Raw genomic sequence first — 57,671 nt, forward strand, 5'->3', positions numbered from 1 at the left:
CACTTTCGTCTTCGACGAGGTGGACGCCGGCGTGGGCGGACGTGCCGCCGTCGAGATCGGCCGCAGGCTGGCCATGCTGGCCCGCCACGTCCAGGTGCTGGTGGTCACGCACCTTCCGCAGGTGGCCGCCTTCGCGGACCAGCACATCACGGTCACCAAGACCTCCGTCCGGGGAGCCGACGGCAAAACAGCCACGGGGTTCACCTCAAGTGATGTCCGCCTCCTTGACGGTTCCGAACGGGTCCGTGAACTGGCGCGCATGCTGGCCGGCCAGGAGGATTCGGAGTCGGCGCAGGCCCACGCCCAGGAACTGCTGGACGACGCGAAACTGCTGCCGCAGCGGGCCTGAAACCCGGCCTTGCCGGGGTGCCGGCCACCGGTCACCCCTTGCTCCCGGGGCGGCCGGACCGGCAGACTTGGGCATTTGGGAAGCACTCCCAGCGATCCGTGGAAGGCTCAAATGATGATAGGCTCGAATTCCGTGGTGCAGCGATCAAATTCCCGTGTAAATTCCCGGTTCCCGGGCTCGTCCAAGACGACCAAACACATCTTCGTAACCGGTGGTGTGGCGTCCTCGCTCGGTAAGGGACTGACGGCATCAAGCCTCGGTCACCTGTTGCGTGCGCGTGGCCTGTCTGTAACTATGCAGAAGCTGGATCCCTACCTGAACGTGGATCCGGGCACCATGAACCCCTTCCAGCACGGCGAAGTCTTCGTCACCGACGACGGCGCCGAAACGGACCTGGACATCGGACACTACGAGCGCTTCCTGGACGAAAACCTGGAAGGTTCGGCGAACGTAACCACGGGGCAGGTGTACTCCACGGTCATCGCCAAGGAACGCCGCGGCGAGTACCTCGGGGACACCGTCCAGGTCATCCCGCACATCACGGATGAGATCAAGCGCCGGATGCGCCTGCCCGCCGAGGGCAAGAACGCCCCGGACGTCATCATCACCGAAATCGGCGGCACGGTGGGGGACATCGAATCCCAGCCGTTCCTCGAATCGGCCCGCCAGGTGCGCCAGGACATCGGCCGCACCAACGTGTTCTTCCTCCACGTCTCGCTGGTCCCGTACATCGGGCCGTCCCAGGAGCTGAAGACCAAGCCCACCCAGCACTCCGTCGCAGCCCTTCGGTCCATCGGCATCCAGCCTGAGGCGATCGTTATCCGCTCGGACCGTGAGGTGCCGGACGCGATGCGGGAAAAGATCGGCCGGATGTGCGACGTCGACATCGACGCCGTGGTGAACGCCGCCGATGCCCCCAGCATCTACGACATCCCCAAGACCCTCCACACGCAGGGCCTGGACTCGTACATCGTGCGCGCCCTGGACCTGCCGTTCAAGGACGTGGACTGGACCAGCTGGGACAAGCTGCTCGAAGCCGTGCACAACCCCAAGCACGAGGTTGAGATCGCGCTGGTGGGCAAGTACATCGACCTGCCCGACGCCTACCTGTCAGTGACAGAGGCCCTGCGTGCCGGCGGCTTCGCCAACGACACCAAGGTCAAGATCCGCTGGGTCCCCTCGGACGAATGCGAAACCCGCGAGGGCGCTATCAAGGCGCTCGACGGCGTCGACGCCATTTGCGTTCCCGGCGGCTTCGGCATCCGCGGACTTGAAGGCAAGCTCGGCGCCCTGAAGTTCGCCCGCGAAACCAAGCTGCCCGTCCTGGGACTGTGCTTGGGCCTGCAGTGCATGGTGATCGAATACGCCCGCAACGTGGTGGGGCTGGAAGGTGCGTCTTCCAGCGAGTTCGAGCCTGATTCCAAGTACCCGGTCATCGCCACCATGGAAGAGCAGCTGGAGTTCGTCGAGGGTCGCGGCGACCTCGGCGGCACCATGCGCCTGGGCCTTTACGAAGCCAAGCTCGACGCCGGATCCGTCATCGCCGAAACCTACGGCAAGACCACCGTCAGCGAACGCCACCGCCACCGCTACGAGGTCAACAACAAGTACCGCGAGCAGATCGCGGCTGCGGGCCTGGTCTTCTCCGGCACGTCACCGGACGGCAAGCTCGTGGAGTTCGTCGAACTGCCCGCTGACGTCCACCCGTACTACGTGGCCACCCAGGCGCACCCCGAGCTGAGCTCGCGCCCCACCCGGCCGCACCCGCTGTTCGCCGGCCTGGTGAAGGCCGCGCTGGACCACCAGCGGGGCTCCGACACGGCCGCCACCGTGGGGGTCGGCGCTGTCGAGGCCGAGCATTCCGGTACGGTAGCCGCTAAGTAGTTCCAACAGAAAAAGGACGGCGCGATGCCCGGCACACCTGAAACCACCCCTGCTGCAAAGCAGGTTTCGGATGCACCGAGCCCGCGCCGTCTTTTGTCTACCGAGAAGGTCTACGAGGGCCGGATCTGGGACGTGGTCAGCGACAGTTTCCAGCTGCAGGAGACCGGTGAGGCCCTGACCCGCGACTACATCGACCACCCCGGGGCAGTCGCGGTCCTGCCCATGAACGCCGACGGCGAAATCCTCCTCCTCAGGCAATACCGCCATCCGGTGGGCATGGACCTCTGGGAAATCCCGGCCGGCCTGCTGGATATCGAAGGGGAGGACTTCGTGGTCGGGGCCGCCCGCGAACTGGCCGAGGAAGCGGACCTTGCCGCGGGAACGTGGAACGTCCTGGCCGACTTCTTCAATTCCCCCGGGTCCTCCAGCGAGGCCATCAGGATCTACCTTGCCCGGGACCTCATCGACATACCCCACCACGAACGCCACGAGCGGACGGATGAGGAAGCCGAGATCGAGTTCCACTGGATCAGCCTGGACGACGCCGTGGCGTCGGTGCTGGCCGGCAGACTCCACAACCCGTCCGCCGTCGTTGGAATCCTGGCAGCGGCCGCGGCCCGCGCCGGCGGGTATGAAGGCCTCCGTCCAGCGGATGCGCCGTGGCCGGCCCACCCCAGCCAGCGCTGATGGTCCCCACTTCCTCCGCCGGGCTGGCCCCCGCAGGGCCCGCCCCGGCAACGCCGGTCCAGGATTCCGTACCACCGCCTGCCCCGCCAACCGCCGTTGACCGCGGCATCACCGACTACCTCCAGCACATGGGTGTGGAGCGCGGACTCGCGGCCAACACCCTGGCTGCCTACCGGCGGGATCTTGCCCGCTACTCCCGTTACCTTTCCGCCGCCGGCTGCCGCCGCCCGGAGGAGGTCACCCGGCGCCACGTGACGGGATTCGTCCAGGCCCTTTCTGACGGTTCCGACGGCGGCACCGCCCTGGGAGTGCGGTCCGCGGCCAGGACCGTGGTGGCAGTGCGAGGGCTCCACAAGTTCTGGGCCCTGGAGGGGCATACCCCCTCCGACCCTGCCAGTGAGGTCCACCCGCCGATGCCCGGGAAACGGCTGCCCAAGGCCATCAGCGTCGACGAGGTGACCAGGATCCTTGAGGCGGCGGGAACGGACACGGCAACGGGGCTGCGCGACCGGGCCCTCCTTGAGTTCCTGTATTCCACCGGGGCGCGGATCAGTGAGGCCGTGGGCCTGGACGTTGACGACATTTCCTTGGCGGAGGCCGAATCGGGCCCGGCCATCGTGCGGCTCTTCGGCAAGGGGTCCAAGGAACGGCTGGTACCCCTCGGCTCGTACGGCGCCCGGGCACTGGACGCCTACCTGGTGCGCGGACGTCCCCTGCTGGCGGCCAAGGGAAAGGGCACGCCCGCACTGTTCCTGAACGCCCGCGGCGGCCGCATCAGCCGCCAGAGTGCCTGGACCATCCTCAAGGCAGCAGCCGAAAAGGCGAACATCACCAAGGACGTCTCCCCGCACACCCTCCGGCACTCCTTCGCCACCCACCTGCTCGAAGGCGGCGCCGACGTCCGCGTGGTCCAGGAACTCCTGGGCCATGCCTCGGTGACCACCACCCAGGTGTATACCCTTGTCACTGCCGATACCCTGCGGGAGATCTACGCTGCCGCGCACCCCCGGGCGCTGGGCTGAGCATGGCGGCCGCTGCAGTGGCACTGTGTTTCCTGCTCCAAGAGGTGGACGGCGTTTCCCAGGTCCTGCTGGGGCTGAAGAAGACCGGCTTCGGGCGCGGAAAGATTGTCGGCATCGGCGGGCACGTCGAAGTGGGGGAGACCGAAGCGGAAGCAGTGATCCGCGAGGTGCGGGAGGAAACCGACGTCGGGCTCCGGCACGAGGACCTTCGGGATGCCGGGGTGGTGCGCTTCGTGTTTCCTGCCAAGCCGGAGTGGGACATGGATACCCGTCTGTTCACTGCTGTCCGCTGGGAAGGCGAACCCACCGAAAGCACCGAGATCGCTCCCGCCTGGTTCGATACCGCCGCGCTGCCCTTTGACCGGATGTGGCAGGATGCGGACCACTGGCTGCCGGTGGTGCTGGAGGGAGGCAGCGTCAACATCGTGGTGACCATGGACAACGACAACGAGGCCGTCGCCTCCTCGGAAAGCCTGCTGCCTTAAGCCGTTAGACGCCGACGGCGGGCCGGGCACCGCAGCGCCCTCCCGCCGTCGTCGTGGTTTCCGCAGCAGCGGCGCCTACGGCAGGTGCCGCTCCTCGGGGCCGTTGTACTCGCTCAGCGGCCGGATCAGCGAGTTGGAGTCCAGCTGCTCCATGATGTGCGCCGTCCAGCCCGTGATGCGGCTGGCAACGAACAGGGGAGTGAACGTTGCGGTGTCGAAGCCCATCAGGTGGTAGGTGGGCCCTGCCGGGTAGTCGAGGTTGGGCTTGATGGCCTTGGCTTCGTCCATGGCGGTTTCAAGCCCCTGGTACAGGCCCAGAATCTCGGGCCGCCCGTAGTGGGCGATCATCTTATCCAGCGCAGCCTTCATGGTGGGCACCCTGGAGTCGCCGTGCTTGTACACGCGGTGGCCGAAGCCCATCACTTTCCTCTTCTGGGCGAGCGCATTCTCCATCCACGCCTTGGCCCGGGCTGCTGCCTCCTCAAGGGACTCCTCGGGCCGGATCCCGATCTCGTCGAAGGTATGCATGACGGCCTCGTTGGCTCCGCCGTGCAGTGGTCCCTTCAGCGCACCGATGGCTCCGGTGACCGCCGAGTGCAGGTCCGAGAGGGTGGACGTGATGACCCGTGCCGTGAACGTCGAGGCGTTAAAGCTGTGCTCGGCGTACAGGATCATGGAAACGTTGAAGGCCTCCACCACCTCCGGTACCTGCTCCTCGCCAAACGCCATCCAGAGGAAATTGGCCGAGTAGCCAAGGTCGTCGCGGGGCTCCACCACGGACTGCCCGTGCCTGCGGCGCTGGTCGTACGCCACCACGGCCGGCATGGCGGCGAAGAGGTCCACCGCTTTGGCCATGTTGGCCTCCCGCGACGAGTCTTCCGCCAGCGGATGCCTGGCCCCCATCACCGACGCGGCTGTCCGGCAGACATCCATGGGATGCGAGCTGGTGGGCAGGGTATCGACCACCTGCTTGACCACCGGGTCCAGGGCGCGCCCGGCCCGCTCCCGGGCAGTGAATTCAGCTAGCTGGTCCTGGCTGGGCAGTTCCCCGTTCCAGAGCAGGTACGCAACTTCCTCGAAGCTGCACCGGGAGGCGAGCTCCTGGACCGGGTAGCCGCGGTACAGCAGTGAGTTGGTGTCCGGGTTGACCTTCGAAACGGATGTGTAATCCACTACGACGCCGGCGAGACCTTTTTTGATGTCCTGTTCAGCCATGCTGAAACTCCCTTGTTCCTGTCGCCTTTCGGATGCCGGCCGCGGCCGGCGGTGGTGGTTTTTAGTGCTTCCCGGGGACCTGGAAATTGAAGACCCCGGTGTCGAAGCGGTTGTAGGCCTCGTAGTCAACGAGGTCGTACAGCCGCGCACGGGTCAGCATGCTGCCCACCTGTGCCTCCTGTGTTCCCTCAGCCTTAATCGAGTCCAGCGTACGCTCAGCAGCGCCCATGGCACTACGGAGCAGGGTCACCGGATAAATCACCATGTTCACGCCCACCCCGGCGAGCTGGTCGACGGTGAAGAGTTCGCTCTTTCCGAACTCCGTCATGTTCGCCAGGATTGGCACGTCCACGGCGTCGCGGATGGCCTGGAACTCGTCCAGGGTGGCCATCGCTTCGGGGAAAATGGCGTCCGCACCGGCATCCACGAGGGCGCGGGCCCGGTCCTGGGCTGCGGCGAGTCCGTCGGTGGCGCGGATGTCGGTGCGGGCCATGATGAGGAAGTTCGGGTCGCGGCGTGCATCGGCCGCGGCGCGGATGCGCTTGGTGGCAGTCTCAAGGTCCACCACGTTCTTGCCGTCGAGGTGGCCGCAGCGCTTGGGGTTGAACTGGTCCTCGATGTGCAGCCCGGCCAGCCCGGCATTCTCGATTTCCTGGACGGTGCGGGCCACGTTCATGGGTTCACCGAAGCCGGTGTCCGCATCCACGATGGCGGGCAGGTCCGTCATGCGGGCGATCTGTCCGGCGCGGGTGGCGACTTCGGTGAGGGTGGTCAGGCCGATGTCCGGCAGGCCGAGGTCGTTGGCCAGCACGGCGCCGGAGATGTAGACGCCGGCGAAGCCCTTCTCCTCGATCAGCCGTGCCGAGAGCGGGTTGAAGGCGCCCGGGAACTGCTGGATGGTCCCGGAGGCCAGGAGTTCCCGGAACCGGATCCGCTTCTGCTCCGGAGTGGTCTTGGAGTACAGCATCAGAACAGGCCCTTCGGTGCCGCGCCCAGGTCGATGACCCCCGGCGCCGCAGTGATGTTCAGTTGGTCCAGTTCGCCGGCGGCGAGTTCCGGGAGGCGTTCGACGGCGGCGAGGAACCTTTCGATTTCCGCTTCCTCCACCAGTCCGGCGGCGAGGGTGCGGAACTTGTTGACGTACTGCTCCCGGCCGAAGGGGCGCGCGCCGAGCGGATGGGCGTCGGCCACGGCGATCTCGTCCGTGATGACTGTGCCGCCCGCCAGGATGATCTCCACGGAACCGCCGAAGGCCTTCTCGGCAATGTCCAGCGAATGGTAGCGCCGCGTCCACTCAGGATCTTCCTCGGTGCTCACCTTCTGCCACAGGTCCACCGTGTCCGGGCGTGCGGCGCGTTCGGGGGCGTAGGAGTCCACGTGGTGCCACGCGCCGTCCTGCAGTGCCACCGTGAAAATGTAGGGGATGGAGTGGTCCAGGGTTTCCCGGCTGGCCTTGGGATCGTACTTCTGCGGATCGTTGGCGCCGGAGCCGATCACATAGTGCGTGTGGTGGCTCGTTTTGATCAGCACGGACTTCACGTTCGCGGGGTCGGTAGCCTCGGGGTGCTCACGGTTCAGCTTCCGCGCGAGGTCGATCCAGGCCTGGGCCTGGTACTCGGCGGAATGTTCCTTGGTGTACGTGTCCAGGATCGCGCGCTTGGCCTCCCCGGCTTCCGGCAGCGGGACCATGTACGAGGCGTCCGGGCCGTCCAGCATCCAGGCGATCACCCCGTCCTCGCCTTCATAGATCGGCACGGGCGAGGTCTGGCCCCGCATGGCACGGTCCGCGGCCTCCACGGCCATCTTCCCTGCGAACGCCGGAGCGTGCGCCTTCCAGGTGGAGATTTCGCCCTTGCGCGACTGCCGCGTGGCGGTGGTGGTGTGCAGTGCCTGTCCCACGGACTGGAAGATGGTCTCGACGTCGAGCCCCAGGAGCGTGCCGATGCCCGCCGCAGCCGACGGGCCCAGGTGGGCCACGTGGTCGATCTTGTGCTTGTGCAGGCAGATGGCCTTGACCAGGTTCACCTGGATCTCATACCCGGTGGCGATGCCCCTCACCAGGTCGTGTCCGCTGGCCCCGGTGTGCTGGGCAACGGCAAGGATCGGCGGGATGTTGTCGCCAGGGTGCGAATAGTCGGCCGCCAGGAAGGTGTCGTGGTAGTCCAGTTCGCGCACCGCCACCCCATTGGCCCATGCCGCCCATTCGGGGGAAACGCGCTCGCCGATACCGAAGACCTTGGCCCCCTGGCCCCCGGTGCTGGGACCATGCGCCAGCGCCTGGGCCCGGGCGGCCACGATGGGGCTGCGGTTCAAGGACGCGATGGCAACCGAGGCGTTGTCGATCACCCGGTTGATCACCATGTCTGTGACCTCGTCGGTGACCGGGACGGGATCGGTGGCTACCTTGGCGATCTTGTAGGCGAGCTGCTCCTCGCGGGGCAGGTTTTCCTCGCTCTTGTAAACGCGGACGTGGTTTTCCTTAACCATGGTGCTCCTTGTCGTGGGGCGTGTGCGTGTTTTTGACGTGTGAAAGGCTTCTGTGCAGGTGGAGCGTGGTGGCTGCCTCGGCCAGCCGGGGGTTTCCGGCGGCGATGGCCTCGGCGATGGCCGCGTGCTCGGCGGCAGCGGCAGTGAGCCGGTGCGCGTCGTCGGCGGCAAGCCTGCGGACCCGGACCAGGTGCACACGCAGGCCGCGCATGGCCTGGGCCAGGTAGGAGTTGGAAGCAGCAGCATCGATGGCCGCGTCGAGGCGCCCCGCGAGCTCGTAATAAGCGTGCCGGCCCGGGTCGCTGCCATCGATGAGGGCGGGTGCTTCGAGGAATTCCTTCTGCAACTGCACGAACACGGCAGAGTCGCCGCGTTCGGCTGCGAGCGCTGCCGCTTTGCACTCCAGTGTTTCGCGGAGCTCAAAAAGTTCGTCGATGTCGTCGAGTGAAACGTCGGTGACGACGACGCCGCGGCTGCCGGCCGTCGTCGTCAGCCCTTCCGCCGTGAGACGGCTCAGCGCCTCCCGGAGGGGCGTGCGCGAGACGCCAAGGCGTTCCGACTGCTCCACCTCTGCCAGCACCGTGCCCGGCAGGAGGCGCCACTCGGTGATGTCATCGCGCAGCGCTTCGTAGGCCCTGTCGCTGGCGCGCATCGTTGCCTCCTTCGGTGGTTTGACCTTTCCAGTGTATACAGAACACGGACAAAAACCAGCCCCTGGACGCAACTGTGGCAGAAATTCGCCACGCATGTATACATTGCTCTTGTTTTCCCTCCGACGGCCGGGCTAGCATGGCGTCATCACAATGTCGTGGACGGGATGCGCTTCATGGTTACCAACAGCTATCGGGACACGTACGAACACAGCCTCAGGGAGCCGGGGGAGTTTTGGCTCAGCGCGGCCGCAAGGGTCTCCTGGTCAACGCAGCCCCGGCGCGCCCTGGACTCCAGTAAAGCGCCGCTGTACGGCTGGTTTCCCGACGGTGTCCTCAATACCTCCTACAACGCCCTGGACCGCCATGTGGAGGCCGGCCGGGGGGACCAGGATGCCCTGATCTTCGATTCGGCCATGCTTGGCATCCAGCGCCGGTTTAGCTACGCGGAACTCACCGGCCTCGTGGCGCGCTTTGCCGGGGCCCTCCGCAACCGCGGCGTGGGCAAGGGCGACCGCGTGGTGATCTACATGCCGATGATTCCCGAGGCCGCCATTGCCATGCTTGCAACTGCACGGCTTGGGGCAGTGCATTCAGTGGTGTTTGGCGGATTCGCCCCAAAGGAGCTTGCGTCCCGCATTCGGGACGCCGCCCCCGCCCTCGTGGTCACTGCCTCGGGCGGAATCGAACCGTCGCGCCGCATTGAATACCTCCCCGCCGTCGCGGACGCCCTCGCCCTGGCCGGCGTGCCGGATCTCCCCGTTATTGTCACGGCACGGGAAGGTTTCGCCGCCACGGCAGCGGAGCACGGCTGGCTGGACTGGGATGCTGAAATGGCCGCCGCCGAACCGGCCGGGCCGGTGGATGTCGCTGCTACGGATCCGCTGTACATCCTGTACACCTCGGGTACTACCGGGACGCCCAAAGGCGTGGTCCGGGACAACGGCGGACACGCCGTCGCCCTCAATTGGACGCTGGACAACATCTACGGCATCGGTCCGGGGGACGTCATGTGGACCGCCTCGGATGTCGGCTGGGTAGTGGGGCACTCCTATATCGTCTACGGCCCTCTGCTGGCCGGCGCCACAACGGTCCTCTACGAGGGAAAACCGGTCGGAACCCCGGATGCCGGCGCTTTCTGGCGCGTGGTCCAGGACCACGGCGTCAACGTCCTGTTCACGGCGCCCACGGCACTGCGGGCCATCCGGAAGGCGGACCCGGAAGCAGCCCTGCTGGGCGCCTACGACATTTCCAGCCTGCGCACCCTCTTCACGGCAGGGGAGCGGCTGGACACGGACACGTTCCACTGGGCCTCGCGGACGGTGCGTGTTCCCGTGGTGGACCACTGGTGGCAGACGGAGACGGGCTGGGCGATCTGCGCCAATCCCCGGGGACTGGAAGAGCTGCCGATCAAACCGGGTTCGCCCAGCGTTCCCATGCCGGGGTTCAAACTCCGCATCGTGGACGGACTCGGGGAGGACTTGGGGCCCGGAAGCGAAGGCAACATTGTGCTGGACCTGCCGCTGCCGCCCGGGACGCTGGCAACGCTCTGGGGCGACGACGAACGCTACATCTCCTCCTACCTGCAGGCTTTCGAAGGCTGCTACGCCACCGGGGACTCCGGCTACCAGGACGGGGACGGCTACGTGTTCGTCATGGGGCGGACCGACGACATCATCAACGTTGCGGGGCACAGGCTGTCCACGGGCGCCATGGAACAGGTCATTGGGCAGCACCCGGCCGTGGCCGAGTGCGCGGTGATCGGCCTGGCGGATCCGCTGAAGGGCCAGCGTCCCAGCGGCTATGTTGTGCTCAAGTCCGGGGTCGACGTGCCGCAGGACGTCCTGGAAAAGGACCTGGTGGCGCTGGTGCGCCGGGATATCGGGGCCGTGGCAGACTTCAAGCACGTTACTGTGGTGGATGCCCTGCCCAAGACCCGGTCAGGAAAGATCCTCCGCAAGACCATGCGCCAGATTGCCGACGGCGGGGAATACACGGTGCCGTCCACCATCGAGGACGCCGGGGTGATAGACCAGCTCATCGGGATCCTCCGCCCCACGGCAGGGTGAGATCCCGGCGCAGTTCAGCGCCCGCTCCAGCGGTACTCGTTCTCCGGCCTGCCCGGGGTGCCGTAGCGGGCAGTCCTGGAGACCGTACCTGCATCGGCCAAATACTCCAGGTAGCGCCGCGCAGTGACACGGGACATGCCGAGGGCGTCCATGACTTCCGTGGCCGAGACGGCATCGCGCTGCTGTTTGACGAAGTCCTGCACTGAGCCCAGCGTGGAAACCGAGAGGCCCTTGGGCAGGGGGAGTTCCGACGGCGCCCGCAGGCTGGCGAAAGCCTGGTCCACTTCGCTTTGGGACGCGCCGGTTTTCCCGGATCCCGCGTCATGGCCTGCGAGCTGCTGCCGGAACTGCCGGTAGCTCTCCAGCTTGTCGGCGAAAGTGGCGAAGGTGAACGGCTTGATCAGGTACTGGACCACCCCAATGGCCACCGCGCTCCGGACGATCGCCAGTTCCCGCACGGCCGTGATGGCGATGATGTCCGCCAGGATGCCGGCCGCCCGCATGCGCCGCGCAATGTCCAGCCCGTGGAGGTCCGGGAGGTTCATGTCCAGGAGGACCAGCTCCACCGGGTTGCCTGCGGCGGAAAATTCGCCGAGCAGGCGGAGGGCAGACTGGCCGTCAGGAGCTCTTCCGGCCAGTTCAAAGCCCGGCAACCGCCCGATGTAGGCCGCGTGTGCGGCTGATGCGATGGCCTCGTCCTCAACGATGAGGACCCGGATGTTGCTCACGGTGTGTGCTCCTTCTGCGGGGACACCGCTGCGGGAAGAAATACTTCGAACTTCGCTCCGCGCCGTCCGTTGATGGTCAGCGTACCGCCCAGGCGGTGTACTGCCTGCCGGACCAGCGCCAGCCCGATGCCCCGTCCGCCGGGTCCGGAAGGCTTGGTGCTGAAGCCGTGCCGGAAGATGTTGTCCGCTGCCTGGGAGTCCAGCACGGCGCCGGAATCGTGGACGGCGATGTCCAGCCCTTCCTCGTCCGACTCCACTGTCAGCTGCACCCGCCGCGGCGGAGGAGCGTCTGCTGCCGCGTCAATCGCGTTGTCCAGCAGGTTTCCCAGGATGGTGACCAGGTCCTGCACCGCAACTCCCGCCACACTACCGGAACCCAGCGTGGCAACGTCCAGCTGGACGCCGCGTTCGTGGGCTTCAGCCACCTTGCCCATGACCAGGGCACCCAGCACGGGCTCATCCACCGAGCTGACCATGTCGTCGGTCAGCTGCTGGCTCAGTTCCAGGTCCCGGGTGGCAAAGTCCAGGGCTTCCTGGGTCCGGCCCAGTTCCAGGAGCGAGACCATCGTGTGGAGCCTGTTGGCGTGCTCGTGGGTCTGGGCCCGGAGCGCTCCGGAGAGGGTGCGCATGGTTTCAAGCTCGTTGCCCAGCGCCTCAATCTCGGTCCGGTCCCGCAGCGTGGCCACCGTGCCGTAGACGGCTGACCTGCCGCGGTTCCCCGGAACCCCGGGCGCCTTGGCCGGTCCCTGGTTGACCACCAGGACCCGCGAGCCGGTAAGGACAATTTCGTCCTTGGCAGTCCGCCCCGACTCGAACAGCTCCCGGAGCTCCTCCTCGAGCGGCAGCTCCGCCAGTGTCGGCGGCCGGGTGGGGTCCTTGCTGCCGGATCCCCCAAGGCCCAGCAGTTCGGCCGCGTGGTCGTTGTATATCACCACGCGGCCCTTGGCATCGATGAGGATCAGCCCTTCCCGGACCGAGTGCAGGACGGACTCGTAGTATGCGAACAACTGCGAGAGCTGTTCCGGCCCCCAGCCGCGGGTGACCCGGCGAAGATACCGGCCCAGCAGCCAGGAGGCCAGCGAGCCTCCCAGCAGCAGGGCAAGGCCAATCGCCAGCAGGGCAGGCAGGCGTCCCGCGAACGCAACATCCACCGTGCGCACCGTGACACCCGCCGCCACCAGCGCCTTCACATTGCCGGCCTCATCCTTGACCGGGACAATCGTCCGCACTGACGGGCCCAGCGTCCCCGCCGTCACTTCCGTGTACTGCTCACCCCGCAAGGCGGCGTCGATCGAGCCGATGTAAGGCCTGCCGATTTCCTCCTCCCGCGGGTGCGTCCAGCGGGTCCGGTCGGGAGCCATGATGGTCACGAAGTCGACGTCGGCAGCAGACATAACGTCGCTGGCGTAGGGCTGCAGGACGGCTGAGGGGTCCGGTCCGGCAGCTGCCTCCAGCACCAGCGGGCTGGCTGCGATCGAAGCGGCGATCCCCGCCATGCGCATGCCGGCCTCGTCATAGGCGCGGTCACGGGCGTCAACGTAGGTGGCTGAACCAACGATGGCGATGAATACCACCACAATTAGCAGGTTCGCCACGAAGAGCCGGCGGGCGATACTCCAGGGGTGGATCATCCGTACCTCCCACGCACCTTCCACGACCAATATGAACGCAACGGTGAGCTGGGTCACGGCGTACCCAATGATGGATATCACACCGGAGGACGTGTTGAGCCCAGATACTGTGCCGCAGCGTCTATCAGATTATCCATACAAGGAGACACATCATGGCTTCTCAACGAGGAGAGTCGCTTGACACCGTGAAGACGCGGCGCAAGGGCATCGACAAATCGCACTACCTGTACATCGCCGTCATCGCTGCCGTGATCCTGGGCGCCGTGGTGGGCCTGATGTTCCCGGAGGTCGGCAAGTCCCTCAAGCCGCTCGGCGACGGGTTCATCAAACTCATCAAGATGATGATCGCCCCGGTCATCTTCTGCACCATCGTCCTGGGCATCGGCTCGATCGCGAAGGCTGCCACGGTGGGCAAGGTAGGCGGCCTGGCGCTGGGCTACTTCATCCTGATGTCCACGTTCGCGCTCGCCATCGGCCTGGTGGTGGGCAACCTGATCCACCCGGGTGAGGGCCTGAAGCTGGCCCCCTACGACCCCAACAAGAAGGCGGAAGTAGACAGCACCGTTGCTTTCCTCCTTGGCATCATTCCGGGAGATATTCCGGTCCTGCCCACCCTCTTTGCCGCCATCCTCGTAGGGTTCGCCCTCCAGAAGATGGGCCCGCAGGGCGCTCCCATCCTCAAGGCCGTCGGCCACGGCCAGGTCCTCGTGTTCCGCATCCTGATCATGATCATGTGGCTCGCCCCCGTGGGTGCCTTCGGTGCCATCGCCGCCGTCGTGGGAGCCACCGGCTTCCAGGCCATCGTCAGCATGTTCACCCTGATGGCTGCCTTCTACATCACCTGCGCACTGTTCATCGTGATCATCCTGGGCGGCCTGCTCAAGGTTGTCACCGGCGTCAACATCTTCAAGCTGATGAAGTACCTGGGCCGCGAATACCTGCTCATCTTCTCCACGTCCTCCTCTGAAGCTGCCCTGCCCCGCCTGATCGCCAAGATGGAACACCTCGGTGTCTCCAAGCCCGTTGTTGGCGTCACGGTGCCCACCGGCTACTCGTTCAACCTTGACGGCACGGCCATCTACCTGACCATGGCCTCCCTGTTCGTTGCCAACGCCATGGGCACGCCGCTGGACCTGGGCGCCCAGATCTCCCTGCTGATCTTCATGATCATTGCCTCCAAGGGTGCAGCCGGTGTCACCGGTGCCGGCCTCGCCACGCTGGCTGCCGGCCTCCAGGCCCACAAGCCCGAGCTGCTGGGCGGCGTAGGCATGATCGTGGGCATCGACCGGTTCATGTCCGAGGCCCGCGCCCTGACCAACTTCACCGGCAACGCCGTAGCCACCGTCCTGATTGGCACGTGGGTCAAGGAGATCGACGGCGTACAGGTCAACAGCGTCCTCTCCGGCGAGGAACCCTTCGACGAAGCAACCATGCTGGCCCACCACCACGGTGAAGCCGCTCCGGAGCAGGCTGAAGCCCGCCCGGTTCCGGCCAATGCCTGACCACTCCGGCCAACAGGCAACCGCCCCCGCAGCAAGCGCTGCGGGGGCGGTTCCTTGTCTGCGGAGCGGTAACCTTCGACCTCAGCTAGAGGGTCAAGGCTCAACATGGGCCGAAAGTCAAGTTCCCTCGAATGCCGTGTCGGTCGCTGTAACCTTGGGAAGAAGAAGGAACGGCGCTGGCAATCAGCGGCAGGAAATCACCGTCATCGAAAGTGTGGATAGATACGTGAGCAGCGAACAGGGTTCGGCAACTCTGGAGGGCACGGAATTTGACCTGGACAACGCGGTGATGGGGCCCACCGGGCGCCCATACCGCGAGTTTCCGGAACCCGCGCCGCTGTCCTCCCACGGTCCGGCCCGGGTCATCGCCATGGTGAACCAGAAGGGCGGCGTCGGCAAGACCACCTCAACGATCAACCTCGCCGCGGCGCTGGCGGAATACGGCCGCCGCGTCCTCCTGGTCGACTTCGATCCCCAGGGTGCGCTTTCGGCGGGCCTCGGCGTGAATCCCCACGAGCTGGACCTCACTGTCTACAACGTGCTGATGGACCGCAAAGTGGACATCCGCGACGCCATCCACCAGACCGGCGTTGAGAACGTCGACCTGCTGCCGGCCAACATCGACCTCTCCGCCGCCGAAGTCCAGCTCGTCAATGAAGTTGCGCGCGAGCAGGTCCTGGACCGGGCCCTCAAGAAAGTCGAGGACGACTACGACGTCGTCCTCATCGACTGCCAGCCCTCCCTCGGGCTCCTGACCGTCAACGCGCTCACCGCGGCGCACGGCGTCATCATTCCGCTGATCTGCGAGTTCTTCGCCCTCCGCGCCGTGGCGCTGCTGGTGGAAACCATCGACAAGGTGCAGGACCGCCTCAACCCGCGCCTGCAGGTGGATGGCGTCCTTGCCACCATGTACGACGCACGGACGCTGCACAGCCGCGAGGTCATCACCCGGCTGGTGGAGGCCTTCGGCGACAAGGTCTTCGAGACCGTCATCAAGCGCTCCATCAAGTTCGCGGACGCCACCGTGGCCGCCGAGCCGATCACGAGCTACGCCGGCAACCACGTGGGCGCCGACGCCTACCGCCGCCTGGCCAAAGAGCTGATCTCGCGCGGCGGCGCACCCTAGCCACGCCGTGGCCGAAACCAAGCCCGGCTTCGAGGTGCGGCTGGCCAACTTCACGGGTCCGTTCGACCTCCTGCTGGGGCTGATCGCCAAGCACCAGTTGGACATCACCGAGGTGGCCATCGCCACGGTGACCGACGAATTCATCAAGTACATCCGGAAGCTGCAGGAACTGGGCGAGGACTGGGCCCTTGACGAAGCCAGTGAATTCCTGGTGATCGCCGCGACACTGCTGGACATCAAGGCTGCCAGGCTCCTTCCCGCCGGGGAAGTGGAAGACGATGAGGACATGGCCCTGCTCGAAGCCAGGGACCTGCTCTTCGCCCGGCTGCTCCAGTACAAGGCCTTTAAGCATGTGGCCGGGCTCCTGGGCGCAACCCTGCACCAGGAAGCACGGCGTTTTCCCCGGCAGGTTGCGCTGGAGGAACACTTCGCGGCGATGCTCCCTGAACTCGTCTGGAAGCACACGCCCGAACAGTTCGCAGCCATGGCCGAAGCGGCGCTGCAACCCAAGGCGCCCAAACCCACGGAGGTCGGGCTGGCCCACCTCCACGGCGGCAATGTCAGCGTCAAGGAGCAGGCAGAGATCGTGGGGTTGCGGCTCCAGCAGGAATCGCCGCTGACTTTCCGGGCCATCATTGCGGACGCCGAGTCCACCCTGGTGGTGGTGGCCAGGTTCCTGGCGCTGCTGGAGCTATTCCGGGACAAGGCAGTCTCCTTCGACCAGCTTTCGCCGCTGGCCGACCTTGCCGTCCACTGGACAGCCGGCGGCCGGCAGTGGTCGGCGGAGAACCTGAGCGAAGAATTCGAGGAGCAGCTGTGACCAAGGAAGCTACCGAAGCCATGCGCCAAGGGGAGGTGGACCTCGAAAGCCTTCCCGGCGGGGCCAAGGCTGCCATCGAGGCCGTGCTGATGGTCATCGACCAGCCGGCAACAGAGGAAGAACTGGCTGCCGGGCTTGGGCTGACCGTTGAAACGGTCAGCACCCTGCTGGCCGAACTTCAGCGCGAGTATACCGGCTATACTGTTAAAGCCCCGGATATGGAACAAGCCAGCGCCGCTGGTTTCGGCTCCAGCCCCCGGGGTTTTGAATTGCGGAACATCGCCGGTGGCTGGCGGATCTATTCCCGCGCGGAATTCGCCGACATTGTCGGCAAGTACGTGCTGGAAGGGCAAACGGCCAGGCTCACCCAGGCGGCCTTGGAAACGCTGGCGGTCATCGCGTACCGGCAGCCTGTCTCCAGGGCAAGGGTGTCCGCAATTCGGGGCGTCAATGTCGACTCTGTGGTCAGGACACTCGCCCAGCGCGGGTTGATCGAGGATTCGGGAACGGACCCGGAGTCCGGGGCCATCCTCTACCGGACCACATCGTATTTCCTGGAGCGGATGGGAATCGGCTCGGTGGCCGAGCTGCCGCAGCTGTCTCCACACCTTCCAGGGTTGGACGGCATCGCGGAGTACTACGACGCCGACGGGATCTAGGCGGGTTCGCCCGGCCTGGGCAAAGAGTATTTATCAGGGCAGACTATTTCTGCACGGCTGGTTAAGGTTGTCTGTGGACACCTTTCCGGCCAAACAATTGAAGGACGGGTCATGACACAGGCGGGACGCCAGGGTTCACCACGTAACAGTTCGGGACGCAACGGTTCGGAACGAAACAGAACACAGCGCAACACCTCCCAGGGTGGGAGTTCAGCGGGCGGGTTCCGCAGCGGTGCCCCCAAGCGGGGCGGCGGGTTCGGCAGCGACCGCCCGCAACGCGCACCCAAGCCGCGCGAGGAGCGCTTCATCGATCCGGATTTGGCTTCGGACGGCCCGCAGCAGGGCCGCGGCGCGGTTGATCCAAAGGCGGCCAGGCCGTCCTCCCGGAAGCCTGCAGCCCGCAAACCCGGGGCCAAGAAAGCACCGGGCACTCCCGGCGCCCTCAAGCCGAAGCCACGCACCGGCGCCCCGGGCGCCGCGGCCTCCCGCGCGTTCGGCAGTGAACGCTTCGGCCAGAACCTGGGGCCGGTGCGCAGGCCGTCCCGCAAGAAGGGCCCGCGGGGCGATGTTCCCCAGTCGGAGCTTCACGACGCCGACGGCGTGCGCCTGCAGAAGGTCATGGCCTCGGCCGGGGTTGCCTCCCGCCGCGTCTGCGAAGAGATGATCGCCGAGGGCCGTGTGGAAGTGGACGGCCAGGTGGTCACCGAACTCGGCGTCCGCGTCGACCCCAAGACCGCCGTCATCCACGTGGACGGGCTGCGGATCCAGCTGGATGAGGACCTGGTGTACATGGTGTTCAACAAGCCCAAGGGCGTTGTTTCCACCATGGAGGACCCCGAGGGGCGTCCTTGCATCAGCGACTTCCTCAAGAACAGCAAGAACAAGGGCGAACGCCTGTTCCACGTTGGCCGCCTCGACGTCGCCACCGAAGGCCTGCTCCTGCTGACGAACGACGGCGAACTCGCCAACCGCCTGACGCACCCTTCCTACGAGGTTCCCAAGACCTACCTCGTGCAGGTCCGCGGTCCCTTCCCGCAGGGGATTGGCGCGCAGCTCAAGGAGGGTGTGGAACTCGAGGACGGCTTTGCGTCCGTGGACTCCTTCCGGCTTGTCGACTCCACTCCGGGCCACGTCCTGATCGAGGTAGTGCTGCACTCCGGCAAGAACCGCATTGTCCGCCGCCTGTTCGACGCCGTCGGCTTCCCGGTCCTGCGGCTGGTCCGCGTGAAGGTGGGCCCCATCGGCCTGGGAGACCAGCGACAGGGCAGCATCCGCAACCTCGGCAAGCAGGAAGTCGGCCACCTGCTGGCATCCGTAGGGCTCTGAGGCATGTCCGCTTTCCACAGCCAGGGCCGCGGGCACCTGGACGGTCCGGTCGTGGTCCTTGGCACCGGACTGCTGGGCACCAGCATCGGGCTGGGGCTGCGCGGGCGCGGCGTGCCCGTGTTCTTGTCCGACCCCTCGCCCACCAACCAGGCGGTCGCCGTGGATATCGGAGCGGGCCGGCCACTGGCTGAGCTGGATGGCAGGGTTCCGCAGCTCGTGGTGGTTGCCGCTCCGCCGGACGTCACGGCCGATGTCGTGGCAGCAGCCCTGTCCGAGTACCCTGACTCGGTTGTGGTGGACATCGCCAGCGTGAAGGCTGAGATCCTGGGCCAGCTGCGCCGCCGCGGCGTTGACCTCTCCCGCTACGTGGGAACCCATCCCATGGCCGGACGGGAAAAATCAGGTCCCGTAGCTGCGCGCGGCGAGCTGTTTACCTCGATGCCGTGGGTGGTGTGTCCGTCGGAGGAGACCTCCGCCGCCGCCCTCCAGACGGCCCGGTCCCTGGCCGCAGACCTGGGCGCCGTCGTCTCCCAGTTCACGGCCGACGAACATGACGAAGCCGTGGCCCTGGTCTCGCACCTGCCCCAGGTGATGTCGTCGCTGGTGGCGAGCCGGTTGCAGGGGACACCCCTGCACGCGCTGTCCCTGGCCGGGAACGGCCTGCGCGACGTCACCCGCATTGCTGCCAGCGATCCCGCCCTCTGGGTCCAGATCCTTGGCGGCAACGCGGCGAAGGTGGTGGACATCCTGTACGGCGTCCGGGATGACCTCAACCGGCTGATTGGCACCTTGGAAGAGCCCACAGCGCCTGGGGCGAGGCTGGACCTCGCCCAGCTCATGAGCGAAGGCAATGCCGGCCAGGCACGCATTCCGGGCAAGCACGGCGGACCGCCGCAGGCATACTCCTGGCTGACCGTCCTGGTGGATGACAAACCGGGGCAAATCGCCCGGCTCCTCACCGAAATCGGGGAGATCGGCGTCAACCTGGAGGACCTCCGCCTTGACCATTCGTCCGGCCAAAACGTGGGTATGGTGGAAATATCCGTGTTGCCGAACAAGCACGACCACCTGATCGAAGCACTAAACGACCGCGGATGGCGGGTACTTCAGTAATGACACAGGAACTTCTCGACACCATGCCCGCGCTCCGCATCGGACGGCCGCTGGTGGTGGCCATTGACGGCCCCTCCGGCTCCGGCAAGTCCAGCGTGAGCAAGGAAGTGGCCCGCAGGCTCCGGCTCGCCTACCTGGACACCGGCGCGATGTACCGCGCCCTGACCTGGGATTGCGTCGCCAGGGGAATCGACCTCGACGACGCCGCAGCCGTGGAGCAGGCCGCCCGGGACCTGGTACTGGACCTGAGCACCAGCCCGCACGACGACTACGTCCGGGTTGACGGCGTGGACGTCACTGACGCCATCCGCGAACCGGCAATCTCTTCGGCCGTCAGCGCTGTGGCCACCACCCTCGGCGCCCGGACTGAACTTATCCGCCGCCAGCGGGAGCTGATCGAAAAGCACCACCGCCGCATGGTGGTGGAAGGCAGGGACATCACCACCGTCGTCGCGCCCGGGGCGGAAGTCCGCATGCTGCTCACCGCCAGCGAGGAAGCGCGGCTGCGCCGGCGCGGGATGCAGCTCGGCGGCACCCAGGACGCCGAGCAGCTGGCGGCCCAGGTGACCCACCGCGACGCGAAGGATTCCACGGTGGTGAACTTCACGAAGGCGGCCTCCGGGGTTGTCACGCTGGACTCATCGGACCTCGACTTCGAGCAGACCGTAGCAGCGGCCCTGGTGATCGTCACGAAGGCCCTCAACCGTGACTGACGGCAAGCGGGGTGTCCCGTCCGGGCTGACCATGACGTGGAGCAGGCCTGTGGGCTGGATCCTCGACCATCTGGTGTACCGGACCACCGTCACGGGCAAGGACAACGTGCCCACCGGAGGCCCGGTGATTTTCGCCGCGAACCACATCAGCTTCCTGGACGGGCCGGTCATGTTCGGTGCCTCGCCACGGCCCATGCACATCCTGGTCAAGCAGGAAATGTTCCAGGGATTCCTCGGCCGGGTGCTCAACGCCTCCGGCCAGTTGCCGGTGGACCGGAGGGGCGACCGCGCGGCACTGCAGCGCTGCAAGGAAGTGCTCGACGCCGGACGGTGCGTAGGGATCCTTCCCGAAGGTACCCGGGGGAGCGGGGCGGCTGCGGACATTAACGGCGGCGTGGCCTGGCTGGCGCTGAACTCCGGAGCGCCGGTGGTTCCGGTGGCCATCCTGGGTACGCGCAGAGGCGACGAACACCTTGATTCAGTGCCACGGCCGGGCAGGCGTTTCCACGTCAGCTTCGGAAATGCCCTCACCCTTGGCCGCAGGGCCGGGGAAAGCGGGCGTGCTTCAATGGACAGGGCGGCGCTGGAAATCCGCGCTGCGCTGGCTGGGCACGTCCAGGACTCCGTTCAACTCAGCGGGCAGCCCCTGCCCACGGCAGATGCCCATAAAGACTTAACAGCAGTAGCCGGGACGCCGGCAGATGACCACTAAGGACAGTGCAATGAGCGATACGACTCAAACTCCCGGCCACCCCGGCGCCGGCGAAGACGACTACACGCCCACGGGCACGGACCAGGTGGCCGAACGGCTGGCTGCCATTGACGACGAGGAGGCCGAGCTCCGCGCCGCGTCCCTCCGGGCGGGCCTGGAGGACTATGACCTCGACGAGGAAGACGCCGCACTGCTCAGCGGCGAGTACGGCGACGAGGACTTCGACGGCCCCGTCAAACTTGATCCGGTCCTGGCCATCATCGGACGCCCCAACGTGGGCAAGTCAACCCTCGTGAACCGCATCCTGGGCCGACGTGAAGCAGTGGTTGAAGACACCCCCGGTGTCACCCGCGACCGCGTCATGTACTCCGCCAGCTGGAACGGACGCAACTTCACCCTCGTGGACACCGGCGGCTGGGAACACGATGCCCGCGGTATCCACGCCCGCGTGGCCGAGCAGGCCGAGATGGCCGTTGAACTCGCCGACGCCGTGCTCTTCGTGGTGGACTCCGCAGTAGGGGCTACGGCCACCGATGAAGGCGTCATGAAGATGCTCCGCCGCAGCAAGAAGCCGGTCATCATGGTGGCCAACAAGGTGGACGACTTTGCGCAGGAAGCGGACTCTGCCACCCTGTGGGGCCTGGGCTTTGGTGAGCCCTACCCGGTGTCGGCGCTGCACGGCCGCGGGGTTGCGGACCTGCTGGACCACGTGATGGACGTGCTCCCAGAGTTCTCCACCATTGAGGGAACCGACCGTTCCGGCGGCCCGCGGCGCATTGCCCTGATCGGCCGCCCCAACGTGGGCAAGTCCTCGCTGCTGAATAAGCTGGCAGGCACCGAGCGCGTAGTGGTGGACAACACGGCCGGAACCACCCGCGACCCCGTGGACGAGTTCATCGAACTCGGCGGCCGGACGTGGCGCTTCGTGGACACGGCAGGCATCCGCCGCCGCCAGCACATGGCGCAGGGGGCGGACTTCTACGCCTCCCTGCGGACCCAGGCCGCACTCGAAAAGGCGGAGGTCGCCGTCGTGCTCCTCGCCGTGGATGAGGTCCTCAGCGAGCAGGACGTCCGGATCCTGCAGCTCGCCATTGAGTCCGGCCGTGCCCTGGTGCTGGCGTTCAACAAATGGGACCTGCTCGACGACGAACGCCGGCGCTACCTGGAACGTGAAATCGAACAGGACCTGGCTCACGTGAACTGGGCACCCCGGGTGAACATCTCTGCCAAGACCGGGTGGCACAAGGACCGCCTGGTTCCCGCCCTGGACCTGGCACTGGAGAACTGGGACAAGCGCATCGCCACCGGCCGCCTGAACGCCTTCCTCGGCGAACTCGTTGCCGCGCACCCGCACCCCGTCCGAGGCGGCAAGCAGCCGCGCATCCTCTTCGGCACCCAGGCGTCCAGCCGGCCCCCGAAGTTCGTGCTGTTCACCACCGGATTCCTGGACCCGGGATACCGCCGCTTCATCACCCGCCGCCTCCGGGAAACCTTCGGCTTCGAGGGCACCCCCATCGAGGTCAGCATGCGGGTCCGGGAAAAGCGGGGCAAGAAGCGTTGATTCCGGTGATCTCCGCAACACGCGGAGCGCCGGAAGCCGGAAAGTGTCACTGGCACCCTCCGGAATCGTGTAAGCTCTTCTAGGTGGTTCGGCCGGACTGCTGGTGAAATCCTCGGAGTGATTTGAGGGTTCAGCTCAGCGGAGAACGGCGGAACCAGCGGGCTGTAGCGCAGCTTGGTAGCGCACTTGACTGGGGGTCAAGGGGTCGCAGGTTCAAATCCTGTCAGCCCGACCACAAAGCCGCGGAAACTTCAGGGTTTCCGCGGCTTTTTGCATTGGCGGGATTCCCGTGATGACGCGATGAGCCCGACCAACCTGACGATCGGCACCCACGGCGGGATCACCATCCGCCGCCGCCCGAGGGGTGCCCTGCACAGGGGCCAGCTAGCCGAGGGCGGCGTCGAGGGTGACGAAGCCGTAGCCTGCCGCCCGGAGCTGGGAGATCACCTCTGGGAGGGCCGCGGCGTCGAGCGTTGAGCCGTCGTCCGGGTTGGAGCCGAGGTGCATGAGGACGATCTCCCCGGGCTGCGCGGAAGCCAGGACGCGCTGGACGATGAAGCTCGGGCCGCGCGTTCCGTTCATGGTGCCTTGCCAGCCCAGGGTGTCAACGGTCCACCGGACCGCCGCGTAGCCAGCGGCGTTGACGTCTGCGATCGTGCGGGAATCGCGGGCGCCGAAGGGGAAGCGGAAGAACGGGCGCGGGTCTCCTCCAGCGGCCTCGATGGTCCTCTGCGCGCTGCTGATCTCGGCCGCGATCTGGGCGTCGGTCAGGGTTGTGAAATCTGGGTGGGTCATGGAGTGATTGCCGATCCGATGCCCCGCGTTGTAGATCAGCGCCGGGTTGGAGGGGAACTGGTTGACCCAGTCTCCGGTGAGGAAGAACGTGCCCGGGACGCCGTGGGCTGCGAGGGTGGCGAGGATCGATCGGAGGGCGGCGTCGTTGGCGCCGGCGTCGAACGTGAGTGCGACAACCTTCTGCGTGGTCGGAATGCGCTCAAGATCCACGCCTAGGAGCGCCGACGGGACGCTGGTGTAGATGACCTCGATCCTGCCGCTGGCCGCGTGCCACAGGATAGAACCGTGCTGGAAGTCGTTGCGGCGGCCGCCCGTGATGCTGTACTCGCCGCTGATCGGGTAGCCGAGCCGGCTGCGCTCCCAACCGAGGGCCACCCACTGGGCTCGGATGGCTCCGTACACCTCGTGGGCTCCCGTGGCAGGCGACCAGTAGATCGACGAGCCGGCGTTCGTGCCGCTGAAGTGGTTGAACCGACCGACCCCGTCGGGGGTGCCGGTCTCATCCGTCACGGGGAATCCAAGCACGCCGGCCGGTCCGCCGAGCTCCAGGTAGTGTCCGCGGATGGCCCCGTGGACCTCGTACGCTCCGGTGCCGGCGCTAAAGTAGATCGCCCCTCCGGCGAAGTTGTTGTGGCGGCCAGCGGCGCCGGGGGTGGAGGTCTCGTCGGTGAGCGGGAAGCCCAGGAAGCCGGCCGGTCCGCCGAGCTCCAGGTAGTGTCCGCGGATGGCTCCGTGGACCTCGTACGCTCCGGTGCCGGCGCTAAAGTAGATCGCCCCTCCGGCGAAGTTGTTGTAGCGGCCAGCGGCGCCGGGGGTGGAGGTCTCGTCGGTGAGCGGGAAGCCCAGGAAGCCGGCCGGTCCGCCGAGCTCCAGGTAGCGTCCGCGGATGGCTCCGTGGACCTCGTACGCTCCGGTGCCGGCGCTAAAGTAGATCGCCCCTCCGGCGAAGTTGTTGTGGCGGCCAGCGGCGCCGGGGGTGGAGGTCTCGTCGGTGAGCGGGAAGCCCAGGAAGCCGGCCGGTCCGCCGAGCTCCAGGTAGTGTCCGCGGATGGCCCCGTGGACCTCGTACGCTCCGGTGCCGGCGCTAAAGTAGATCGCCCCTCCGGCGAAGTTGTTGTGGCGGCCAGCGGCGCCGGGGGTGGAGGTCTCGTCGGTGAGCGGGAAGCCCAGGAAGCCGGCCGGTCCGCCGAGCTCCAGGTAGCGTCCGCGGATGGCTCCGTGGACCTCGTACGCTCCGGTGCCGGCGCTAAAGTAGATCGTGCCGCCGGTGTAGTCCTGGGCGCGGCCCCCAGCGACGTCGTACGCGCTGCCGACTGGCGTGCCGAGAAACGATGCGCTGCCGCCGAGCTGCTCATAGTGCTGGAGGATCGCGTCGTCGCCGGCCTGCTCGACCACCATCGACGCCGGAACGCTCCGTTGCGCAGCCACCGCTGATGCGGCGGACGCGGGCGGCCCCAAGGCCGTGCCCCCGAGGCCCCCGCCGAGGGCGAGGGCCAAGGCCATTCCGAGGACGGCGGATCGAGACCGGCGCATTGTGACCCCTTCGTGCTGACCGAGACATGCGAGCCTTGGTCAAGACGCTACGCCCCAGGGGCATGCCCGGGCAGGGGCAGAGGTCCCGAATCGCAATCAGATCACCCGCGACACCCCGTCCGCGGTGCTGCCGCAGTTGCCGCGTTCCGGGGTCCCATGTCATGTTCGAGCGGATGACCGCGGGCGGTACGCTGTTGCAGGACCAAGGCCTCATTTCCGCAGCCAAGTCGTCCACAATGACGGTCGACATCTACCAGCTTGGCTGCCGGATCTTCCTACTTCAGGAACTTAGAGGTCCTGCGGTCAGCCAGGATCTTGCCCTTGGTCTGGCAGGTGGGGCAGTACTGCAGGGCGGTATCGGCGAAGGAAACCTCGCGGACAGTATCTCCGCACACGGGGCACGGCTGACCGGCCCGCGCATGGACGCGCATGTGGCTCCGTTTGACGTCCTTCAGGTCCTTGGGCGGCTTGCCCTGCGCCTCGGCCATCGCCGTGCCAAGGATGGTGTGGATGGCGTCGTACAGGACCTGGACGGTTCCGCGGTCCAGGGACTTGGCCGTGGCAAAGGGGGAGATCCTTGCCGCATGCAGAATCTCGTCGCTGTAGGCGTTCCCAATCCCGGCGATGACGCCCTGGTTCCGCAGGAGCCCCTTGATCTGCTGGGAGCTGCCGGCAAGGATCTCAGCCAGCATGTCGGCGTCGAACGCCTCAGCGAAGGGGTCCGGCCCCAGCGACGCTATACCCGGCACTTCCTGCGGATCCCGGACCACGTAGACCGCAAGGCTCTTCTTCGTTCCGGCCTCGGTGAGGTCGAAGCCGCGCGGGCCCCCGGGGCCGGTGAAGGCAAGGCGGGCGGCGATGTGCCCTTTTCCCATTTTCAGCTGGGCGTCGGTGGGGGAGTCCGTGAAGCGGACCCAGCCGGCCCTGGCCAGGTGAAAGACGAAGGAGATGCCGCCGGTGTCAATGCTGATGAACTTGCCGAAGCGCCGTACGCCTGTGACGGTCCTGCCCTCGAGGGCGCTGAACGGGGGATCGGCCGTCTTGAGGACGGCGAAGGAAACGATCTGCACTTTTGACACGACCGCTCCCTGCAGGTGGTCACTCAGGAACCCGGCAAGGCCGGCGACCTCGGGCAGCTCAGGCATCCGCTAGCTGCCTTCCCCGACGTGGACGCCGGCTGTGCATGCGCTCATGCGTCCCATCTTGGCAGAAACCCCGCCGAACGCCCGGGCAGATGTGCCTATACTTTCAGCGGCGGCCCGTTCCGGGGCCCCGTTGACATTGGTGTTCGACCCGATGAAAGGCCCCTGATGAGCAACATTCCCGAAGATCTGTCCTACACAGCCGAACACGAGTGGGTCACCGCCCCCAATGCCGACGGCGTGGTCCGGGTAGGCATCACCGACTTTGCCCAGGACGCACTCGGGGACGTTGTCTACGCCCAGATGCCTGAAGTTGGCACCAAGATTACGGCGAACGAAGTTGTGGGCGAGGTGGAGTCCACCAAGAGCGTCAGCGACATCTATGCCCCTGTAACCGGCGAAGTTGTGGCCCGCAACGAGTCACTGGACACCGATTCCGCGCTGATCAACACAGATCCCTACGGTGAAGGGTGGCTCATTGAGATCAAGCTCGCCGAAGCTGACGCCGTTGAATCATTGCTCAGTGCATCGGAGTACGAACAGCAGGTAGGCTAAAGCTAACCGGTATTTCCGGTCCGGCCCCGCCGTGAAGGCAGAACGTCTTCGCACGTCAGCGGCCGGATCGGCGGGCCGGGACCGGGCCTGCGTTGCAGGTCCGGAGGGCAGATGTTGGTTGCAGGCCTGAGGGCAGCAACGGAAAGAGGAGGAGTCCATGGCTGGCCACACACAGAACCCTGCCGACGGGGAACACGGCTCGGGTGCGGCCAGGGCGTCGGAGACTACTTCGATCCATCTCACCCCGGTGAGGGATGAGCCCACGATTGCCCCCAAACTCTCGTCCGATGAGCGCAGCTCGGTTGAGGCGCTCCCGGCCGGGTCAGCACTGCTGGTTGCGCACAGCGGCCCCAACGCCGGCGCCCGCTTCCTGCTTGATTCCGATGTCACCACGGCCGGACGGCACCCGGATGCGGATATCTTCCTGGACGACGTCACCGTTTCCCGCCGCCATGTCGAGTTCCGGCGCACCGCCCGGAGTTTCGAAGTGGTGGACAAAAACAGCCTGAACGGCACCTACGTCAACCACGACCGCGTGGACAGCGTGGAGCTCAAGTCCGGCAGCGAAGTCCAGATCGGCAAGTTCCGCCTCACCTTCTACATGAGCCCTGCCAACGCTGCAGGCCGCGGCTGAACCGGGGACCGCTGCCTGTGGCAATGGCACAACCGGAACGCCGGGGACCCCAGGTCCTCAACATCGGGGAAGTCCTCGCACAGCTCAGCGGGGACTTTCCCGGCATGACTGCGTCCAAGATCAGGTTCCTTGAGGAAAAAGGGCTCATCAACCCGCGCAGGACACCGGCGGGCTACCGCCAGTACTCGGACGGCGACGTCGAGCGGCTGCGGTTCGTCCTGGCCCTGCAGCGTGACCAGTACCTCCCCCTGAAAGTCATCAAGGACTACCTCGATGCCATCGACAGGGGCGAACGCCCCGAGAACCTCCCGCCCGGCGTCGTGGTGTCCCCGCGCATCGTCTCGGATGAGCTGGCGGCGGAACTGCAGAACCGGGGGCGCAAGCTTACGGAAGAGCAGCTCCGCACGGAATCCGGTGCCAGTGTGCCGCTGCTGCAGTCCCTCCTGAGTTTCGGCCTGATTAGCCACAGCAATGGCCAGTTCGATGAGCACGCCCTCCAGGTGGCGCGCGCCTGCGTCCAGCTGGAGAGCCACGGGCTTGAACCCCGCCACCTCCGCCCCTTCCAGGCGGCTGCGGAACGGGAGTTTGGCTTGGTGGAGCGCGTCGTGGCGCCATTGGCGTCCCGCAAGGACTCCGCGTCCCAGGCACGGGCAGCTGAGGCCGCCCGTGAGATTAGCGACCTCTGCCTCACCCTGCACCGTGCCTTGGTGCAGGACCATATCTCACGCATGGACATCTGATGATTGAAGTCGAGATTGTGGGCGTTCGCATCGAACTGCCTTCCAACCAGCCACTGGTCCTGCTTCGGGAAATGCACGGGGAACGGCACGTCCCCATATGGATCGGGACGCCTGAAGCCAGTGCCATTGCCCTTGCCCAGCAGGGCGTGGTCCCGCCCCGCCCCATGACCCACGACCTCCTGGTGGACGTCGTGGAGTCGCTGGGGCACTCGGTGGTCAGCGTGAACATCGTTGCGGTGGAGGACAACATCTTCTACGGCCAGCTGCAGTTCGAGAACGGGACAACAGTCAGTTCGCGGGCCTCGGACGCGCTGGCCATAGCCCTGCGCGCAAAGTGCCGGATTTGGTGCGCGGATTCAGTCATGGATGAGGCCGGAGTCCGCATCACCGAGCATGACGAGGGCGAGGACACGGAACCCGGTCCCACCGTTGATGAAGAGCGCGAACTGCGCCGGTTCCGGGAGTTCCTGGACGATGTTGAGCCCGAGGATTTCGACGGCTGAGGTCACGTTAAGGTTAATGTTGAGGGTGAATCTTTCGACACGCCCCTAATAACCCTGCAGGGTCTTTGACCTTGCGACCCCCCGGGCCTAACGTCGAAGTATCGAGTTCCCATTGCTTACGGCAGCCGCGCAAGTCACACTGGAAAGTGCGCCCCGCGAAAATTACATGCATGGTCTTCATGCACTGCTGCTGCAGCAGTTTCCCCGGGAGCGTATGACAAGGAGGATCCAGGTGAGTCCCAAAGGTGAAGCAGGCGGGCTGAAGCAGCCCACGGCTGGTGTTGCTGTGCCGGCGAGCGGTGCCCAGGGCCTCCTGTTTACCGAAGACCTTCCTGTGCTGGATGAGGACGCGGGCTACCGCGGGCCCACCGCATGCAAGGCGGCCGGCATCACGTACCGCCAGCTCGACTACTGGGCACGCACCGGCCTGGTGGAGCCCGCGGTCCGCGGCGCCGCCGGTTCCGGCTCCCAGCGACTGTACGGCTTCCGCGACATCCTGGTCCTGAAAGTCGTCAAGAGGCTCCTGGACACCGGGGTATCGCTGCAGCAAATCCGCACCGCCGTGGAACACCTGCGGGAACGCGGCGTCGAAGACCTCGCCCAGATCACCCTGATGAGTGACGGCGCGAGCGTCTACGAGTGCACCTCCGCTGACGAGGTCATCGACCTCGTCCAGGGCGGCCAAGGTGTGTTCGGCATTGCCGTCGGACGGGTCTGGCGTGAGGTGGAGGGCAGCCTGGCCTCGCTTCCCAGCGAGCATGCCGCTGAGCCGTCTTTTCCGGACGACGAACTGAGCAAGCGCAGGGCAGCGCGCAAGATCAGCTGAAATATTGAGCAAGGGGCCGCTCTCCATCCGGAGGGCGGCCCCTTGGCTGTTAACCAGGCGAGTTGCCCTACCTGGCGCGGCTGCGCAGGCCGCTGCCGACAGCCATCAGGTTGGCCAGCAGTTCATCGAACAGGGCCGCAGCGGACTTCGCGGAATCACCGGGCCAGTGGTGCACGGGGTGGGCGGCGCCCTGGATCTGCTGCCAGTTGGCCTGTTCCGGAATCCGCGGGCTCAGGAGGAGTTCTCCGAACATGGACTCCATCTCCGCAAGCCGGTACGCGTGTTCCGAGGAACCCGACCGCACCCGGTTGGCCACGATGCCTGCCGGGGAGAGGTTGGGGGCGAACTCCTGGCGGAAAAGCTGGATGGCCCGCATGGTCCGCTCGGTGCCGGCCACCGAGAACAGGCCGGGCTCGGCAACCAGCGCCACCTTGTCGCTGGCGGACCAGGCCATCCGGGTCAGGCCGTTCAGGGACGGCGGGCAGTCCACCAGGACAAGCTGGTAGTCGTCCCCGGTAGCCAGGACAGAGGAGAGCCTGCGCAGGTCGCGGCGGCCCAGGTCCGGCCGGTCATAGATGCCGGTGTAGGCGGAGCCGACGGCGACGTCCAGTACGGCGGAGCCGGAGCCGTTGGACTGGGCCCTGGCGGTCCAGCTGCTGCGCACCACGTTCTCGGACAGCTTTGCCCGGCGGGGACTCTTGAGCATCCGGCCGATATCCAGCTGGTCGCCGGGCTGGACTCCCAACGCAGTGGTGGCATCCGCGTGCGGATCAAGGTCCACCACCAGCGTGCTGATGCCCGCGGCCAGCGCCGCAGACGCCAATCCTGTGGTGACGGAAGTCTTGCCGACTCCACCCTTAAGGCTGCTGATGCTGACTACTTGCACTTGAGAGACCAAAACCTAACGCCGGATGCCGTGTTGGGGGTAATGTTTGCTCCGGCAGTGCCGAAGCCGGACGGTCCTGCCGCCCTACTCATCATATGTTGATGCGTCGGCGAATCCTGCTTTATTGGGCGTCGGCATGGCACCGACTGTGCTGCCGGGGCGGTTTCCGCCCGAGCCGGCAGAAGGCTTCGGGACATGACGGGGAAATTAGTGATGGTGGCCACAAAGATTTGTGTTTGTCCTTGTAGGTCCTAGACACTGTGACCACTCACCGATCCACCCGCAATGATGCAGGAGAAGTATGTTTTCCAAAGTTCTGGTGGCCAACCGCGGCGAAATCGCGATCAGGGCCTTCCGCGCCGGCTACGAGCTGGGCGCCAAGACGGTTGCCGTTTTCCCCCATGAAGACAGAAACTCGATCCACCGCCAGAAAGCGGACGAGGCCTACCTGATTGGCGAAGAGGGCCACCCCGTCCGGGCTTACCTGGACGTAGAAGAAGTAGTGCGGGTGGCAAAGGAGTCCGGTGCGGACGCCATCTACCCGGGCTACGGGTTCCTTTCCGAGAACCCGGACCTCGCCCGGGCCGCGAAGGCCGCGGGCATCACCTTTGTTGGTCCGCCTGCGGAGGTCCTGGAACTCGCGGGCAACAAGGTAGCGGCGCTGAAGGCAGCCCGCGACGCCGGCGTTCCCGTCCTGAAGTCCAGCGCGCCCTCCAAGGACCTGGACGAACTGATCGCTGCGGCCGACGAGATCGGGTTCCCCATCTTCGCCAAGGCAGTGGCCGGCGGCGGCGGCCGCGGCATGCGCCGGGTGGACACCCGTGAGGCCCTGCCCGAAGCCCTGCAGTCAGCCATGCGTGAGGCCGATGCCGCCTTCGGCGATCCCACCATGTTCCTGGAGCAGGCCGTCCTGCGCCCGCGGCACATTGAGGTCCAGATCCTGGCCGATGCCGAGGGCAACGTCATGCACCTCTTCGAACGCGACTGCTCCATCCAGCGGCGCCACCAGAAGGTCATCGAGATCGCCCCGGCCCCCAACCTCGATGAGGGCATACGGCAGGCGCTGTACCGGGATGCCGTCAAATTCGCCAAGGCCCTGAACTACGTCAACGCCGGCACGGTGGAGTTCCTGGTGGACACGGTCGGGGAGCGCGCCGGCCAGCACGTCTTCATCGAGATGAACCCGCGCATCCAGGTGGAACACACGGTCACCGAGGAAGTCACCGACGTCGACCTGGTGCAGGCACAGATGCGGATCGCCGCCGGAGAAACACTCGCCGACCTCGGCCTCTCCCAGGACACCGTCAAGCTGCGTGGCGCGGCGCTGCAGAGCCGCATCACCACGGAAGACCCCGCCAACGGCTTCCGTCCGGACGTCGGAAAGATCACCGGCTACCGTTCCGCCGGCGGCGCGGGTGTGAGGCTCGACGGCGGCACCGTTTACTCCGGTGCCGAAATCAGCCCCCATTTCGACTCCATGCTCGTCAAGCTCACCTGCCGCGGCAGGGACTACCCGTCCGCCGTCGCCCGTGCACGCCGGGCCCTGGCGGAATTCCGCATCCGCGGCGTCTCCACCAACATTTCCTTCCTGCAGGCAGTGCTTGACGATCCCGACTTCATCGCGGGGGACGTCGCCACCTCCTTCATTGACGAGCGCCCGCAGCTGCTCAAGGCCCGCGTCTCTGCGGACCGCGGCACCAAGCTCCTCACCTGGCTGGCCGAGGTCACGGTCAACAAGCCCAACGGCGAACTCAAGGTCCACTCCAACCCGGCCAGCAAGCTGCCGTCGGTCAAGGACAAACAGGCCGTTCCGGGCTCCCGGCAGAGGCTCCTCGAGCTGGGCCCCGAAGGCTTTGCCAAGGCGCTTCGCGAACAGAACGCGGTGGCCGTCACGGACACCACGTTCAGGGACGCCCACCAGTCGCTGCTGGCAACCCGCGTCCGCACCCGCGACCTGGTGGCGGCCGGACCCGCCGTCACCGCGCTGCTGCCGGAACTGCTGTCCGTTGAAGCCTGGGGCGGGGCCACTTACGACGTGGCACTCCGGTTCCTCGGCGAAGACCCCTGGGACCGCCTCGCTGCGCTGCGCAAGGCGCTCCCCAACGTGTGTCTGCAGATGCTGCTCCGTGGCCGCAACACCGTGGGCTACACGCCGTACCCTGAAGAGGTGACCGAAGCCTTCGTGAACGAGGCTGCCGCCACCGGCATCGACATCTTCCGGATCTTCGACGCCTTGAACGACGTCAGCCAGATGGCCCCGGCCATCCGTGCGGTCCGGGCCACCGGCACCGCGGTGGCCGAGGTGGCACTCTGCTACACCGGGGACATGCTGGATCCGGAAGAGACGCTCTACACGCTTGACTACTACCTGGGTCTTGCCCAGAAGATCGTTGACGCCGGCGCCCACATCCTGGCAATCAAGGACATGGCCGGCCTGCTCCGTCCCGCCGCGGGAGCGAAACTCGTTTCAGCCCTCCGGGAACGCTTCGACCTGCCGGTGCACCTGCACACCCACGACACGGCAGGAGGCCAGCTGGCCACGCTGCTGGCCGCCGTGGATGCCGGTGTTGACGCTGTGGACGTCGCGTCGGCGTCGCTGGCAGGAACCACCAGCCAGCCCTCGGCCTCTGCCCTGGTGGCAGCCCTGGCGCACACTCCGCGGGACACGGGGCTCAGCCTGGCTGCGGTCAGTTCGCTGGAACCGTACTGGGAAGCGGTCCGCCGCGTGTACGCACCGTTCGAGTCCGGCCTTCCCGGCCCCACCGGTCGCGTCTACCAGCATGAGATCCCCGGCGGCCAGCTCTCCAACCTGCGCCAGCAGGCCATTGCGCTGGGACTGGGGGAGCGCTTCGAAGCCATCGAGGACATGTACACCGCGGCCGACCGCATCCTTGGGCACCTGGTCAAGGTGACGCCGTCCTCCAAGGTGGTGGGCGACCTCGCCCTGCACCTGGTGGGCTTGAACGCGGACCCGGCGGACTTCAACGAGAACCCGCAGAACTACGACATCCCGGATTCCGTGATCGGCTTCCTGTCCGGCGAGCTCGGCGATCCGCCAGGAGGCTGGCCGGAGCCCTTCCGCACCAAGGCCCTGCAGGGCCGCAGCGTGAAGGTCAGGGATGTGGAGCTCAGCCCCGAGGACAGTGCTGCACTGAAGTCCGATTCCAAGACCCGCCAGCACACGCTGAACCGGCTGCTCTTCGATGGACCCACCAAGGACTACCTGAAGAGCGTCGAAACCTACGGCAACATCTCCGTCCTGGATACCCGCGACTACCTCTACGGCCTGCAGCGTGGCACTGAGCACGAGATCCAGCTGGAGAAGGGCGTGCGGCTGATCGCGTCGCTGGAAGCGGTATCCGAGGCGGACGAAAAGGGCATGCGCACCGTCATGTGTACCCTCAACGGCCAGTCCCGGCCCGTCGTGGTGAGGGACCGCTCCGTGGTCAGCAACGTGAAGGCTGCCGAAAAGGCAGACCCGGCCCAGCCCGGCCACGTGGCCGCACCGTTCGCGGGCGCCGTTACGGTGACGGTCAAGGCCGGCGACGAGGTCAAGGCAGGAGACACGGTAGCCACCATCGAGGCGATGAAGATGGAAGCATCCATTACGACGCCGGTGGCCGGCAAAGTCTCACGGCTCGCCATCTCATCCATCGAGCAGGTGGAGGGCGGGGACCTGCTGCTGGTGGTCGAGCAGTAGAGCCCGGACGCTCGATTAACAAAGGAAGGGTCCTCCCCGTCGGGAGGACCCTTCCTTGTGGTGGGCTGCGGTTGAGGCAGGGCCCGATCCTCTGCGTGCTATTCCCCCCCCCGCCCCGCTAAGGCCGCTTCGCGGCGAGCGGGGCGCGGGGCCCCCTTTACGCACGCTGCCGGACCGGGCCCTGCCTCTTAGTGGCGCTTCCTACGGACGAGGCGAGCTGTACATCTCCTCGATGACCGTTTCGAAGTCCTTCATGACCTGGGCCCGCTTGACCTTCATGGACGGCGTCAGGTGCCCGGACGCTTCGGTGAAGTCGGCCGGCACGATGCGGAAGGACTTGATGGCCTCGGCCTGGGAAACCGACGCGTTCGCGGCCGTGATCAGGTCCTGGACTGCCGCCTTGACCACCGGGTTCTTGGCGGCGTCCGCCAGGGAAGTGTCTGCCGGGAGGTTGTGCCGCTGCAGCCAGCCGGGCAGGGCTTCCTGGTCCAGCGTGACCAGGGCGCCGATGAACGGCCGGTTGTCGCCGACCACCAGCACCTGCGAGACCAGCGCATCGGCCCGGATCTGGTCCTCGAGCAGGGCGGGGATGACGTTCTTGCCGCCCGCGGTGACAATGATCTCCTTCTTGCGCCCGGTAATCCACACAAAGCCGTCGTCATCGAGCCGGCCGATGTCCCCGGTACGGAACCATCCGTCGTCGAACGTTTCGCCGGTGAGGTCGGGCCGCTTGTAGTAGCCGCGCATTACGCACACGCCCTTGGCGAGGATCTCGCCGTCCTCGGCGATCTTCACGGCATTTCCGGGCAGGGGCTTTCCCACGGACCCGATCTTGATCAGCGACGGGGTGTTCACGGTAATGGGTGCGGTGGTTTCCGTCAGGCCGTAGCCTTCAAGCACCTGCAGCCCGATGCCCTGGAAAAAGTGGCCCAGCCGCTCGCCCAGCGGGCCGCCGCCGGACACCGCATGGGCAACATGGCCGCCCATCGCGGCCCGCAGTTTGCCGTAGACCAGTTTGTCGAACAGTGCGTGGCGCAGCTTGAGGCCCATGCCGACGCGGCCCTCCTGCCGTGCCTTGGAGAAGGCGATGGCGGTATCGGCTGCCTTATGGAAGATGGCTCCCTTGCCGGCGTCCTCCGCCTTGGTCATGGCAGAGTTGTAGACCTTTTCGAAGACCCGCGGCACCGCCAGGATGAAGGTGGGCTCGTAGCTCTGGAGGTCCGCCAGGAGGTTCTTGATATCCGGTGTGTGCGCCACGGTGGTGCCGGCAGCCATGGCCAGGACGGAGATGAAGCGGGCAAAGACGTGCGCCAGCGGGAGGAACATGATGGTCTTCGCGTTCTCGTGGACGATCTCGCCAATGATGGCCAGTGCGTTGTCGGAAAGCTCGACGAAGTTGCCGTGCGTCAGTTCGCAGCCCTTGGGCCTGCCTGTGGTGCCGGACGTGTAGATGATGGTGGCGGTATCACCCAGGGTGGCTGTTTTCCTCCGGGCTTCAAGATCCTCGTCGCTGACCTCCCGGCCGGCTTCGCGGAGGGCGTCAAGTCCCTCGCCTTCCAGCTGCCACACGTGCTGGAGGGATGCCAGGCCTTCCGCCGTTACCGCCTGGCGGATGATGTCCTCATGGTGGGCTGCCTCGCCGAAAGCGGCCACCGCGCCGGAGTCGCCCAGGTTCCAGGCCACCTGGGAGGGCGAGGAAGTTTCGTAGATGGGGACGGAGACGGCGCCGGCGAACCAGATTGCGAAATCCACCAGGGACCATTCGTACCGGGTGCGGGACATGATGCCCACGCGGTCGCCGGCACCCACTCCGCTGGCCATCAGCCCCTTTGCCAGTGCCCGGACGTCGGCCACGAAATCAGTGGCGGAAATGTCCTGCCAGGACCCGGAGGCGTCGCGCCGCGAAAAGAGTGCGGGGTTGCCGGCCTTGGCTGCCTGCCGCAGCACCAGATCGGTGATGTTGGTTTCCGGTGGGACTACAACAAGAGGCGGAACACTGAATTCGCGCACTATAGCTCCTTTGATATCCGAGGTCCCGCACGGGGGCATGCCTAAAGCCTAGTACGCCGGTGCGGGGCCGTGCAGTATATAAAGTTACTGGCCAGTAACTTTCCCGTCAACGACGCCGGAAGACACGTGGGCGGCATCCGTGGCTGCCGCGGGCTTCGGCGGAATATGCGCACCTAGAATGGGGGATTATGTATGTACCGCCCCCCGGCGAACAGGCCGGGCCCCTCAGAAGACCTGCCCCCTGGAGGCGCCGGCCCACCACTTCCAGGGCAAGGACGCGGCACGACGGCGAAGGCTTCCGTGAGCACCTGCGCCTCGGCCGCAAGGGCCTCGCCATTGGGATCGACATCGGCGGGACGAAGGTGGCCGCCGGCGTCGTTGATGCAGACGGCCGCATCCTCAGCGAGGCACGGCGTGCCACCCCCGGCAGCGATCCCCGGGCAGTGGAAAAGGTCATCGTGGAGTTGGTCGAGGAACTGGGCAAGGGGCACCGGATCTGGTCCGTGGGCATCGGCGCCGCAGGGTGGATGGACCTCGACGGCGGGACGGTGCTTTTCAGCCCCCACCTCGCCTGGCGCAATGAACCACTACGCGCCAACCTGCAGCGGCTCCTGCGCCGGCCGGTGCTCCTTTCCAACGACGCCGACGCCGCCGCGTGGGCGGAATGGCGCTTCGGTGCGGGCCAGGGGGAAGACCGGCTGGTCTGCATCACGCTGGGTACCGGCATCGGCGGTGCCATGGTGATGGACGGCAGGGTGGAGCGCGGCCGTTTCGGTGTGGCAGGGGAATTCGGGCACCAGATCATCATGCCGGGCGGGCACCGCTGCGAATGCGGAAACCGCGGCTGCTGGGAACAGTACGCCTCCGGGAATGCGCTGGGCCGGGAAGCAAGGATCCTGGCGCGGGCCAACTCCCCGGTGGCGCAGGACCTGATAGCGGCCGTGGGCGGGCGGACCGAGGCCATCACCGGTGCGATCGTGACGGAACTGGCGCTGGCAGGCGACCCGGTATCACGTGAATTGCTTGAGGAAGTAGGGGAGTGGCTCGGGCTGGGACTCGCCAACCTTGCTGCCGCCCTGGACCCGGGACTTTTCGTCATCGGCGGCGGCCTGTGCTCGGCAGGGGACCTGCTGGTGGAACCTGCCCGCAAAGCTTTCGCCCGCAACCTGACGGGCCGCGGTTTCAGGCCTGCCGCGGGGATCCAGCTGGCGGCCCTGGGGCCGAATGCCGGACTCATCGGTGCTGCCGATCTGTCCCGCGTCAGCAGCAGGACGCGCCGCTAGACGCGGGCGCCGTCGTCGTCCTCGTCCTTCTCCTGCGGAAGCTGCATGATCAGGTACACGGTTCCCAGCACGAACACGGCGACGATTCCCACGATTGCCAGGAGCGGCGCGGAGCGCCAGAACATCGCTGAGAACAGCAGCGCCACCGGTCCGCCCACGGCGGCGAGCCAGGCAAGCATGGTCAGCGGATCCGTACCGGCGAGGCTGGGTGGTTCCTCCGGGACGAACGCACCGTCTTCCCCGTCCACGTCATAGTCGCGTGGCCCGGCTGGAGCGTCTGCGTCTGCGCCTGTGCCTGCGTCGTCCCCGGCAGCCTGCCGTTCGGCCGCAGACATCTCGGCAGGTGCCGCGCCAGCCAGGCCCAAGGGATCGAAGTCCCGGAACGAGGCTGGCCGTCCACCCGCCGTCGAATCGTCCCGTGGAGCGGCGGCAGCGCCCGGATCGGTGCCGGCGCCGTTGGCGCTGCCGGTGCCTCCGGCGGGGGAATCGGCTTCCAGCCGGGCCACCAGGTCCAGCCAGACGGCGTCATCCTGGTTGGCGCCCTGGTCAGGGGAGCCCGGGTCAGGCCTGTTCATGGGACGCGACCTCCAGCGTTGAGGGCGCACTTGCCGTTGAACGCCCGGGAGCCCCGCCGGAAGCAACCGAGCGGATGAACTCAACGGATCCCTGAAAAATCCGGTCGGCATCATTGTCCAGGGTTGCCACATGGTAGCTGTTCTCAAGGTAGACCAGGTCCAGGGGAGCATGGGTGAGCCCGCGGCGGAGCGCCACGAGGCTTGAGTCGGACACCACGTGGTCAACCGTGGAGCGGAAGGCCTTGACCGGGGCCGTGATCCGGGGAAGGAGCCTGATGGTGTCCTTGAACATCTTGTTGACTTCGTGCGCCGCAGCAACCGGGGTCCGGGGGTAGGCGCCCTCGTCCATGCCTTCCTTGAGAATGTCGTTGGCGATGGCCGGCGTACTTTTCATCACCAGCTTCAGGATCCCGGCGATCGGTGCGCGCGGGTCATCGATGACCAGCCCCGGGTTGACCACGATCACGCCGGCCACGGGCCGGGTGGCCGCAATCCGCAGCGCCAGCGCCCCGCCCATGCTCAGCCCGGCCGCAAAGACATAGTCGCAGTCCGCATCCAGTTCAAGGTAGGCCTCGTCCAACGCCCTGTGCCATTCCTGCCACCGCGTCCGTGCGAGTTCCTGCCAGCTGGTGCCGTGGCCGGGCAGCAGGGGCATACGGACGGCGAAGCCGGCATCGGCCAGGCTCCGGGCCCAGGCGCGCAGTCCGTGCGGACTGGCGGTAAAGCCATGTGAGAGGACCACGCCGACGCGGGGCCCGTCGCCGATGGAACTGCTGCTGAACGGGCTGTGGTCCGGGCCGGAGGTCATGGGGTCTCCAATGAGGTCTTCTGGCGGGCGAGGGCGTGGAAGAAAGCGCTGGATTTTGCATGGATCTCCGGCGCGTCCACGTCCAGCGTAGCCACATGTCCGCTGCTGTGGAGGTCCACCACTTCAGCAAGGTTTCCGCCCAGGCCTTTTCGGAGCAGTGCCAGCGAAGTTGGCGGAACCACCGCGTCCGTGCGCGACTTGAACACCTGGACCGGGGCAGCCACCGTGGGCAGGCACCGCGCCGCCGCACCAAAAAGTCTCTTCAGTTCGTGCACTGCCGCCAGGGGAGTGCGTGAATAGTCGCCGTCATTGGTGGCTGCCGCCGTCGGCTGTTCCTCCTGGATAGGAAGGGTTGTCCGCTGGAAATACTTCAGTACGCCGATCACCCGGACCCGCCGGTCGTAGAAACTCAGGCCCGGGTTGACCACGGACACTCCGGCCACGTTGTGCCGGGAAGCGGTCAGCAGCGCTATGGCGCCGCCCATCGAGAGTCCGGCCACAAAGGTTGTGTCGGTCCGTCCTTCCAACTCCAGGTAGGCAGCCTCAAAGCTGCGGTACCAGTCGCCCCAGCGTGTCCCTGCCAGTTGGCGCCAGTCGGTTCCGTGGCCCGGCAGCAGGGGAACGGTGACCGCATAACCCTGCGAAGCGAGGTGCTCAGCCCACGGCAGCAGGCTGAGCGGGCTGCCGGTAAAGCCGTGGCAGATGGCCACACCGGTGCGTGCATTGGGTCCGTGGCCGGGATAGCTGAAAGCGGCAGGAGGGGACGGGGTGCTGCTTTCGCTCATGCCTCCATCGTGTCACTGTTCCGGACAAATCTCACTAGAGTAGGGTTGCATTGAACTGCTGGCCAGGCCCGACGCGGGGTCCGGGGGCCGCCTTCCGGAGAGGTTTCTCACGTGTTCTATTGGGTCATGAAGCGGATTTTCCTTGGTCCTGTGCTGAAGCTTCTTTTCCGCCCCTGGGTTAAGGGGCTGGACAATATTCCTGCCGAGGGCGCGGCCATTATCGCCTCCAACCACCTGTCGTTTTCCGATTCGATTTTCATGCCGCTGATGGTGCGGCGCCCCGTGGTCTTCCTGGCCAAATCGGAGTACTTCACCGGAACCGGGATCAAGGGCAGGCTGACCGCGCTGTTCTTCCGCCTGACCAACCAGTTGCCCATGGACCGGTCCGGCGGGGCTGCATCGGCCGCCTCGCTGAGTGCCGGAATGGAGGTCCTCAACCACGGCGGCCTGCTGGGCATCTACCCCGAGGGCACCCGGAGTCCGGACTCGAAGCTGTACAGGGGCAAGGTGGGCGTGGCCAGGCTCGCGCTGCAGGCCGGAGTTCCGGTGATTCCGGTGGCCATGATCGGCACGGACAAGGTGCAGCCCATCGGCAAGCGGCTGCCAAACATCCGCAGGATCGGCATGATCTTTGGTGAGCCGCTTGACTTCAGCCGGTATCGGGACCAGGCAGAGGACCGGGATATCCAGCGGAAAGTCACGGACCAGATCATGTTCGAACTGATGCGGCTCTCCGGGCAGGAATACGTGGATGAGTACGCCGCCGTCGTGAAGCTCCGGCTGGCGGGAAGGCCCCCCGAACCCGTGGCCGCCGCGGAACCCCTGGTGTCGCCGGCGCCTGCCGCGGCCGGTGCCGGGAGTCCGTCCGGCGATGCGGGCCCGGCGGAAGGCGCCGGAGGCCTCCGGAAAGCGGAGGACGACGGCGGGGCTGCCGCCAGGGAATGAAGCGGTTGTGACGCGCCCGGACGGGTGCGTGACGGTACGGTGTCCCGGGGCCCTGCGCGACCGTTAGTCTTAGATGGTGACTGAGCTATCTGCAAAACCCGCCTTTTCGCTGTCCAGCACCGCCCAGAGCGGAGCAGCCAACTATCCCGGACTCGACGACTGGCGGGACCTCCCCATTTCCCAGCAGCCCAGCTGGCAGGACCGGGACGTGTTTGAAGCCTCCGTGAAGGAGCTCTCCGTACTTCCTCCCCTGGTGTTCGCCGGCGAGGTGGACGTCCTCCGCGAACGCCTGGCTGCCGCTGCCCAGGGCAAGGCTTTCCTCCTGCAGGGCGGTGACTGCGCGGAGACCTTCGAGGCCGCGACGGCGGACAAGATCAGCGCGCGCGTCAAGACCATCCTCCAGATGGCTGTGGTGCTCACGTACGGTGCGGCCATGCCGGTCATCAAGATGGGCCGCATGGCGGGCCAGTTCGCCAAGCCCCGTTCCTCCAACGACGAAACCCGCGACGGCGTGACCTTGCCCGCCTACCGCGGCGACATCGTCAACGGGTACGACTTCACGCCGGAGTCCCGGGGCCACGACGCCTCGCGCATGCTCCGCGCCTACCACACGTCCGCTTCCACGCTGAACCTCATCCGCGCCTTCACCCAGGGCGGGTTCGCCGACCTGCGCTCGGTGCACCAGTGGAACAAGGGCTTCACCGAGAACCCGGCACACGCACGCTATGAGTCCCTGGCCCGCGACATTGACCGCGCCATCAAGTTCATGGCCTCCTGCGGCGCCGACTTTGAGGCGCTCAAGCGCGTCGAGTTCTTCGCCAGCCACGAAGCCCTGCTGCTGGACTACGAGCGCGCGCTGACCCGGATCGATTCCCGCACCGGATTCCCCTACGACACCTCCGCGCACTTCCTCTGGATCGGGGAGCGGACCCGCGAACTGGACCACGCGCACGTCGACTTCCTGTCGCGGGTGCGGAACCCCATCGGCGTGAAGCTGGGCCCGTCCACCACCGGCGACGATGCGCTCCGCCTGATTGACAAGCTTGACCCGGAGCGCGAACCCGGCCGGCTGACCTTCATCACCCGCATGGGTGCGGGCAACATCCGCGAGAAGCTGCCCGCCGTCGTCGAGAAGGTCACCGCGTCAGGCGCGCAGGTGCTCTGGGTTACCGACCCCATGCACGGCAACACCGTCACGTCCCCCAACGGGTACAAGACACGCAACTTCGACGACGTCATTGACGAAGTGCGCGGCTTCTTCGAAGTGCACCACGCCCTTGGCACCGTTCCCGGCGGCCTGCACGTTGAAATGACCGGCGACGACGTCGCGGAGTGCCTTGGCGGCGCCGACCCGGTGGACCAGGACGCCTTCCTGGACCGCTACGAGTCAGTCTGCGATCCGCGGCTGAACCACATGCAGTCGCTGGAAATGGCGTTCCTGGTGGCCGGCGCCCTCGCCAAGCACTAGGCGGCGCGCACTTCCCACGTGAACGGTGGTGTGGCCGGCAGGTCCGGCTACACCACCGTCAGGGTAACGACTGATCCCTCCGGAACCTCCTTGTTAACCGGATCCTGGTCCCGGACCGTGCCGAAGAAGCCGCCCAGGATATTGTTCACGCGTACCTGGAAGCCCAGGCCCTCCAAGGCCTTCCGGGCATCAGCGGCCTGCTTGCCGATGAAGCTGGGCACCTGCACCATCCGGGGTCCCTTGGAAATGGTCAGCGTGACGGTGCCGCCGCGGGTAAGCGTTCCGGTAGCCGGAGCCTGGCTGACAACCGCGCCCTTCGGGACGTCCCTGCTGAACACTTCCTCGCGCGCAACCTCAGCCGTGAGGCCGGCCTCCTCGATGGCATCAACGGCATCCTTCTCGTCCTGGCCCACCACCGAAGGGACAGGAATGGGCTCGGGACCCTTTGAAACCACCAGGCTGACGGGCGTGCCATGCCGGACGGCCGTACCGGGAGCGGGGTCCTGGGACAGGACTGTGCCGGCAGGGACCTTCTCATGAAACTGTTCCGTCACCGGGCCGAGCGCCATTTCCGCCGCGTTGAGGCCAGTCTTGGCCTGCTCCAAGGTGCCGCCGGCCAGCTTCGGCAGCGGGAACAGCTGGGGACCCTTGGAAACAAGTAGCGAGACCGGCTGGAACTTGCGGATTTCGGCGCCCGCCGCGGGTTCGCTGCCCACCACGAGGCCTGAGGGCACGTCGTCGTCGAAAATGTCCTTGGTGGTGGACCGGAACCCGGCCTCGTCCAGGAGCTGCTGTGCCTGCGCCACTGTCTTGTTGGCCACGGAAGGGATGGTGGCGGCAGCGCCCGGGCCCATGCCGAAGAACCAGCCCGCCCCGGTTGCCAGGAGGGCAGCAATCAGCAGGACAACTATCCACAGGATTCCCCGGCGGCGCGGGCTGCCCTCACGCAGCGTGCGGGCCGGGGTGGCGGCCGCACGGGCCCGTGCCCTCTCGTCCTCCTTGTCCGCCTTGCGCTGGGCGCGCTTGCCCAGCGTCGGAGGCGGTGGAGACCACGGCTCGACATCGTCGCCGGGCGGTGTGAGGGTGTGCCGGGCAGCTTCGGGTTGGGCATGACCGGCGTAACGAGGCTGGCCCTGTGACGGCGGGTAGGCGGGCGCAGCCGGCTTGCCAAACGGCATCACAGTTGTTGGATTGTTGGCCCGGCCGATTACCTCTGTGGGGTTCTGGTGGCCAGGATCCTGGAACCGCCCGGGATCGGTGGGCGGTGCGGGAACCCGGGAATGGGCCATGGCGCCTCCGGCCGCAGCCGCCGGCGGATGCAGGTCCAGCTCCGCATCGGTGAGGTTGGTCCGGATATGCCGAAGCTCCTGGAGCAGCGCGTTCCCGTCCACGGGCCGGTTTTCCGGATCATTGGAGGTGCACCACTGCACCAGCTCGTCCACTTCAGCAGCCAGTCCGGGAACCAGGGCCGAAGGCGGTCCCACTGTCCCGTTCACATGCTGGTACGCCACCTGGATGGGGACCTCGCCGTTAAACGGCTGCTGCCCCGTGAGCATTTCGAACAGCATGATGCCCACGGAGTAGATGTCGCTGCGCGCGTCCGCCGGCTTTCCAAGGACGAGCTCTGGGGGGAGGTACGCAACTGTTCCGAGCAGGGCGCCGGTGCTCGTGGAAGTGGTGACGGCGCGTGCCAGCCCGAAATCTCCAATTTTGATCCGTCCATCGTCGGAAATCAGGACGTTTTCCGGTTTGACGTCACGATGGATGAAGCCGGCGGCATGCGCAGCGCCTAGTCCTTCAACCACCGGGTCGATCAGCGCGAGGGCAAGTCGGGGCGGCAGCGCACCCTTCTCGGCGATGACGTCACGAAGTGTGTGGCCCCTGATGTATTCCATGACCAGATACGCGGTGCGGCCGTCGTTCCCCTGGTCGAGCACCCCCACTACATGGGGGTGGGACAACCTGGCTGCCGCCTTCGCCTCCCGCCCCAGCCTGCCCAGGAAATTCTCGTCTGCCGAAAGGTGCGGATGCAGCACCTTGAGCGCCACGTCCCGTTCCAACCGCTGGTCCGTGGCCAGGTAGACAGTGGACATTCCGCCCCGCGCAAGCTTGGACCTGACGGCATACCGGTTGTCCACCAGTGTCCCAACAAGGGGGTCTGACACGTGTTCCTGCACCCTTCGATCCTAGTCCCCGCAATGAAACGGGCCCGAACCGTTGCCGGTCCGGACCCGTGTCAAATCTTCCTGCGAGCCGGCTGCGGGTGGTGCCGGGCGGTGCAGGTCAGCCGAAGTTCTTCTGGTGGGCCTTGATGGCGGCGACGTAGGCCTTGGTGTCGTCGTACATCCCGTATTTGCTCACTGAGTATTGGCCCTGGTAGTAGCCCGCAATGGCAGTGTCCGTGTCCTTGCTGGTGGCGAGGAGACGGCGGATGATGGCGACGCCGGCCGTTGCATTGTCGTAGGGGTCCAGGAGGTTCAGCTTGCGCCCCACCAGATCCGATGCCCACTGCCCGGAGCTCGGGATGACCTGCATGGTTCCGATGGCGTTCGCCGGAGACACTGCGCGCTGGTCAAACCCGGATTCCTGGTGCGCAAATGCAAGGGCGAGCGAGGGTTCCACGCCCATCCTGCGCGCGGTGTCAGCCACGATGTTCCGCATCTCGCTGCGGGAGGGCACCGGAGAGGCGTTCAGCAGGGCTTTGTTCTCGTTGGCCGAGCTGACCACCGCAGAAGGGTAACTGAATCCGAGGAATGAACTTGGGACGAGGGGCGTCACTGAGGCAGCCGGCTGCGGGGCCGCCGGCTGGGCCGAGCCTCCAGGGATGGCCAGTTTGTTGCCCGGGTAGATGACACTGGTCATGCTCAGGCGGTTGGCAGAGAGCAGTTCGGAGAGTTTTACGCCGTGGCGCGTGGCGATGGCCGAAAGGGTATCTCCGGCTTTCACCGTGTAGGAGCCGGAAGCCGGCGCCGGAGCCGGAGCGGCCGGTACCGGCGCAGCCGGCGCGGACGTTGAGGCCAGGCCTGCCGAAGCAGGAGCGGCAGCGGGGGCCGGGGCAGTTTCGCCGGCGCCCACCTTGATCTTCTGGCCCGGGTAGATGATGGAGCGCATGCTGAGGTTGTTCCAGGCAAATACGTCAGCCAGGCCCACGTTATGCCGGGCCGCAATGGCGCCCAGCGTGTCGCCTGCCTTGACGGTATAGGTGGCACCGGATGCCGCGGCGGGAGCGGCAGGTGCAGGAGCGGCAGCGGGGGCGGCCGGCGCAGCGGCTGAGCCTGAGAGCTTGATCTTCTGGCCCGGGTAAATGATGGTGTTCGGCTGGAGGTTGTTCAGTTTCAGGATGTCAGCGGTGTTGAGGCCGAACTTTCCAGCGATCGCACTGATGGTATCGCCGCGCGCAATGGTGTACTCGGCGGGCGCCTGCGGCTGGGTAGGCCTAAAGGCGGCCGGGATGGCAGTGGACACGGCGGAGGCGGGGATGACCGCCGCAGTGGCTTTTGCAGCCTGGGCTTTCATGGCTGCGGCAAGCGTTCCCGGGATGGCACGGACTGGTTGCACGGCTGCAGCGGGCTGGGCCAAGGCCAAGGATGACAATACAACCGCTGGCAACGCCGCAGTGGTGGCAGCAAGCATTGGCAGGCTCGGCTTCGGGGGCTGCTTGTGCGAGCGGGACATCGTCATGGAAAGAATCCTCTTCTCAACTGCGGGCGCGGGCGGGGTGCCGCTGTCATTTCTCGATACTACTGTTACTGCTGTTAATTTTGTTACGTATGTGATCAATGAGAATCTCTCACGGATTTCGAAATAGCACAAGAATTCCGGGAATGGCCGCAAGGAAGAATTCCGGGTGTGTCTGCAGGTCAGGAGCGCCCTATAGGGGTATCGACTAGGCGGCAGGGCGCACAGCGTGGCAACCTTGATCCGTGAGTAATGTAGAAGAGCTTGTGGGCGAATGGTTGCCCCTACCCGACGTCGCCCGTTTATTGGATGTTTCCATCACCAGGGTTCACAGCCTGCTTGATGAGCGTGCCCTTGCGGCATTGCGTGTCGGGGAACGAAGAATCCGTTCCGTGCCGGCCGAGTTTATCCAGGACGGCCAGGTTGTAGACAGCCTCAAGGGCACGATTGTTGTCCTGGCTGACGCCGGGTATTCCGATGAGGACCTGATCGTTTGGCTTTTTACCCCGGATGAATCGCTGCGGGGACGGCCCATTGACGCCCTGCGCGAGGGCCGCAAAACGGAAATCAGGCGACGGGCCCAAACCCTCGCCTGGTAAACCACTGGCCGGGGATGTTCGGCAACACCAAAAGCCCGCCATCCCCGGCCAACAAAGCCTGGTTGCTCAGGAGGCGCGGCTGACTGTAGCTTCAGCCAGCCTCCGCAGGGCGGTTTTCGGCAGTTCGTCCAGGGGGAGCGATTCAAGCGCCTCGAATGCGGCCGCTCCGAATTCATTGATGAGGACTTCGGTGGCCGCCAACGCACCGGATTCCTCGATAATGCGCCGGAGTTCAAGGATGTCCTCTTCGGAGAGGTCCGGGCTGCCAAGCCTGGCGTCGATGAAGGCAGACTCGGCTGCCGATGCCTGGTCCAGCGCCAGGGCAACCAGCACAGTGCGCTTTCCTTCCCGCAAATCGTCCCCGGCAGGCTTGCCGGTTGTCAGCGGATCACCGAAGACACCCAGCACGTCGTCCCGGAGTTGGAAGGCTTCGCCCAAGGGCAACGCAAAAGCGGAGTAGCCGCGGAGCAGCTCATCCGAGGCTCCTGCCAATGCTCCACCCAGGGCCAGTGGATGCTCCGTGGAGTATTTTGCGGACTTGAACCGGATGATGGACTGTGCGCGGGTAACGGCCCCGGCCCGGTCCCTTACCGGACCGGCAACTTCTTCCAGGATGTCCAAGTACTGGCCGGCCATCACCTCCGCCCGCATGAGGTTGAAAATCAGCCTGGCCCTGGTGCCGGCGGCTGCCCGCTCGCCAATGTCCGTGAACGCCTCTTCGCTGAAGGAGAGGCACAGGTCACCTGTCAGGATTGCCGCCGCGTGCCCGAACCGTTCGCTGTCCAGCGCCCAGCCCCGCGACCCGTGCAGTTCGCTGAAACGGCGGTGGACGCTTGGGCCGCCCCGCCTGGTATCCGACCGGTCGATGATGTCGTCGTGGATCAGGGCCGCCGCCTGGAACAATTCCAGTGCGGCGCCTGCGGTCACCACCTGTTGCGCGGCGGGCTGTCCGCCCGCGCCCCGCCAGCCCCAGTAGCACATCAGCGCGCGCAGGCGCTTACCGCCCGTGACCAGGTTGGAGATGGAACCCATGAGGGGTTCGATATCCGGAGAGATGCCGGACATGATGGCCTGCCGGGAGGTGAGGAACCCCGTCAGCTCACCGGCAACCGCCGCAACGAAGTCCGCCTGTTCATTCCTCAGCTGTTCCGCTGCCGTCACTTGGCGGACTCAGCTGCCACGTTGGCGCCGATGGTGAATGTGGCAACGCCCGAAGCTTCAACCACCGAGAGGTTGACCGTTTCGTTGTCCCCGCGGACAAAGTCCTTGGACGCCACTGCTCCCACGGCTTCGCCAGGAACTGCCTTGAAGCCCTGCCCTTCAAGGGCCTTGGTGTAATAGTCCACAACCGCAGCGGTGGGGGCTGCGATGCTTCCCACCAGGGCGGCAGTGGCGGGGGCTGACGCCTTGTCAAAGCTGCTCGATACCACCTTGGCTCCCGGCATAAGGGGAAGGAGCTGCTGCGGGAAGCCCTCCACCACCGCCCCGACGGTCGCCGAGGTATTGGGCGACGCGGAGGGGCTGGGGGAAGCTGTGATGGTTGATCCGGCAGTTCCCGGAGCCGAAGCGGAGGCAGAAGGATCCGGGGCTGCTGACGGAGTCGGGCTGCAGGCTGCAAGCAGCAAAGCTGCGCCGGCAGCGAATACTGCCAACCCTGCTGGCTTAAGGTTTCCAAAGACCGTCACAGGGACATTCCTCCTGGTGTTGATGCCGGATTCAGCCTCCAGTTTAGTCAGTACAAAACGGATAGGATTGCAGCCGTGGGGCCCGAAGGTAAGAACCAGCCGCCCGGAGCGCGCCTTCCGGGACGCAGGCGCAAGTGCATCATGCACGTGGACATGGATGCCTTCTATGTCTCGGTGGAGCTGCGGACCCGTCCTGAACTCATGGGCAGGCCCGTCATCGTCGGGTTCCCCGCGGACCGTTCCGTGGTCCTTTCAGCCTCCTACGAAGCCAGGGCATTCGGCGTGAAGTCGGCCATGCCGATGGCCGTGGCCGCCCGCATGTGCCCCCACGCGGTCATCATCGAACCGCGCCACAAGCTGTACTACGAAGTGTCCGCCCAGCTGATGGGCATTTTCGAATCCATTACGGAGCTCGTCGAACCCCTCAGCGTCGATGAGGCCTTCCTCGACGTCACCGGCGCCATCAGGCGCCTGGGTGCGCCGAAGGGAATTGGGGAAATGATCCGGCGGCAGGTTAGCTCTGAGCTGGGCATCACGGCGTCGGTGGGGATAGCGGAATCAAAATTCGTGGCGAAAATTGCCTCCACCCGCTGCAAGCCGGACGGACTGCTCATGATCGCGCCCGATGAGACCGTGCCGTATCTTCATAGCCTGCCGGTCGGCGCCCTGTGGGGAGTAGGTGCCAAGACGGCGGAGGTACTCGCAAGGATGGGCATCAGGACCGTTGCGGACGTGGCGGCAACGCCGGTCTCTTCGCTGAAGAAGATGCTGGGCGCCACGGGGGAGCATGTCCACCAGCTTTCCTGGGGCATAGACCCCCGGCCCGTCACCCCGGTCCGGCTGGAGAAGAGTATCGGGGCGGAAGAAACGTTTGCCGTTGACACCGCCGACGACGCCCTGCTCCACCGGGAACTGCTGCGCCTCTCCCACCGCACGGCCGCGCGCCTGAGGAGTTCAGGCATGGTGGCCCGGACCGTCGCCCTGAAGCTCCGGTTCGCGGACTTCTCCACCATCACGCGCAGCAGGACGGTCCAGACTCCCGTGGACAGCGCCCAGCTGATCTACGCAGTCGCCCTGCAGCTGCTCGAGTCCGTGGGGGACAGGGCAATGACCGTTCGGCTTGTGGGGGTGCGCGCCGAGCAGCTCGAAGACGCTGCCCGGACCTCGCTTCAGCTCAGCATCGACCGGCGGGACGACAACTGGCGGGCGGCTGAGCAGGCACTCGACGAAGTGGCACGCAAATTCGGCAGCAAGTCCGTCCTTCCCGCCCGCCTCATGGAGCCCGGAAACACCCCCGAATAACGGCCGGCGGACGCCTTGGCGGGGCCGCCGCCAAAGTCTTTTCCGTCTTTCAGAACAGCCCTCGACAAACTATCCTTAGATATACATAGTTTTCGAGTGACTGGACTTACTGCCGGACCCTCTTGGACATGCTCCCGCTCCTGCGACGGCATGCCGGGTTACCGATTTCCGCTTTTGCCGGCGGAGCGGGAACCTCTTAGGCATAACAGCCGTTAAGGGTGCAGAAGTAGTGGCTGGGATCAGCCCGGACGTTGGCCTACAAAAGGAGGTCGTGATGCCGCTGTCGGAGCACGAACAGAAGCTGCTTGAGCAGCTGGAGAAGCAGCTTCACGAGGACGACCCGAAGTTCGCGAATTCCATGGGTTCAGACCCGGGGCGTTCATGGTCCACGAGGCACGTGGTGATTGGCGTCCTCTGCGCCCTGGCTGGCGTCTTCCTGCTACTCGTGGGTGTCACTCTCCAAAACATCTTCGTCGGAGTCCTGGGCTTTGTGGTGATGGGCGGCGGCGTCTATTTCGCCACCATGCGGAGCAGTTCGGCCGGGGCGAAGCCGGGATCCAAGGCCGGCGGCCGAAAGCCGGGGAAGTCCAGGAGTTCCTTTATGAGCAGCCTTGAGGAACGGTGGGATGAAAGGCGCAGGGGAGAACCCTAAACGCCTCCCGCCGAATTACTCCCGGCACCTCCACTTCGCTCCCTGTTGGAGGGGGCAGGCGAAAAGACCCGCACTTTGCGGGTCTTTTCGCATTTAAAACGCGCCCGATAAATACGGCCGGAATTGAAGAACGTCGTGGATGCGGCGCATGCCGGGCGATCACCAGCAGTTTTGCCGGCAGGTGATGCCGGCGCCAGGAACTTGCCGTCAGCCCGTGGGGCAAAAGTCCTCCACTTTCCACCACCGGCAGGAATCCCTGCAATTCCGGCGTTCTTTTCCCATAAATAACCTGCCATCGGGCCGCGTTCGCGTTGACTGTGGGGGAAAGTGGAGTAATGTGGAGGACATAAGAGGGTGGTTGCAACATAGGGGATGTGCAGTTCCTGACAGCGGACAGGCGGTGGGCCAGTGTTTCTGGGCACTCACTCGCCACGTCTGGATGAAAAGGGACGGATCATTCTCCCCGCCAAGTTCCGGGAGGAACTTGCCAGCGGGCTGGTGCTCACAAGGGGCCAGGAACGTTGCATCTACGTCTTCAGCGAGAAGGAATTTGCGCGGGTCCACGAGCAAATGCGGGAGGCGCCAATCTCCTCTAAGCAGGCACGCGACTATATCCGCGTCTTTCTCTCTGGAGCCTCTGACGAGGTACCTGACAAGCAGGGGCGCGTTACCATTCCACCCGCGCTCCGGGAATACGCAGGCCTCGGCAGGGAACTCGCCGTGATAGGCGCCGGATCCCGGGCCGAGATCTGGGACGCCCAGGCTTGGAATGAATACCTCGCGGAGAAGGAAACAGCCTTCTCTGAAACTGATGACCCCATTCCGGGCATTCTCTGACCGGAACAGGACAGCAGGCAGCTTCTTGGATGAGATCTCCAGCCGCCCATCGGCTGGCCATCCTGGCTCACTTCCCCGGAGCCAGGCTGGCGGACGATAGGCGCGGATGGGGATCTGGTCCCAGAAGCCACCACAAGGTGACACCAACGGCGAGAAAGGACGAGGCATGAACGAACACCCCAAGCCAACGTCCGAACGCCATGTGCCGGTCCTGCGGGACCGGTGCATCAATTTGTTGGCACCTGGATTCGAGGCGGCCAGGCTCCGCGGCGAAACGCCGGTGGCCGTCGACGCGACCCTGGGCATGGGCGGCCACTCCGAGGCAATGCTGCAGCGCTTTCCGGACCTGCACCTCATCGGCATAGACAGGGACGAGGAAGCACTCGCCCTCGCCGGGGAGAGGCTGGCCCCTTTCGCCGCCCGCACGGACCTGGTGCACGCCGTTTACGACGAGATAGCGGACGTCCTGGCGGACCTGGGCGTTGCTGAAGTCCACGGAATCCTGATGGACCTCGGAGTGTCATCCCTCCAGTTGGACGAACGCGAACGCGGCTTCGCCTACTCCTTCGACGCCCCGCTGGACATGCGGATGGACACCAGCCGTGGGCAGACCGCGGCAGACGTAGTAAACAACTACAGCGAAGAGGAACTCGTCCGGATCATCCGGAAGTGGGGCGAGGAGAAGTTCGCCGGCCGGATCGCCAACAGGATTGTCACCGCCCGTGCCACCAAGCCCTTCACCACCACCGGAGAACTCGTGGAACAGATCCGGGCGGTAGTTCCGGCAGCCGCGGCCAAGTCCGGCGGGCACCCCGCCAAGCGCACTTTCCAGGCGCTGCGGATCGAAGTGAACGAAGAACTCGACGTCCTTGAACGCGCCGTGCCTGCCGCCGTCGACTACTTGGCCCTGGGCGGGCGCATCGTGGTCATGTCCTACCACTCCCTCGAGGACAAGATCGTCAAGAGCGTCCTGCAGGCACGTTCCAAATCCTCAGCTCCGCTCGGGTTCCCGGTGGAGCTGGAAGAACACAAGGCCGAACTTAAGACCCTGACCAAAGGCACCGAGGTGCCCACCGCCGTCGAGATCGCCGAAAACCCGCGCGCTGCATCAGCAAGGCTGCGCGCGGCGGAACGAATCAGAGCCAGGAGAGCTGCATGAGCACCGCTGCCGTCAAGAACTTTCCCGCCGCGTCCGGCAGTTCGGCGGCCGGCAGGGCCCTTCCGGCACACACCCCCGCGGACGGCCGGAAGGGCCGGACTCCGCTGTCAGTGGTGCGCACCGTACCCCGCAAGCGCCGCGCACCATTCGTAGTGCTCTGCTTCGCCCTGCTTGCCGTGGCCCTGGTGGCCGTGCTGGTGTTGAACATCTCCGTGTCCACCGCGCAGTACCAGCTGGTGGAGCTGCGGGCACGGCAGAGCACGCTGACCAAGCAGAACCAGGACCTCACCCAGCAGGTGCAGAACTTCGAAGCGCCCCAGAACCTGGCGGCCAAAGCTTCGGAGCTCGGTATGGTGGCCTCCACGGTCAAGGGCCAGATCGACCTGTCCACCCTGACGGTCACGGGCAAGGCGACACCGGCAGTTAAGGGCGGTCCCGCCGGGGCCGTTATTCCCGCACCTGCCGTGGCAGGGCAGCTGATTGTGGTTCCGCCGGCAACCAGGGGTGAACCGCTGGCAAGCCGCAAACCGGCAGAGGCGGGAGCCCAGGGTGCTGCAGCGGCTGATGCTGCGGGCTCCAAAGCAGCGACCCCGGATGCGGCCACGCCTGCCGGTCCACCTGCCGGCCTTCCCGCAGCGGCGGCTGCCGCAGCGGCTGCTGCAGCAGTGGAGCTCCACGGCGGATCCGTCCCCGCACCCGAGCAGAAGGTGCCCGGGCAGTAAAACGGCAGGTCTGACAGGCAGCAGGGTCGAGCAGCAAGGAATTTCACGGTGGCGCAGAGGTCCGGCAAGGCAGTCAACAGCAAGGTGCCCAATGCCACCAAGCGCTTGCGCCTGGGGCTTGGCATCATGCTGACGCTCCTGTTGGTGGTGGGCGGCAAACTCTTCCTCGTCCAAGGGCTCGATGTAGGGGGCATGGCGGAAGCCGCCCTCAACAGCCGGATGAAACAGACCGTCCTGCCGGCGGAACGGGGCAGCATCCTGGACTCCCGGGGCACAGTGCTGGCCAACAGCGTGATCCGCTACAACGTGGTGGTGGACCAGCGGGTCAACACAAAAACGGAGACTTTCAAGCGCCTGGACGACGCCAAGGAGAAGCTGGTTGATGTCAGCCGGGAACAGGGGCTGACGGAGCTGGCGGCTGCCCTGGGCATGGAGAAGGACGCCATCCGCGAGGCCGTCACCGGGCAGCAGCCGTATTACATCGTGGCCAAGGACGTAAAGCCCGATGTCGAGGACCGCATCTCGCAGCTCCAGATTCCCGGCATCGTGACCGAAGGCGTCAGCAAGCGCGTCTATCCCAACGGGTCGGTTGCCGGCGGGATCATCGGCTTCCTCCAGGACGGCACCACCGGCCAGGCCGGCATTGAACAGACCCAGGACGAACTCCTGAAGGGCTCGGACGGCAAACGGCTCTTTGAGATCGGTGCGGACGGGCTCCGGATCCCCGTGGGGGTTGACGAACTGACGCCCCCGCAGGACGGGAAGGACGTCAAGCTCACCCTCAACTCGGACCTCCAGTACTTCGCCCAGCAGGCGATCCAGAGCCAGTCGGACAAACTGGGCGCCGAGTGGGGCGTCATCATCGTGATGGACGTCAAGACGGGCAACCTGGTTGCCATGGCCGACACCAATTCGCCGGATCCGAATGACCCTGGCCGGGTAGCGGCCAAGGACCGCGGCGTCCGTGCCGTTACGGCCGCCTACGAGCCCGGTTCGGTTGAGAAGATGATGACGGCGGCGGCGCTCATCGAAGAGGGCAAAGCCAAGCCGCTGGACACGTTCACCCTCGGACCCACCTACACGGTGGACGGGCAGACCTTCAGCGACTCCTTTGCCCATGGAACCGAGGAGCGGACCCTGGCCGGCATCCTGGGCTATTCGATGAACACCGGCACCGTCATGGCCGGGCAGCGCCTGAGCAAGGAACAGCGCTACGACTGGCTGAAGAAGTTCGGGGTGGGCGAAGCCCCGGACATCGGACTGCCGGCCACTGCCTCCGGCATCCTGACGCCCTGGGAACAGTGGGACGGCCGGCAGGAATATACAGTCCTGTTCGGGCAGGGCGTTTCGCAGTCCACCCTGCAGACAGTGCGCGCGTTCCAGTCCATCGCGAACAATGGCGTGATGCTCCAGCCCCGCCTGATCGACTCCTATGTCTCCGCTGACGGAACAGAGGAAAAGATTCCGGCCGCGGAGCCGCGGCAGATCGTTTCCGAGGACACCGCCCAGCAGGTCCAGGACATCCTCGAAAGCGCAGTCACCGAGGGCCAGATCAAGGACGCGGCCATCGACGGGTACCGGGTGGGAGCCAAGACGGGCACCTCCGAGTCTCCCTGCGACGACGGCAAGTCCGGGTTCTGCGGCTACACGGCCTCAATGGTGGGCATGGCACCCATGGATGATCCGCGGTTTATTGTGGAGGTGGTACTCCAGCGGCCCAAGGGCAGCATCTACGGGATTACCAACGGGCCGGTCTTCCGGTCGGTCATGAGCCAGGCACTGCGGACCTACAACGTCCAGCCGTCCACGGGCGAGCCGGCCAGACTGCCCCAGTTCGCCAAGTAACACCCCGGCAGCATCCGGAGCAGCCGCCGCTGCTACGGTTCATCCATGCCGGACACGGTCCACTAGCACCATCGGAGATCCCTTGTCAGAGTTCAACCCGTCCCACCATCATGCAGCCCCGCAGGGACAAGCCCCGCAGGGACAAGCACAGGACGAACAAGCACAGGACGAACAAGCCCTGCAAGGACCCGCACGGCTGGGACCGGACCAGCCCCGCTTCCGGCCGTCCGCCGTTGATGCCGTCCGGCTGGACAGCATCGGCGAGGCGGTCGGCGTCGTAGTTCCGGGAGCCTCCGCTGACGTGGCGGTGACCGGCATCTCCCTGAACTCCCGGACGGTTGAACCGGGTGACCTGTACGTCGCCCTTCCGGGCGCAACCCGGCACGGCGCCGACTTCGCTGCCCAGGCCATTGCGGCGGGAGCGGCGGCCATTGTGACGGACGACGCCGGTGCCCGCCTCCTGGCCTTGTCCTCCGACACGTCGGTTCCGGTGCTGGTGGTCGATGCCCCGCGGAACGTGGTGGGCCCGCTGTCCGCCATGATCTACCGGCGCAGCCAGGAGGGGGCGGCGCTGCAGCTTTTCGGCGTGACGGGCACGAACGGCAAGACCACCACCACCTACTTCATCACCTCGCTGCTGCGGTCCCTGGGCAAAAAGCCGGGCCTGATCGGGACCATCGAGATCCTGGCCGGCGGCGAACCGATTCCGAGCCTCCTGACCACGCCGGAGTCCCCGGAAGTCCACGGGCTGCTGGCACTGATGCGGGAGAAAGGACTTGCTGCGGCCGCGATGGAAGTTTCCTCGCACGCCATCTCCTACCAGCGCGTGGACGGAGTGCAGTTCGACGTTGCAGGGTTCACCAACCTCACCCAGGACCACCTTGACCTGCACCACACCATGGAGGACTACTTCGCCACGAAGGCCGAACTGTTCACGCCCGCCCGCGCGCGGAAGGCCGTGGTGACGGTCGACGACGAATGGGGGCGCCGCCTCGCAGCCAGCACCCAGGTGCCCGTCACCACGCTCGCCACCGTGCCCGGGAACAGTGCCGACTGGACCGTCACGGAGGCAAAGCCCCGCGGGCTTGGCACGGAGTTCACGCTCAGCGGGCCCGGCGGCACTGTCCTGACGGTCCACACGGGGCTTCCCGGGAGCTTCAACGTTGCCAACGCAGCCCTGGCCGCGGTCATGGTCCTCACAGGCGGCGTTGACGCCGCTACGCTGCAGGCGGCCCTGGATGCGGGCGACCCCTTCACGGTGGCCGTCCCGGGGCGCATGCAGCTGGTCTCCGAGCGGCCGGCCGCCGTGGTGGACTTCGCACACAACACGGACGCGCTGGCCAGGGCGCTGGAAGCCGTCCGGTCGGCCGAACCGGAATCCCGGCTGATCGTGGTGTTTGGCGCCACAGGCCAGCGCGACCAGGGCAAACGGCCGGCCATGGGCGCGATCGCGGCCCGCCTTGCGGACACCGTGATCGTCACGGACGACGACCCCCACGACGAGGACGCCGCAGCCATCCGCGCCGACGTCCTCGCAGGGGCGCTGGAAGCCCGGGCCGGTGAGTCCCTGCCCTGCGAGGTGCTGGAGGTTTTCCCCCGCGACAAGGCCATTCAACGAGCCGTGGAACTCGCCCGGCCACAGGACAGCATCCTGGTTGCCGGCCGCGGCCATGAAGTATGGCAGGAGGTGAAAGGCGTCAACCTCGCACTGGATGACAGGGTGGAGCTGCGCAGCGCCTTGACAGCCAGGGGATTCAACGTTCTCCAAGACGACCGGATAGAGTCCTAGACCGAGATGATTGCATTTACCGCGGCGGAAATCGCCGACATCACTAAAGGGCGCCTGGACGCCGATCCCGGGATCACGCCTCTGTCGGTGGTCACCGATTCCCGCGAAGCCACGCCGGGATCGCTCTACGTCGCAAAACCCGGCGAGTACGCGGACGGACACGACTTCGTCGAAGCCGCCTTCACCGCCGGTGCCAGCCTGGCACTAGTGGAGCGCCCAGTGGCAGCACCGGACGGTTCGCCGTATCCGTCCGTGGTGGTTCCCGACGCCGTGCTCGCGATGGGCGCGCTGGCCGCGGAAGCCGTCCGGAGGATCCGTGCCGCCCGCGCGGAGGCCAACGAAGAACTGACTGTCATCGGCATCACCGGCTCTGCCGGAAAGACCACCACCAAGGACCTGCTTGCCGGCATACTTTCCCGGCACGGCGCCACTGTGGCGCCGCGGGGGTCCTACAACGGTGAAATCGGAGTGCCGCTCACCGTCTTCACCGCCGGAACCGACACCCGCTACCTCGTGATCGAGATGGGCGCCACCGGCATCGGCCACATCAGGTACCTGGCCGAGATGGTCAGGCCTGACATCGGAGTGGTGCTCGGCGTCGGGACCGCGCACGCCGGCGAATTCGGGGGAGTGGAGAACATCGCCCGAGCCAAGGGCGAACTCGTGGAAGGCCTGGCAGCCTCCGGCACAGCCATCATCAACCTCGACGACGAGAGGGTGGCGGACATGCGCGCACGCACCTCCGCGTCCGTCGTCGGCTTCTCCGCCGAAGGCCGGCCCGGCGCCGGCGTGCAGGCGCTCAATGCGGACACCAACGCGGAGGGCCACCCCGAATTCGAACTCCTCCTTCCCGGTGCGGACACGACCCACCACGTCAGCAGCCGCCTGATTGGTGCCCACCATGTCAGCAATTTGCTGGCAGCGGCCGCAGCCGCGTGGGCGGCAGGAATTCCCGGCCCGGACATCGCCGCGGCCCTCAGCGGCCAAACGGCAGCCAGCCGGTGGCGCATGGAGCGCACCGAGCGGGAGGACGGCGTCACCATCATCAATGACGCCTACAACGCCAACCCGGAGTCAATGCGCGCGGCCCTGCGCACACTCGCGGACCTGGGCCAAGGAAGGCGCACCTGGGCAGTCCTGGGCGCCATGCTCGAACTCGGCGAGGATTCCATCCGCGAGCATACGGCCGTGGGCACCCAGGTGGTGCGCCTTAACATTTCCCGGCTGGTGGTAGTGGGCCGGGAAGCCCGTGCCCTCTACGTATCCGCCGTCCAGGAGGGCTCCTGGGGTGACGAATGCGTCTTCGCCGAGACCGCCGACGACGCGTACGAGCTGCTGTCAGCGGAACTCAAACCCGGCGACCTGGTGCTGTTCAAATCATCCAACAGCGTGGGACTTCGCCATTTGGGCGATCGGATAGCATTACCCCCACAAACCCCGCAGCCCGCCGATGAAAGGAGCACACAGCTGTGATTG

51 protein-coding genes and 1 tRNA gene (2 of these 52 running past the window's edge) are annotated in these 57,671 nt (G+C 66.1%); 35 read left to right on the plus strand and 17 right to left on the minus strand.

Going from position 1 to position 57,671, the window contains the following annotated elements; genetic code table 11:
• The 5 genes from recN to SMD14_RS07795 all read left to right on the plus strand — a co-directional run.
• Positions 1-349, plus strand: the 3' portion of a protein-coding gene (recN, locus tag SMD14_RS07775) for a DNA repair protein RecN (protein ID WP_321215901.1). It extends 1,391 nt beyond the left edge of the window; the window shows 349 of its 1,740 coding nt (coding positions 1,392-1,740); its start codon lies beyond the left edge, outside the window; it ends in the stop codon at positions 347-349.
• A gap of 114 nt (positions 350-463) precedes the next feature.
• Positions 464-2,233 (plus strand): CTP synthase, encoded by a 1,770-nt coding sequence (locus tag SMD14_RS07780; RefSeq protein ID WP_157242551.1) that lies wholly within the window; start codon positions 464-466, stop codon positions 2,231-2,233.
• A gap of 24 nt (positions 2,234-2,257) precedes the next feature.
• Positions 2,258-2,920, plus strand: coding sequence for an NUDIX hydrolase (locus SMD14_RS07785; RefSeq protein ID WP_321215902.1), 663 nt, complete (start codon positions 2,258-2,260; stop codon positions 2,918-2,920).
• Positions 2,920-3,942 (plus strand): site-specific tyrosine recombinase XerD, encoded by a 1,023-nt coding sequence (gene xerD / locus SMD14_RS07790; protein ID WP_157238541.1) that lies wholly within the window; start codon positions 2,920-2,922, stop codon positions 3,940-3,942. The genes SMD14_RS07785 and xerD overlap by 1 nt, the downstream gene beginning before the upstream one ends.
• Before the next feature lie 2 nt (positions 3,943-3,944).
• Positions 3,945-4,427, plus strand: coding sequence for an 8-oxo-dGTP diphosphatase (locus SMD14_RS07795; protein WP_321215903.1), 483 nt, complete (start codon positions 3,945-3,947; stop codon positions 4,425-4,427).
• A 75-nt stretch (positions 4,428-4,502) separates the two neighbouring features.
• Here SMD14_RS07795 and SMD14_RS07800 read toward each other — a convergent pair whose 3' ends face one another.
• From SMD14_RS07800 to SMD14_RS07815, 4 genes are all read right to left on the minus strand, one after another.
• Positions 4,503-5,642 carry a bifunctional 2-methylcitrate synthase/citrate synthase gene (locus tag SMD14_RS07800; RefSeq protein ID WP_157238539.1) on the minus strand — a complete coding sequence of 380 codons (1,140 nt, stop codon included), beginning with the start codon at positions 5,640-5,642 and terminating at the stop codon, positions 4,503-4,505.
• 61 nt (positions 5,643-5,703) lie between these two features.
• Positions 5,704-6,609 (minus strand): methylisocitrate lyase, encoded by a 906-nt coding sequence (gene prpB / locus SMD14_RS07805; protein ID WP_157238538.1) that lies wholly within the window; start codon positions 6,607-6,609, stop codon positions 5,704-5,706.
• Positions 6,609-8,129 carry an MmgE/PrpD family protein gene (locus SMD14_RS07810; RefSeq protein ID WP_321215904.1) on the minus strand — a complete coding sequence of 507 codons (1,521 nt, stop codon included), beginning with the start codon at positions 8,127-8,129 and terminating at the stop codon, positions 6,609-6,611. Before SMD14_RS07810 ends, prpB begins: the two co-directional genes overlap by 1 nt.
• Positions 8,122-8,781 carry a GntR family transcriptional regulator gene (locus SMD14_RS07815; protein ID WP_157238536.1) on the minus strand — a complete coding sequence of 220 codons (660 nt, stop codon included), beginning with the start codon at positions 8,779-8,781 and terminating at the stop codon, positions 8,122-8,124. The genes SMD14_RS07810 and SMD14_RS07815 overlap by 8 nt, the downstream gene beginning before the upstream one ends.
• Before the next feature lie 174 nt (positions 8,782-8,955).
• On the opposite strand from SMD14_RS07815, the gene SMD14_RS07820 reads away from it, so the two are divergent.
• The gene (locus tag SMD14_RS07820; RefSeq protein WP_321215905.1) at positions 8,956-10,848 is read left to right on the plus strand and encodes an AMP-binding protein; all 1,893 of its coding nucleotides are present in this window, start codon (positions 8,956-8,958) and stop codon (positions 10,846-10,848) included.
• A 14-nt stretch (positions 10,849-10,862) separates the two neighbouring features.
• Here the strand turns inward: SMD14_RS07820 and SMD14_RS07825 are convergent, their stop codons facing one another.
• Together SMD14_RS07825 and SMD14_RS07830 are read right to left on the minus strand one after the other, a co-directional pair.
• Entirely contained in the window at positions 10,863-11,576 is a 714-nt protein-coding gene (locus tag SMD14_RS07825; RefSeq protein ID WP_321215906.1) for a response regulator, read from the minus strand.
• Complete coding sequence (locus SMD14_RS07830) at positions 11,573-13,207, minus strand: ATP-binding protein (protein ID WP_321216239.1); 1,635 nt, start codon at positions 13,205-13,207, stop codon at positions 11,573-11,575. The genes SMD14_RS07825 and SMD14_RS07830 overlap by 4 nt, the downstream gene beginning before the upstream one ends.
• Before the next feature lie 152 nt (positions 13,208-13,359).
• Here SMD14_RS07830 and SMD14_RS07835 point away from each other — a divergent pair, with 152 nt between their 5' ends.
• The 10 genes from SMD14_RS07835 (at position 13,360) to SMD14_RS07880 (ending at position 22,974) form a co-directional block, all read left to right on the plus strand.
• Positions 13,360-14,709, plus strand: a complete 1,350-nt coding sequence (locus SMD14_RS07835) for a cation:dicarboxylate symporter family transporter (RefSeq protein WP_321215907.1) — start codon at positions 13,360-13,362, stop codon at positions 14,707-14,709.
• A 226-nt stretch (positions 14,710-14,935) separates the two neighbouring features.
• Positions 14,936-15,835: a ParA family protein gene (locus SMD14_RS07840; protein WP_013600617.1), complete on the plus strand. Its 900-nt coding sequence runs from the start codon at positions 14,936-14,938 to the stop codon at positions 15,833-15,835.
• A gap of 7 nt (positions 15,836-15,842) precedes the next feature.
• Positions 15,843-16,655 carry a ScpA family protein gene (locus SMD14_RS07845; protein ID WP_321215908.1) on the plus strand — a complete coding sequence of 271 codons (813 nt, stop codon included), beginning with the start codon at positions 15,843-15,845 and terminating at the stop codon, positions 16,653-16,655.
• Positions 16,656-16,675: 20 nt separating this feature from the next.
• Positions 16,676-17,314: an SMC-Scp complex subunit ScpB gene (locus SMD14_RS07850; RefSeq protein WP_157242548.1), complete on the plus strand. Its 639-nt coding sequence runs from the start codon at positions 16,676-16,678 to the stop codon at positions 17,312-17,314.
• A gap of 111 nt (positions 17,315-17,425) precedes the next feature.
• Positions 17,426-18,640 (plus strand): pseudouridine synthase, encoded by a 1,215-nt coding sequence (locus SMD14_RS07855; protein WP_157238532.1) that lies wholly within the window; start codon positions 17,426-17,428, stop codon positions 18,638-18,640.
• 3 nt (positions 18,641-18,643) lie between these two features.
• Positions 18,644-19,753, plus strand: coding sequence for a prephenate dehydrogenase (locus tag SMD14_RS07860; RefSeq protein WP_157238531.1), 1,110 nt, complete (start codon positions 18,644-18,646; stop codon positions 19,751-19,753).
• Positions 19,753-20,466, plus strand: a complete 714-nt coding sequence (gene cmk / locus SMD14_RS07865) for a (d)CMP kinase (RefSeq protein ID WP_157238530.1) — start codon at positions 19,753-19,755, stop codon at positions 20,464-20,466. The genes SMD14_RS07860 and cmk overlap by 1 nt, the downstream gene beginning before the upstream one ends.
• Before the next feature lie 31 nt (positions 20,467-20,497).
• Positions 20,498-21,178, plus strand: a complete 681-nt coding sequence (locus SMD14_RS07870) for a 1-acyl-sn-glycerol-3-phosphate acyltransferase (RefSeq protein WP_157242547.1) — start codon at positions 20,498-20,500, stop codon at positions 21,176-21,178.
• A 10-nt stretch (positions 21,179-21,188) separates the two neighbouring features.
• Complete coding sequence (der, locus tag SMD14_RS07875) at positions 21,189-22,739, plus strand: ribosome biogenesis GTPase Der (protein WP_157238529.1); 1,551 nt, start codon at positions 21,189-21,191, stop codon at positions 22,737-22,739.
• A gap of 158 nt (positions 22,740-22,897) precedes the next feature.
• Positions 22,898-22,974: transfer RNA gene (locus SMD14_RS07880), tRNA-Pro, on the plus strand.
• Positions 22,975-23,123: 149 nt separating this feature from the next.
• Here the strand turns inward: SMD14_RS07880 and SMD14_RS07885 are convergent.
• The gene (locus tag SMD14_RS07885) at positions 23,124-25,067 is read right to left on the minus strand and encodes a polysaccharide deacetylase family protein (RefSeq protein ID WP_321215909.1); all 1,944 of its coding nucleotides are present in this window, start codon (positions 25,065-25,067) and stop codon (positions 23,124-23,126) included.
• A gap of 275 nt (positions 25,068-25,342) precedes the next feature.
• Positions 25,343-26,212: an Fpg/Nei family DNA glycosylase gene (locus tag SMD14_RS07890; RefSeq protein ID WP_157238527.1), complete on the minus strand. Its 870-nt coding sequence runs from the start codon at positions 26,210-26,212 to the stop codon at positions 25,343-25,345.
• Between the two features lie 165 nt (positions 26,213-26,377).
• Here SMD14_RS07890 and gcvH point away from each other — a divergent pair, with 165 nt between their 5' ends.
• The 5 genes from gcvH (at position 26,378) to SMD14_RS07915 (ending at position 29,467) form a co-directional block, all read left to right on the plus strand.
• Entirely contained in the window at positions 26,378-26,764 is a 387-nt protein-coding gene (gene gcvH, locus SMD14_RS07895) for a glycine cleavage system protein GcvH (RefSeq protein ID WP_157238526.1), read from the plus strand.
• A gap of 157 nt (positions 26,765-26,921) precedes the next feature.
• Positions 26,922-27,398 (plus strand): FHA domain-containing protein, encoded by a 477-nt coding sequence (locus tag SMD14_RS07900; protein ID WP_157238525.1) that lies wholly within the window; start codon positions 26,922-26,924, stop codon positions 27,396-27,398.
• Positions 27,399-27,421: 23 nt separating this feature from the next.
• Positions 27,422-28,138, plus strand: coding sequence for a MerR family transcriptional regulator (locus SMD14_RS07905; protein ID WP_104997481.1), 717 nt, complete (start codon positions 27,422-27,424; stop codon positions 28,136-28,138).
• On the plus strand, positions 28,138-28,641 hold the full coding sequence (locus tag SMD14_RS07910; protein WP_013600629.1) for a bifunctional nuclease family protein: 504 nt from the start codon (positions 28,138-28,140) through the stop codon (positions 28,639-28,641). The genes SMD14_RS07905 and SMD14_RS07910 overlap by 1 nt, the downstream gene beginning before the upstream one ends.
• 232 nt (positions 28,642-28,873) lie before the next feature.
• The gene (locus SMD14_RS07915) at positions 28,874-29,467 is read left to right on the plus strand and encodes a MerR family transcriptional regulator (protein WP_321215910.1); all 594 of its coding nucleotides are present in this window, start codon (positions 28,874-28,876) and stop codon (positions 29,465-29,467) included.
• A gap of 67 nt (positions 29,468-29,534) precedes the next feature.
• Here SMD14_RS07915 and SMD14_RS07920 read toward each other — a convergent pair whose 3' ends face one another.
• Entirely contained in the window at positions 29,535-30,353 is an 819-nt protein-coding gene (locus tag SMD14_RS07920; protein WP_321215911.1) for a ParA family protein, read from the minus strand.
• Positions 30,354-30,654: 301 nt separating this feature from the next.
• Between SMD14_RS07920 and SMD14_RS07925 the strand changes: the two genes are divergently transcribed.
• Positions 30,655-34,053, plus strand: a complete 3,399-nt coding sequence (locus tag SMD14_RS07925; RefSeq protein ID WP_157238523.1) for a pyruvate carboxylase — start codon at positions 30,655-30,657, stop codon at positions 34,051-34,053.
• Positions 34,054-34,254: 201 nt separating this feature from the next.
• On the opposite strand, the gene SMD14_RS07930 is transcribed toward SMD14_RS07925, so the two are convergent.
• Entirely contained in the window at positions 34,255-36,063 is a 1,809-nt protein-coding gene (locus SMD14_RS07930) for an AMP-dependent synthetase/ligase (protein ID WP_321215912.1), read from the minus strand.
• A gap of 188 nt (positions 36,064-36,251) precedes the next feature.
• On the opposite strand from SMD14_RS07930, the gene SMD14_RS07935 reads away from it, so the two are divergent.
• The gene (locus tag SMD14_RS07935) at positions 36,252-37,346 is read left to right on the plus strand and encodes an ROK family glucokinase (protein WP_157238521.1); all 1,095 of its coding nucleotides are present in this window, start codon (positions 36,252-36,254) and stop codon (positions 37,344-37,346) included.
• Here SMD14_RS07935 and SMD14_RS07940 read toward each other — a convergent pair.
• The 3 genes from SMD14_RS07940 to SMD14_RS07950 are packed head-to-tail and all read right to left on the minus strand — an operon-like array spanning position 37,343 to position 39,514.
• A complete protein-coding gene (locus SMD14_RS07940) occupies positions 37,343-37,921 on the minus strand; it encodes a hypothetical protein (protein ID WP_321215913.1) in 579 nt (192 codons plus the stop codon). The genes SMD14_RS07935 and SMD14_RS07940 overlap by 4 nt on opposite strands.
• Positions 37,908-38,729 carry an alpha/beta fold hydrolase gene (locus SMD14_RS07945; RefSeq protein ID WP_321215914.1) on the minus strand — a complete coding sequence of 274 codons (822 nt, stop codon included), beginning with the start codon at positions 38,727-38,729 and terminating at the stop codon, positions 37,908-37,910. Before SMD14_RS07945 ends, SMD14_RS07940 begins: the two co-directional genes overlap by 14 nt.
• A complete protein-coding gene (locus SMD14_RS07950) occupies positions 38,726-39,514 on the minus strand; it encodes an alpha/beta fold hydrolase (RefSeq protein ID WP_321215915.1) in 789 nt (262 codons plus the stop codon). The genes SMD14_RS07945 and SMD14_RS07950 overlap by 4 nt, the downstream gene beginning before the upstream one ends.
• Before the next feature lie 111 nt (positions 39,515-39,625).
• Here SMD14_RS07950 and SMD14_RS07955 point away from each other — a divergent pair, with 111 nt between their 5' ends.
• The gene (locus SMD14_RS07955) at positions 39,626-40,459 is read left to right on the plus strand and encodes a lysophospholipid acyltransferase family protein (protein WP_321215916.1); all 834 of its coding nucleotides are present in this window, start codon (positions 39,626-39,628) and stop codon (positions 40,457-40,459) included.
• Positions 40,460-40,532: 73 nt separating this feature from the next.
• A complete protein-coding gene (locus SMD14_RS07960; RefSeq protein WP_104997491.1) occupies positions 40,533-41,927 on the plus strand; it encodes a class II 3-deoxy-7-phosphoheptulonate synthase in 1,395 nt (464 codons plus the stop codon).
• Between the two features lie 47 nt (positions 41,928-41,974).
• Here the strand turns inward: SMD14_RS07960 and SMD14_RS07965 are convergent, their stop codons facing one another.
• Positions 41,975-44,104 (minus strand): protein kinase domain-containing protein, encoded by a 2,130-nt coding sequence (locus tag SMD14_RS07965; RefSeq protein WP_321215917.1) that lies wholly within the window; start codon positions 44,102-44,104, stop codon positions 41,975-41,977.
• 106 nt (positions 44,105-44,210) lie between these two features.
• Positions 44,211-45,608, minus strand: a complete 1,398-nt coding sequence (locus SMD14_RS07970; RefSeq protein ID WP_157238516.1) for a lytic transglycosylase domain-containing protein — start codon at positions 45,606-45,608, stop codon at positions 44,211-44,213.
• 242 nt (positions 45,609-45,850) lie between these two features.
• On the opposite strand from SMD14_RS07970, the gene SMD14_RS07975 reads away from it, so the two are divergent.
• Positions 45,851-46,204, plus strand: coding sequence for an Rv2175c family DNA-binding protein (locus tag SMD14_RS07975; protein WP_321215918.1), 354 nt, complete (start codon positions 45,851-45,853; stop codon positions 46,202-46,204).
• 66 nt (positions 46,205-46,270) lie between these two features.
• On the opposite strand, the gene SMD14_RS07980 is transcribed toward SMD14_RS07975, so the two are convergent.
• The gene (locus SMD14_RS07980; RefSeq protein WP_321215919.1) at positions 46,271-47,365 is read right to left on the minus strand and encodes a polyprenyl synthetase family protein; all 1,095 of its coding nucleotides are present in this window, start codon (positions 47,363-47,365) and stop codon (positions 46,271-46,273) included.
• The gene (locus tag SMD14_RS07985; RefSeq protein WP_321215920.1) at positions 47,362-47,889 is read right to left on the minus strand and encodes a hypothetical protein; all 528 of its coding nucleotides are present in this window, start codon (positions 47,887-47,889) and stop codon (positions 47,362-47,364) included. Before SMD14_RS07985 ends, SMD14_RS07980 begins: the two co-directional genes overlap by 4 nt.
• A gap of 75 nt (positions 47,890-47,964) precedes the next feature.
• Here SMD14_RS07985 and dinB point away from each other — a divergent pair, with 75 nt between their 5' ends.
• The 9 genes from dinB to mraY form a co-directional block, all read left to right on the plus strand.
• Positions 47,965-49,191 (plus strand): DNA polymerase IV, encoded by a 1,227-nt coding sequence (dinB, locus tag SMD14_RS07990; RefSeq protein ID WP_321215921.1) that lies wholly within the window; start codon positions 47,965-47,967, stop codon positions 49,189-49,191.
• 274 nt (positions 49,192-49,465) lie between these two features.
• The gene (locus tag SMD14_RS07995) at positions 49,466-49,843 is read left to right on the plus strand and encodes a DUF3040 domain-containing protein (RefSeq protein WP_157238514.1); all 378 of its coding nucleotides are present in this window, start codon (positions 49,466-49,468) and stop codon (positions 49,841-49,843) included.
• A gap of 408 nt (positions 49,844-50,251) precedes the next feature.
• Positions 50,252-50,680 (plus strand): division/cell wall cluster transcriptional repressor MraZ, encoded by a 429-nt coding sequence (gene mraZ / locus SMD14_RS08000; RefSeq protein WP_009358613.1) that lies wholly within the window; start codon positions 50,252-50,254, stop codon positions 50,678-50,680.
• A gap of 166 nt (positions 50,681-50,846) precedes the next feature.
• Complete coding sequence (gene rsmH / locus SMD14_RS08005; protein WP_321215922.1) at positions 50,847-51,839, plus strand: 16S rRNA (cytosine(1402)-N(4))-methyltransferase RsmH; 993 nt, start codon at positions 50,847-50,849, stop codon at positions 51,837-51,839.
• A complete protein-coding gene (locus tag SMD14_RS08010) occupies positions 51,836-52,561 on the plus strand; it encodes a hypothetical protein (protein WP_321215923.1) in 726 nt (241 codons plus the stop codon). The genes rsmH and SMD14_RS08010 overlap by 4 nt, the downstream gene beginning before the upstream one ends.
• Before the next feature lie 48 nt (positions 52,562-52,609).
• Positions 52,610-54,406 (plus strand): penicillin-binding protein 2, encoded by a 1,797-nt coding sequence (locus SMD14_RS08015; RefSeq protein WP_321215924.1) that lies wholly within the window; start codon positions 52,610-52,612, stop codon positions 54,404-54,406.
• 178 nt (positions 54,407-54,584) lie between these two features.
• Positions 54,585-56,195, plus strand: a complete 1,611-nt coding sequence (locus SMD14_RS08020; protein ID WP_321216240.1) for a UDP-N-acetylmuramoyl-L-alanyl-D-glutamate--2,6-diaminopimelate ligase — start codon at positions 54,585-54,587, stop codon at positions 56,193-56,195.
• Positions 56,196-56,201: 6 nt separating this feature from the next.
• Positions 56,202-57,668: a UDP-N-acetylmuramoyl-tripeptide--D-alanyl-D-alanine ligase gene (murF, locus tag SMD14_RS08025; protein WP_321215925.1), complete on the plus strand. Its 1,467-nt coding sequence runs from the start codon at positions 56,202-56,204 to the stop codon at positions 57,666-57,668.
• On the plus strand, positions 57,665-57,671 hold the beginning of the coding sequence (mraY, locus tag SMD14_RS08030; protein WP_321215926.1) for a phospho-N-acetylmuramoyl-pentapeptide-transferase. Its footprint extends 1,103 nt past the window's final position; only the first 7 of its 1,110 coding nucleotides appear in the window; its start codon is at positions 57,665-57,667; its stop codon lies off the right edge, out of view. The genes murF and mraY overlap by 4 nt, the downstream gene beginning before the upstream one ends.

It is taken from the genome of Pseudarthrobacter oxydans (assembly GCF_034258515.1).
GTDB lineage: Bacteria > Actinomycetota > Actinomycetes > Actinomycetales > Micrococcaceae > Arthrobacter.

Excerpts from the sequence above, each read along its gene's own strand:
- SMD14_RS07780 (WP_157242551.1), top strand. The coding sequence starts at position 464 with ATGATAGGCTCGAATTCCGTGGTGCAGCGATCAAATTCCCGTGTAAAT.
- SMD14_RS07785 (WP_321215902.1), top strand. The coding sequence starts at position 2,258 with ATGCCCGGCACACCTGAAACCACCCCTGCTGCAAAGCAGGTTTCGGAT.
- xerD (WP_157238541.1), top strand. The coding sequence starts at position 2,920 with ATGGTCCCCACTTCCTCCGCCGGGCTGGCCCCCGCAGGGCCCGCCCCG.
- SMD14_RS07795 (WP_321215903.1), top strand. The coding sequence starts at position 3,945 with ATGGCGGCCGCTGCAGTGGCACTGTGTTTCCTGCTCCAAGAGGTGGAC.
- SMD14_RS07800 (WP_157238539.1), bottom strand. The coding sequence starts at position 5,642 with ATGGCTGAACAGGACATCAAAAAAGGTCTCGCCGGCGTCGTAGTGGAT.
- prpB (WP_157238538.1), bottom strand. The coding sequence starts at position 6,609 with ATGCTGTACTCCAAGACCACTCCGGAGCAGAAGCGGATCCGGTTCCGG.
- SMD14_RS07810 (WP_321215904.1), bottom strand. The coding sequence starts at position 8,129 with ATGGTTAAGGAAAACCACGTCCGCGTTTACAAGAGCGAGGAAAACCTG.
- SMD14_RS07815 (WP_157238536.1), bottom strand. The coding sequence starts at position 8,781 with ATGCGCGCCAGCGACAGGGCCTACGAAGCGCTGCGCGATGACATCACC.
- SMD14_RS07820 (WP_321215905.1), top strand. The coding sequence starts at position 8,956 with ATGGTTACCAACAGCTATCGGGACACGTACGAACACAGCCTCAGGGAG.
- SMD14_RS07830 (WP_321216239.1), bottom strand. The coding sequence starts at position 13,207 with ATGATCCACCCCTGGAGTATCGCCCGCCGGCTCTTCGTGGCGAACCTG.
- SMD14_RS07835 (WP_321215907.1), top strand. The coding sequence starts at position 13,360 with ATGGCTTCTCAACGAGGAGAGTCGCTTGACACCGTGAAGACGCGGCGC.
- SMD14_RS07850 (WP_157242548.1), top strand. The coding sequence starts at position 16,676 with ATGCGCCAAGGGGAGGTGGACCTCGAAAGCCTTCCCGGCGGGGCCAAG.
- SMD14_RS07855 (WP_157238532.1), top strand. The coding sequence starts at position 17,426 with ATGACACAGGCGGGACGCCAGGGTTCACCACGTAACAGTTCGGGACGC.
- SMD14_RS07860 (WP_157238531.1), top strand. The coding sequence starts at position 18,644 with ATGTCCGCTTTCCACAGCCAGGGCCGCGGGCACCTGGACGGTCCGGTC.
- cmk (WP_157238530.1), top strand. The coding sequence starts at position 19,753 with ATGACACAGGAACTTCTCGACACCATGCCCGCGCTCCGCATCGGACGG.
- SMD14_RS07870 (WP_157242547.1), top strand. The coding sequence starts at position 20,498 with ATGACGTGGAGCAGGCCTGTGGGCTGGATCCTCGACCATCTGGTGTAC.
- der (WP_157238529.1), top strand. The coding sequence starts at position 21,189 with ATGAGCGATACGACTCAAACTCCCGGCCACCCCGGCGCCGGCGAAGAC.
- SMD14_RS07885 (WP_321215909.1), bottom strand. The coding sequence starts at position 25,067 with ATGCGCCGGTCTCGATCCGCCGTCCTCGGAATGGCCTTGGCCCTCGCC.
- SMD14_RS07890 (WP_157238527.1), bottom strand. The coding sequence starts at position 26,212 with ATGCCTGAGCTGCCCGAGGTCGCCGGCCTTGCCGGGTTCCTGAGTGAC.
- gcvH (WP_157238526.1), top strand. The coding sequence starts at position 26,378 with ATGAGCAACATTCCCGAAGATCTGTCCTACACAGCCGAACACGAGTGG.
- SMD14_RS07900 (WP_157238525.1), top strand. The coding sequence starts at position 26,922 with ATGGCTGGCCACACACAGAACCCTGCCGACGGGGAACACGGCTCGGGT.
- SMD14_RS07905 (WP_104997481.1), top strand. The coding sequence starts at position 27,422 with ATGGCACAACCGGAACGCCGGGGACCCCAGGTCCTCAACATCGGGGAA.
- SMD14_RS07910 (WP_013600629.1), top strand. The coding sequence starts at position 28,138 with ATGATTGAAGTCGAGATTGTGGGCGTTCGCATCGAACTGCCTTCCAAC.
- SMD14_RS07925 (WP_157238523.1), top strand. The coding sequence starts at position 30,655 with ATGTTTTCCAAAGTTCTGGTGGCCAACCGCGGCGAAATCGCGATCAGG.
- SMD14_RS07935 (WP_157238521.1), top strand. The coding sequence starts at position 36,252 with ATGTATGTACCGCCCCCCGGCGAACAGGCCGGGCCCCTCAGAAGACCT.
- SMD14_RS07940 (WP_321215913.1), bottom strand. The coding sequence starts at position 37,921 with ATGAACAGGCCTGACCCGGGCTCCCCTGACCAGGGCGCCAACCAGGAT.
- SMD14_RS07945 (WP_321215914.1), bottom strand. The coding sequence starts at position 38,729 with ATGACCTCCGGCCCGGACCACAGCCCGTTCAGCAGCAGTTCCATCGGC.
- SMD14_RS07950 (WP_321215915.1), bottom strand. The coding sequence starts at position 39,514 with ATGAGCGAAAGCAGCACCCCGTCCCCTCCTGCCGCTTTCAGCTATCCC.
- SMD14_RS07960 (WP_104997491.1), top strand. The coding sequence starts at position 40,533 with ATGGTGACTGAGCTATCTGCAAAACCCGCCTTTTCGCTGTCCAGCACC.
- SMD14_RS07970 (WP_157238516.1), bottom strand. The coding sequence starts at position 45,608 with ATGACGATGTCCCGCTCGCACAAGCAGCCCCCGAAGCCGAGCCTGCCA.
- SMD14_RS07995 (WP_157238514.1), top strand. The coding sequence starts at position 49,466 with ATGCCGCTGTCGGAGCACGAACAGAAGCTGCTTGAGCAGCTGGAGAAG.
- rsmH (WP_321215922.1), top strand. The coding sequence starts at position 50,847 with ATGAACGAACACCCCAAGCCAACGTCCGAACGCCATGTGCCGGTCCTG.
- SMD14_RS08010 (WP_321215923.1), top strand. The coding sequence starts at position 51,836 with ATGAGCACCGCTGCCGTCAAGAACTTTCCCGCCGCGTCCGGCAGTTCG.
- murF (WP_321215925.1), top strand. The coding sequence starts at position 56,202 with ATGATTGCATTTACCGCGGCGGAAATCGCCGACATCACTAAAGGGCGC.